This is a genomic window from Pseudomonas sp. DWP3-1-2 (genome assembly GCF_049896285.1).
In the GTDB taxonomy this organism is placed as follows: Bacteria; Pseudomonadota; Gammaproteobacteria; order Pseudomonadales; family Pseudomonadaceae; genus Aquipseudomonas.
In genome coordinates, this window is sequence record NZ_JAFCTZ010000006.1 from 1 (window position 1) to 57,671 (window position 57,671).

The 57,671-nt window shown below is 58.4% G+C and carries 48 protein-coding genes and 1 pseudogene (1 of these 49 running past the window's edge); 23 read left to right on the plus strand and 26 right to left on the minus strand.

Annotated features, from left to right (window positions below; all coding sequences use genetic code 11):
* From ACP7B0_RS14935 to betT, 10 genes and pseudogenes are all read left to right on the plus strand, one after another.
* Positions 1–457: pseudogene (locus ACP7B0_RS14935) on the plus strand (hypothetical protein); the annotation flags it as partial.
* Between the two features lie 3 nt (positions 458–460).
* Positions 461–1,336, plus strand: a complete 876-nt coding sequence (locus ACP7B0_RS14940; RefSeq protein WP_426142186.1) for a DUF4123 domain-containing protein — start codon at positions 461–463, stop codon at positions 1,334–1,336.
* Complete coding sequence (locus ACP7B0_RS14945; protein WP_426142187.1) at positions 1,329–4,694, plus strand: toxin VasX; 3,366 nt, start codon at positions 1,329–1,331, stop codon at positions 4,692–4,694. The genes ACP7B0_RS14940 and ACP7B0_RS14945 overlap by 8 nt, the downstream gene beginning before the upstream one ends.
* A gap of 5 nt (positions 4,695–4,699) precedes the next feature.
* Positions 4,700–5,422, plus strand: coding sequence for a hypothetical protein (locus tag ACP7B0_RS14950; protein ID WP_426142188.1), 723 nt, complete (start codon positions 4,700–4,702; stop codon positions 5,420–5,422).
* 249 nt (positions 5,423–5,671) lie between these two features.
* Complete coding sequence (locus ACP7B0_RS14955) at positions 5,672–6,385, plus strand: hypothetical protein (RefSeq protein ID WP_426142189.1); 714 nt, start codon at positions 5,672–5,674, stop codon at positions 6,383–6,385.
* Entirely contained in the window at positions 6,378–7,100 is a 723-nt protein-coding gene (locus tag ACP7B0_RS14960; RefSeq protein ID WP_426142190.1) for a hypothetical protein, read from the plus strand. The genes ACP7B0_RS14955 and ACP7B0_RS14960 overlap by 8 nt, the downstream gene beginning before the upstream one ends.
* Positions 7,101–7,439: 339 nt before the next feature.
* Positions 7,440–9,221, plus strand: a complete 1,782-nt coding sequence (locus tag ACP7B0_RS14965; protein WP_426142191.1) for a hypothetical protein — start codon at positions 7,440–7,442, stop codon at positions 9,219–9,221.
* Positions 9,222–9,223: 2 nt separating this feature from the next.
* A complete protein-coding gene (locus ACP7B0_RS14970; protein WP_426142192.1) occupies positions 9,224–9,964 on the plus strand; it encodes a hypothetical protein in 741 nt (246 codons plus the stop codon).
* The gene (locus ACP7B0_RS14975; protein ID WP_426142193.1) at positions 9,957–10,676 is read left to right on the plus strand and encodes a hypothetical protein; all 720 of its coding nucleotides are present in this window, start codon (positions 9,957–9,959) and stop codon (positions 10,674–10,676) included. Before ACP7B0_RS14970 ends, ACP7B0_RS14975 begins: the two co-directional genes overlap by 8 nt.
* Positions 10,677–10,955: 279 nt before the next feature.
* On the plus strand, positions 10,956–12,911 hold the full coding sequence (gene betT / locus ACP7B0_RS14980; RefSeq protein ID WP_426142379.1) for a choline transporter BetT: 1,956 nt from the start codon (positions 10,956–10,958) through the stop codon (positions 12,909–12,911).
* A 237-nt stretch (positions 12,912–13,148) separates the two neighbouring features.
* Here betT and ACP7B0_RS14985 read toward each other — a convergent pair whose 3' ends face one another.
* Entirely contained in the window at positions 13,149–14,948 is a 1,800-nt protein-coding gene (locus tag ACP7B0_RS14985; protein WP_426142194.1) for an amidase, read from the minus strand.
* Positions 14,949–15,148: 200 nt separating this feature from the next.
* Between ACP7B0_RS14985 and mgrA the strand changes: the two genes are divergently transcribed.
* Entirely contained in the window at positions 15,149–16,186 is a 1,038-nt protein-coding gene (gene mgrA, locus ACP7B0_RS14990) for an L-glyceraldehyde 3-phosphate reductase (protein WP_426142195.1), read from the plus strand.
* A gap of 65 nt (positions 16,187–16,251) precedes the next feature.
* Here mgrA and ntrC read toward each other — a convergent pair whose 3' ends face one another.
* From ntrC to glnA, 6 genes are all read right to left on the minus strand, one after another.
* Positions 16,252–17,688, minus strand: a complete 1,437-nt coding sequence (ntrC, locus tag ACP7B0_RS14995; protein WP_426142196.1) for a nitrogen regulation protein NR(I) — start codon at positions 17,686–17,688, stop codon at positions 16,252–16,254.
* Positions 17,685–18,770, minus strand: coding sequence for a nitrogen regulation protein NR(II) (gene glnL, locus ACP7B0_RS15000; RefSeq protein WP_426142197.1), 1,086 nt, complete (start codon positions 18,768–18,770; stop codon positions 17,685–17,687). The genes ntrC and glnL overlap by 4 nt, the downstream gene beginning before the upstream one ends.
* A gap of 322 nt (positions 18,771–19,092) precedes the next feature.
* Positions 19,093–19,713 carry a DUF4124 domain-containing protein gene (locus tag ACP7B0_RS15005; protein WP_426142380.1) on the minus strand — a complete coding sequence of 207 codons (621 nt, stop codon included), beginning with the start codon at positions 19,711–19,713 and terminating at the stop codon, positions 19,093–19,095.
* Between the two features lie 10 nt (positions 19,714–19,723).
* Entirely contained in the window at positions 19,724–20,251 is a 528-nt protein-coding gene (locus ACP7B0_RS15010) for a DUF4124 domain-containing protein (RefSeq protein ID WP_426142198.1), read from the minus strand.
* A 77-nt stretch (positions 20,252–20,328) separates the two neighbouring features.
* Positions 20,329–20,904 carry a chorismate mutase gene (locus tag ACP7B0_RS15015; protein WP_426142199.1) on the minus strand — a complete coding sequence of 192 codons (576 nt, stop codon included), beginning with the start codon at positions 20,902–20,904 and terminating at the stop codon, positions 20,329–20,331.
* 157 nt (positions 20,905–21,061) lie between these two features.
* On the minus strand, positions 21,062–22,468 hold the full coding sequence (glnA, locus tag ACP7B0_RS15020; RefSeq protein WP_426142200.1) for a glutamate--ammonia ligase: 1,407 nt from the start codon (positions 22,466–22,468) through the stop codon (positions 21,062–21,064).
* Positions 22,469–22,801: 333 nt separating this feature from the next.
* Between glnA and thiI the strand changes: the two genes are divergently transcribed.
* Both thiI and typA read left to right on the plus strand, forming a co-directional pair.
* A complete protein-coding gene (thiI, locus tag ACP7B0_RS15025; protein WP_426142201.1) occupies positions 22,802–24,256 on the plus strand; it encodes a tRNA uracil 4-sulfurtransferase ThiI in 1,455 nt (484 codons plus the stop codon).
* Positions 24,257–24,401: 145 nt separating this feature from the next.
* The gene (typA, locus tag ACP7B0_RS15030) at positions 24,402–26,222 is read left to right on the plus strand and encodes a translational GTPase TypA (RefSeq protein ID WP_426142202.1); all 1,821 of its coding nucleotides are present in this window, start codon (positions 24,402–24,404) and stop codon (positions 26,220–26,222) included.
* A gap of 160 nt (positions 26,223–26,382) precedes the next feature.
* Here the strand turns inward: typA and ACP7B0_RS15035 are convergent, their stop codons facing one another.
* The 3 genes from ACP7B0_RS15035 to ACP7B0_RS15045 form a co-directional block, all read right to left on the minus strand.
* On the minus strand, positions 26,383–26,838 hold the full coding sequence (locus tag ACP7B0_RS15035; protein ID WP_426142203.1) for a YkgJ family cysteine cluster protein: 456 nt from the start codon (positions 26,836–26,838) through the stop codon (positions 26,383–26,385).
* Between the two features lie 152 nt (positions 26,839–26,990).
* Positions 26,991–28,400, minus strand: a complete 1,410-nt coding sequence (locus ACP7B0_RS15040) for a GTPase/DUF3482 domain-containing protein (protein ID WP_426142204.1) — start codon at positions 28,398–28,400, stop codon at positions 26,991–26,993.
* Positions 28,393–29,772, minus strand: a complete 1,380-nt coding sequence (locus ACP7B0_RS15045) for a DUF2868 domain-containing protein (RefSeq protein WP_426142205.1) — start codon at positions 29,770–29,772, stop codon at positions 28,393–28,395. Before ACP7B0_RS15045 ends, ACP7B0_RS15040 begins: the two co-directional genes overlap by 8 nt.
* A gap of 106 nt (positions 29,773–29,878) precedes the next feature.
* Between ACP7B0_RS15045 and ACP7B0_RS15050 the strand changes: the two genes are divergently transcribed.
* Both ACP7B0_RS15050 and ACP7B0_RS15055 read left to right on the plus strand, forming a co-directional pair.
* Positions 29,879–30,391 (plus strand): dihydrofolate reductase, encoded by a 513-nt coding sequence (locus ACP7B0_RS15050; protein ID WP_426142206.1) that lies wholly within the window; start codon positions 29,879–29,881, stop codon positions 30,389–30,391.
* Between the two features lie 231 nt (positions 30,392–30,622).
* Positions 30,623–31,678, plus strand: a complete 1,056-nt coding sequence (locus ACP7B0_RS15055; RefSeq protein WP_426142207.1) for a haloacid dehalogenase-like hydrolase — start codon at positions 30,623–30,625, stop codon at positions 31,676–31,678.
* A gap of 168 nt (positions 31,679–31,846) precedes the next feature.
* On the opposite strand, the gene ilvD is transcribed toward ACP7B0_RS15055, so the two are convergent.
* The 4 genes from ilvD to ACP7B0_RS15075 all read right to left on the minus strand — a co-directional run bounded on the left by ilvD (position 31,847) and on the right by ACP7B0_RS15075 (position 36,883).
* Positions 31,847–33,694: a dihydroxy-acid dehydratase gene (ilvD, locus tag ACP7B0_RS15060; RefSeq protein ID WP_426142208.1), complete on the minus strand. Its 1,848-nt coding sequence runs from the start codon at positions 33,692–33,694 to the stop codon at positions 31,847–31,849.
* Positions 33,695–33,931: 237 nt separating this feature from the next.
* Positions 33,932–34,390, minus strand: coding sequence for an REP-associated tyrosine transposase (locus ACP7B0_RS15065; protein WP_426142209.1), 459 nt, complete (start codon positions 34,388–34,390; stop codon positions 33,932–33,934).
* Positions 34,391–34,692: 302 nt separating this feature from the next.
* Positions 34,693–35,370 (minus strand): TIGR04211 family SH3 domain-containing protein, encoded by a 678-nt coding sequence (locus tag ACP7B0_RS15070; RefSeq protein WP_426142381.1) that lies wholly within the window; start codon positions 35,368–35,370, stop codon positions 34,693–34,695.
* Between the two features lie 316 nt (positions 35,371–35,686).
* Complete coding sequence (locus ACP7B0_RS15075) at positions 35,687–36,883, minus strand: class I SAM-dependent rRNA methyltransferase (RefSeq protein ID WP_426142210.1); 1,197 nt, start codon at positions 36,881–36,883, stop codon at positions 35,687–35,689.
* 343 nt (positions 36,884–37,226) lie between these two features.
* Between ACP7B0_RS15075 and ACP7B0_RS15080 the strand changes: the two genes are divergently transcribed.
* The 3 genes from ACP7B0_RS15080 to ACP7B0_RS15090 all read left to right on the plus strand — a co-directional run bounded on the left by ACP7B0_RS15080 (position 37,227) and on the right by ACP7B0_RS15090 (position 39,431).
* On the plus strand, positions 37,227–38,039 hold the full coding sequence (locus ACP7B0_RS15080; protein WP_426142382.1) for an HDOD domain-containing protein: 813 nt from the start codon (positions 37,227–37,229) through the stop codon (positions 38,037–38,039).
* 45 nt (positions 38,040–38,084) lie between these two features.
* A complete protein-coding gene (mutM, locus tag ACP7B0_RS15085; RefSeq protein ID WP_426142211.1) occupies positions 38,085–38,897 on the plus strand; it encodes a bifunctional DNA-formamidopyrimidine glycosylase/DNA-(apurinic or apyrimidinic site) lyase in 813 nt (270 codons plus the stop codon).
* A 189-nt stretch (positions 38,898–39,086) separates the two neighbouring features.
* A complete protein-coding gene (locus ACP7B0_RS15090; protein ID WP_426142212.1) occupies positions 39,087–39,431 on the plus strand; it encodes a multidrug transporter in 345 nt (114 codons plus the stop codon).
* Positions 39,432–39,440: 9 nt separating this feature from the next.
* On the opposite strand, the gene ggt is transcribed toward ACP7B0_RS15090, so the two are convergent.
* The 6 genes from ggt to ACP7B0_RS15120 all read right to left on the minus strand — a co-directional run bounded on the left by ggt (position 39,441) and on the right by ACP7B0_RS15120 (position 45,893).
* Positions 39,441–41,168, minus strand: coding sequence for a gamma-glutamyltransferase (gene ggt, locus ACP7B0_RS15095; RefSeq protein ID WP_426142213.1), 1,728 nt, complete (start codon positions 41,166–41,168; stop codon positions 39,441–39,443).
* A 66-nt stretch (positions 41,169–41,234) separates the two neighbouring features.
* A complete protein-coding gene (locus tag ACP7B0_RS15100; protein WP_219062877.1) occupies positions 41,235–41,486 on the minus strand; it encodes a YfhL family 4Fe-4S dicluster ferredoxin in 252 nt (83 codons plus the stop codon).
* A 103-nt stretch (positions 41,487–41,589) separates the two neighbouring features.
* Positions 41,590–42,069, minus strand: a complete 480-nt coding sequence (gene coaD, locus ACP7B0_RS15105) for a pantetheine-phosphate adenylyltransferase (protein ID WP_065832524.1) — start codon at positions 42,067–42,069, stop codon at positions 41,590–41,592.
* A 151-nt stretch (positions 42,070–42,220) separates the two neighbouring features.
* Positions 42,221–43,813: a GMC family oxidoreductase N-terminal domain-containing protein gene (locus ACP7B0_RS15110; RefSeq protein WP_426142214.1), complete on the minus strand. Its 1,593-nt coding sequence runs from the start codon at positions 43,811–43,813 to the stop codon at positions 42,221–42,223.
* Between the two features lie 51 nt (positions 43,814–43,864).
* A complete protein-coding gene (locus ACP7B0_RS15115; RefSeq protein ID WP_426142215.1) occupies positions 43,865–44,410 on the minus strand; it encodes a twin-arginine translocation pathway signal protein in 546 nt (181 codons plus the stop codon).
* Between the two features lie 55 nt (positions 44,411–44,465).
* Complete coding sequence (locus tag ACP7B0_RS15120) at positions 44,466–45,893, minus strand: coniferyl aldehyde dehydrogenase (protein WP_426142216.1); 1,428 nt, start codon at positions 45,891–45,893, stop codon at positions 44,466–44,468.
* Positions 45,894–46,054: 161 nt separating this feature from the next.
* On the opposite strand from ACP7B0_RS15120, the gene ACP7B0_RS15125 reads away from it, so the two are divergent.
* Together ACP7B0_RS15125 and ACP7B0_RS15130 are read left to right on the plus strand one after the other, a co-directional pair.
* Entirely contained in the window at positions 46,055–46,726 is a 672-nt protein-coding gene (locus ACP7B0_RS15125; RefSeq protein WP_426142217.1) for a TetR/AcrR family transcriptional regulator, read from the plus strand.
* Positions 46,727–46,770: 44 nt separating this feature from the next.
* Complete coding sequence (locus tag ACP7B0_RS15130) at positions 46,771–47,628, plus strand: sulfurtransferase (RefSeq protein WP_426142218.1); 858 nt, start codon at positions 46,771–46,773, stop codon at positions 47,626–47,628.
* Between the two features lie 883 nt (positions 47,629–48,511).
* Here the strand turns inward: ACP7B0_RS15130 and ACP7B0_RS15135 are convergent.
* The 6 genes from ACP7B0_RS15135 to ACP7B0_RS15160 form a co-directional block, all read right to left on the minus strand.
* Positions 48,512–48,835: an AzlD domain-containing protein gene (locus ACP7B0_RS15135; RefSeq protein WP_426142219.1), complete on the minus strand. Its 324-nt coding sequence runs from the start codon at positions 48,833–48,835 to the stop codon at positions 48,512–48,514.
* Positions 48,832–49,560 carry an AzlC family ABC transporter permease gene (locus tag ACP7B0_RS15140; RefSeq protein WP_426142220.1) on the minus strand — a complete coding sequence of 243 codons (729 nt, stop codon included), beginning with the start codon at positions 49,558–49,560 and terminating at the stop codon, positions 48,832–48,834. Before ACP7B0_RS15140 ends, ACP7B0_RS15135 begins: the two co-directional genes overlap by 4 nt.
* 162 nt (positions 49,561–49,722) lie before the next feature.
* Entirely contained in the window at positions 49,723–50,739 is a 1,017-nt protein-coding gene (locus ACP7B0_RS15145; RefSeq protein WP_426142221.1) for a hydrolase, read from the minus strand.
* Between the two features lie 259 nt (positions 50,740–50,998).
* Positions 50,999–51,583 carry a 16S rRNA (guanine(966)-N(2))-methyltransferase RsmD gene (gene rsmD / locus ACP7B0_RS15150; RefSeq protein WP_426142222.1) on the minus strand — a complete coding sequence of 195 codons (585 nt, stop codon included), beginning with the start codon at positions 51,581–51,583 and terminating at the stop codon, positions 50,999–51,001.
* On the minus strand, positions 51,583–53,061 hold the full coding sequence (locus ACP7B0_RS15155) for a M16 family metallopeptidase (RefSeq protein WP_426142223.1): 1,479 nt from the start codon (positions 53,059–53,061) through the stop codon (positions 51,583–51,585). Before ACP7B0_RS15155 ends, rsmD begins: the two co-directional genes overlap by 1 nt.
* Positions 53,058–54,410: a M16 family metallopeptidase gene (locus ACP7B0_RS15160; protein ID WP_426142224.1), complete on the minus strand. Its 1,353-nt coding sequence runs from the start codon at positions 54,408–54,410 to the stop codon at positions 53,058–53,060. Before ACP7B0_RS15160 ends, ACP7B0_RS15155 begins: the two co-directional genes overlap by 4 nt.
* A gap of 316 nt (positions 54,411–54,726) precedes the next feature.
* On the opposite strand from ACP7B0_RS15160, the gene ftsY reads away from it, so the two are divergent.
* The 3 genes in view from ftsY to ftsX are tightly spaced (each overlapping or abutting the next) and all read left to right on the plus strand, a layout consistent with a single transcriptional unit that may run on beyond the window.
* Complete coding sequence (gene ftsY, locus ACP7B0_RS15165) at positions 54,727–56,259, plus strand: signal recognition particle-docking protein FtsY (RefSeq protein WP_426142225.1); 1,533 nt, start codon at positions 54,727–54,729, stop codon at positions 56,257–56,259.
* The gene (gene ftsE, locus ACP7B0_RS15170) at positions 56,256–56,927 is read left to right on the plus strand and encodes a cell division ATP-binding protein FtsE (protein ID WP_020293460.1); all 672 of its coding nucleotides are present in this window, start codon (positions 56,256–56,258) and stop codon (positions 56,925–56,927) included. Before ftsY ends, ftsE begins: the two co-directional genes overlap by 4 nt.
* A protein-coding gene (gene ftsX / locus ACP7B0_RS15175; protein WP_426142226.1) for a permease-like cell division protein FtsX crosses the window boundary here: on the plus strand, positions 56,924–57,671 show its 5' portion. The gene runs 284 nt beyond the window's last position; 748 of the gene's 1,032 nt are visible here — the first part of the coding sequence; it begins with the start codon at positions 56,924–56,926; its stop codon lies off the right edge, out of view. Before ftsE ends, ftsX begins: the two co-directional genes overlap by 4 nt.

The following is a 57,671-nucleotide window of genomic DNA, read 5'->3' on the forward strand; positions in this document are numbered from 1 at the left end:
GCACGGCGAAGAACACCACCTCACCCACGGTGCGCGCAAGACCCAGGTCCTGGCGGACGATTCATTGACCGTTGCAGGCAACCAGCACATCAGCGCGGCGAATCATCTGGTGAGTGCGGCTCTTGAAGTCCACATGGCTGCCGGCAAGCACATGATCATCGACGCAACGCTCACCACCACGATCAAGGCGGGTGGCCACTGGATATCCATCACGCCTGCAGGAATCTTTACCAGCGTGCCGATCCTGCTGGGCGGTGCACCGATGCCGGGGATGCCAGCTGTCCCGCTAGCGCCGACGCCGCTCGAAAAGCGGGGTGTGGCTCCGGGAGCTCCGTCCACGCCCGTGTCCGAAGTGGCCGTACAGGCCCTTCGCGATGAAGTCATGCAATACCCGTCTCGCTGCGAATCATGCGAAGTGCTGGCGCAAGCAGCGGAACAACCGGACGGGGGAAATTAAGCAATGGCACACCCTTCCCAAGCCAACTACCTGTTGATTGACGGCGCATTGAGACCCAACGCACTTGCGGGGCTCTATCAGCGTCACGAGTTGTTCGAAATCGAGGCGCTTTATCTGGGCACTCGATGGAAGGATCTTCACGATCTTGGACCGATCCTGATCAAGCCTGACGCACGCAGCCCGTTGCTGTCGGAATGGCTTGAACATGAATCGCTCCGAAAAGACTCAACCCTCCTCTACAGCCGCGCCGACATCGAGCAAGTCGCCGCCCATCTGCGCCATTTCATTTCTCCACCGGATTGTCAGGGCGGCGGTTGCCTCCTGCGCTTCGCCGACCCGCTGGTGACACATTTCTGGTTGTCGAGTTATCCGTGTGGCGCAAGCCAGCACCTCGGACCAATTGAGCAGTGGTGGGTGGGCTCCCCACGCCACACTTGGGAATCACCACAGCCGATGCAATGGCAGACGTTCAGCGGCTCCGGCACCGAATCCGCGTGGGACGAGCGACATGCCGTGCTGAGCGAAGATCAGCTTGACGCGCTGGATCTGGCTCAGCGCTGGCGGTTTACGGGCCGTCTCTACAACTGGCTTGGCGAGCGCAATCCGGATTTGTTTTCCGGCTTTGCCGGTTCGCAGATCAGCGACTGGCTGAATTCCAGTCTGCAAGCGGGTCTGGAATGGGGCCTTATCACTGAACGTGCGCTCGCCATGTGGATGGAGGCTTGCGCCGACTACGGCCAGGACTTCGCCACCCGAGCGCAAAGCCCTTATCAGCAATGGTTAAGACAGAACGAGACGAACGCCGGACTGGCACCAGAGCTGCGCATTCGTGCTTTCGAACTCCATAGCCGCACGTACAAGGAAGTCGTTCATGACTGACAAAGACGGCCAATTGCCTCAACGCCGCGATTCCCAATTTCCCGACACCAGCCTTTCCGGGACGGGCACTTGCCCATTCAAGGGTCCTGACATCGCAATCGTGCCCATGCGCTACGCCCTGGACCGTTCACGCTACGACGTTGATCCCGGCAAACTCACGCCTTTGGACGCTAGCGGAAAATGGGCGCGCTATCCCAGGTTGCAAACCCGCAGCCTGACCTTGCGCCAACTGCGCGATGGGTTTGTTTACGTCTATGACGAAATGGATGAAGTGCTGCATGAGTATGCGTTCTCTGCCCGGGACGCGAGTTTGACGCAAATTCTCTGGAGCGATGCCGAGCCGGGTCTGGACATTCGTGCGAAACAAGGTGAGAGCCGCACGTATTTGCTGTATCCGCGCACCAGCCAACTGCGCATCGCATTCTCGCCCTGGCAATGGACCTGGCGCATGTGTGAGCAATTGCGTTCCAGCCCTGTGAGTCGCGCGTCATGGATGCAGCCGCTGGACCTGCGCGATTACTGCCGCAACATGTCGGTCGCGCACGGACTGCCATTGACTCGGCTGAGTGACAGGGTAATCGCCGACGTCGATCCTTATCCCGTCAATCACGACGGACGCTTCGCTGATTCAGCCCATCCGCCTACCGTACCTGATGGCGCCGAGTACACGCCGGTGCCGCTGGCTGCTGACGTGTTATGGACAGGCAGCGTCGCAGACAAATTCAGCGCCTTACTGTTCGCCCTCGATGACTCATTAGGCATGCTGGAAGACCTGGGTATGCAACTCATTGCTGATCAGGCCGCACTGTTCGCCTTTCAGGCCGAGCATGAGCACGCGATGAATATTGCCGGGATCGTGGAACGGCTCTGCGGTGTCGGCGGCGATCAAACGTTGCTACCAGCCTCGGTTAAAGGCGATGAGGCGAAAACCCGGCAGTACGTTCGCGACATCGAAGCGTATTTCGAGCAACTGGACGTCGAGGATCGGGCCGCAGCAGGGACCGAAGGGCTCATTTTGGGGGTGGTCGAATTGCCTTCGACCACGCTGGGCTACGAGCTAAAAAGCCGCTATGGCCGCCTGCCGGATCCGGCATTGCGCAGCAGTTGGCAGGATCGCAGTAAATGGCGTCGCGAAGTCGACCTGGATGCCGCACGGGATTTCACCGAAGCCCGGCAGCCACAGCTCAAGGGCTTGAAGCAGCACATCACGGACACCCAGGACGATATCAAAGCCATTGGCGAGCACATCGGAACTGATCCGATGCGCCTGTTCATCGATACCACCAACGCCACATCCCTGCATTGCCTGCTGGACCTCACGGCCGAGTTGTTGTGCAGCCTCAGCCAAGACGTTGGCTTCTCGCAGTGGCTGCAAAAAGAGGAAGAGACCAGTCGAACGCTGCTCGGCCTGGCTCGCTACGGTTTCTCCGCCCCCATCAAAGAGGCGATGACCAACGAGGCCAATCGTCTCATGTCAGGACTCTCTGACCTCACTGCCCTTGCGGGCCGGGCGGGCGAGATCAACAGCTTTCTCAATCACGATGCGATAGCGGCACATCCCTGGATAAGGGTCTTGAGCGAGCCCGTGCAGCTGACGCTGCAGGCGTTGACGGAATTAGCCAAGGGCGCAGGCAAAACGACCTTGGAAAAGATTCAACTGGCGTTCATCGCAGTGGACAGTCGCATGAGCGATAAAGCCATTGCCCTGCGCAACCTTACCATCGGTCATTTGCTGTTCAGCCATCAGGACCGGTTGAACATTGACCTAGACTTCAAAGAGCGCGTTGCCGCCTGGAGCAAGGAAGCAGAACGGCTGCGTAACGAAAAACTGGTCGTTGAGCACCACTGGTCAAACCCGGGCGGTCGTTATGACCGCAAGCGAGTGGCAGAAGTACTGGTCGAACTGAACGAGCACATCGAGCAGCACAATCTGCAACGACCGCATTTACTGGACTACGCCCAAAACCGTTACCTGCGCCGACTCCAAATGGAAATCGCCCACTTCCACAAAAACAGCGCTCAGCTGGCCGGCAACTGGCAAAGCCACGCCCGAGCCTTTACCGAACAACATGGGCTAAATGCAGGCGCAATTACCTGGGGCCTGGTGGTCGTCAACTTCTTCAATACGATGGTCACCTACCAACTCGCCAGTAAAGACGGCGATTTGAATGCCAAGGACTGGGCAAAGATCGGCTCCGCAGCGGCCTACACCGGGAACGCCCTGATGGCGGTTTTTGTGGAGACGGCTTGGGCGGGGATGAAGGGGTTGGAGACGGAAATCCGAAGTAAAACAGTTAAAATTACTGGCAAGTCAGCAAGCTATTGGGCCGGAACCGAGGGTAGGACTCAGTCTTGGGGGAAATTGATTCCTGGATTCGGTGCGCGATTAGTTGGACTCGGCGGATTTGCAGTCGTAGCCGCTTCATTGGAGCTATGGGATATCCAAGACGACTTAAGTCAGTCGGACGTCGCGCTAGATAAAACGGTTATTTCGAGCAAGAGGTATGCAGTTTTAGGTATGCTCGTTGCCGGGGGATTCCAAACAGTCGCCGGTGTCTTTGCGCTTGCAGGGCATGGCTTTCTTATTCCTTGGGTAATGAATCCTTGGTTTCTCGCCGCTACTGCGATAGTTGGTCTGGTATATTTATTCGCATCCTACGCCCTTAATTACTTGAAGCGCGATATAGTTGGGCAGTGGCTGCACAAATGCCGATGGTCTCGATTCCCTGGGGAGCGATTCCAAGACGAAGCAGAAGAAAATCAGTTATTTTTGAGGATTCAACTAAGTCCCGCGGTGTTCGTAAAATCGACTATGGAAACTAAGTTCATCAGCACCGGCCCCACTGGTTATTCACCGCGAGAAGTACCGAGCGGCGCCTGGATTCAATTAAGAGTTCCTGAAGTTTTACGCAGCAAAGTAATCCTGATAAACCTGACGGCCAGTCGTCGTCCCGGTTTGATGATGCCGGTCGAAGCCTCAGGTAACAGCCTGAAAGAGTATTTCATCGGCTACGGGACCACCGAGTCTATTGCTGACTGGGAAAGAATTCCAGACACCAAAACGCAGATGCGCTACAACGACCCGCCCTACAGACCTGTGCCTCCAGAAGGCGAGGATGTCATATGGCAGACTTGGGTTCCTGTTGCTGACAATTCTCAATATCTGGAAATACAAATCTGGTATCCAGCTTCAATCCTACCTGTAAAAGCCGCCGATAAAGGATATCTGTATCAGGTTGAACTTGATGCCGACGGACTTTCAGAGAGCAATTCCAGTCTTGACGGCAATGACAGCGTATTGTCAGTCGAAAGCCTAGGCGGTCGCAAAGAAGCTGCTAGCATTCCGATAATAGGTTGAAGCGTATGGATAGGAAAGATAGTGACAACACTCGGCAGTCTGAATTTACGAATTCAACATCCGAAGTTATTAGCGATCCTCTGGAAGGTTCAGCAGTTATGAGCTGGACAATCAAGGCTCATCCGTATCCAATGAGACTGGTCGACCAAGTCTTTGGGGCATTTTGTCTTGTTCCTATTGGCTTTTATGCCTATATAAATGCTTATGGGGAGGAAAGTAGCAGGGGGCTTTATCAGGGCCCATCTATTTTTGTTCTAATCTTGCTGCTTTTTTTCTGGCTAGTAATCGCCAGAAAAAAAACGATATACAGCTACATCCTTACCGAAGACGGCGCCCACGTTGAAGATTGGCAGGACTACGCAAGTTTTACACCCTACATTTTCAAAGGTATCGCAATCACCTTTTTTGTCGCAGTCCTGACAATGATCGCCATGGAGCCAAGCTTCATATGGATGCTAGCCGGCCCGGGTGCGATGGCATTCGCGGCTTCTTCAAAATTAATGAAGTTTGAGAACCCAGTCAGTCGTTACGGCACCAAATGGTCAAACTATGACCTTGTCTTTATCGACCGAAAAAGAAAAATAATCGTCCCGAGCTACCAAGACGACACCATGGCCGGTTTTGAAATGCATGTCGAAAAACGAAAAATCGACGAAGTTGCAGCACTTTTAAAAACCCTGATGCCCAACGCCGAATTTCGCGAGGAGGAATGGGAATGGTTTTACTGAACCATTTATCCACCGCCTTGCCAGCAGGGCATGCCCCTAACTCTGGTTCTATAAGCTACTTTGAGCCAGCCTTGAGCGCCCCGCAATTATCTGTCGCGAAGGCCCCTGAATTGATAAACGCGATGACGACGACAACCCAGTTGGTACTGACGACAATAGGTTGCAAGTCGAGAATCTAGGCGGCCGTTCAACAGCAGCTCTGCTGCTATCGCCTTTAGCTGCCTCTAGAAACAATGGAAATTTTTGAAAATGACTAACGCGCAGCCAATTGCCTTTGAATTGAAGAAATGCGTTCTGTCAGGGCAGAATGTTATGACATGGGACATCAAGGCTCACCCGCGACCCACGCTGCTTGTCGATATCGTAATGAGTGTGCTTATCCTAGTTCCCGTCGGTTTTATTTTATATGGATGGCCAGGGGGTAGTGGCGCAAAAGCTAATGGAGTGTTTGTTGGCGGCGGGCTAGTTGGAGTTGTATTCTATTTGTACTTATGGATTATGGCCGGTAGGCAGAAGACGCTGTATTCATATTGTATTGGTGAAAGCGGAGTATGCGTAGAATATCGTCAATATTATCCTAAATATGCGAAACATTTCTTCAAAGGTCTCGCTACTTTATTTTTTGTCTGCATCTTCACTATGATCGCTATGGACCCCGACTTTATCTGGATGCTCGCCGGTCCTTCAGGTTTAGCGCTTGTCGCCGCAAAGTTTTTACTGATATGGGAGAATGAGGTCGGCCATAGCTCCTTCCAGTGGGACAGACCTCAACTTGTCTTTACGGATAGAACGAGAGGCCTTGTTGTTCTTCAGCGCCGCTATGATCCAGATATTCCGTTCGAAGAGAATTGTTTATACTTTGAGGCGTTTCTGCCGAAACACCGAATTGATGAGTTCCTTGCGATCGCTAGATTATATGCGCCGTCAGGCGTGGACTATCAAGAAGGGCGTTGCTATGAGTGATCGTGAGAACGCTGATGAAGTGAGCCTCGACGCCACTGATAGCACGTCGAAAGTGCTGACTCGCGAAGCTCTTGAAGGCGCAGAAATTGCAAGCTGGAAGATTAAAGCGCATCCATATCCAATATACCCGGTGGACATAATGTTCGGCTTTATGGGTTTTCTGACAACAATTTTTTATCTTTATGGGGAGTTTCATGAAAACGAGAGCACCAGAGAATTTATAACAGGAGTTAGCAGTTTCGGTTCGTTGTTTGTGCTCTATCTTTATATAGGTTTCAGAAAAAAAACAGTGTTCAGCTATATTATTTCTGAAAGCGGTGGAAAGGTTGAGCGCTGGCTGGACTACTCAAAATACACGGGGCACATCTTCAAAGGCATCGCGATAATTTTCTTTTTCGCAGTCCTGACAATGATCTCGATTGACCCCGGTTTCATATGGATGTTGGCCGGTCCGGGCGCAATGGGCCTAGCAGCGTGCTCAAAACTGATGAAGTTCGAAAACCCGATTGAACATCACTCTACAAAGTGGTCGCGCTACGACCTGGTTTTCATTGATCGGAAAAGGAAAATAGTCGTCCCAAGCTACCAAAACAACACCATGGCCGGCTTCGCGATCCATGTCGAAAAACGCAAAATCGACGAAGTCGTCGCCCTCTTGAAAACCCTGATGCCCAACGCCGAGTTTCGCGAGGAGGAATGGGAATGGTTTTACTGACGGGTTTTAGTAAGCACTTACTTGCGATGATTAGACCGCGATCTGAAGATCATCGGGCTGGCATCAGAGCCGCGCACCCATGCTTCGGACTCCATAGCTGCACGCACAAGGACATCGCCGATGACTCACAAAAGTCGCCAATTGGCTCAACGTCGTGATTCCCTGTTCTCCATACTGCTCTTTCCGGAAAGAGCACATGAATATCGCCGGGATTGTGGGACGGCTCTGCGGTGTCGGCAGGCGATCAAACCCTGCTGCCGTTGCCCTGCTGGCCGGGCGGGCGAGATCAACAGCTTTCTCAATCACGATGCGATAGCGGCACATCCCTGGATAAGGGTCTTGAGCGAGCCCGTGCAGCTGACGCTGCAGGCGTTGACGGAATTAGCCAAGGGCGCCGGCAAAACGACCTTGGAAAATATTCAACTGGCGTTCATCGCAGTGGACAGTCGTATGAGCGATAAAGCCATTGCCCTGCGCAACCTTACCATCGGTCATTTGCTGATCAGCCATCAGGACCGGTTGAACATTGACCTGGACTTCAAAGAGCGCATTGCCGCCTGGTACATAAAAAGAGAAAAGCTTCGTCGGGAAAAACAGGTCGTTGAGTATCGGTGGTCGAGGCCGGACGGTCGTTATGATCGAAAGGTGATAGCAGACGTCCTCGTCGAGCTTAACGAGCGGATAAAACTGCACGACTTGCAACAGCCTCTTTTGCTCGACTACTCCAAAAACCGCTACCTGCGCCAGCTACAACTGGAAATCGCCCGTTTCTTCTACAACAGTTCCCGAACGGCCGGGAACTGGCAAAGCCACGCCCGCGCCTTCACTGAAAAACACGGGCTGAACGCAGGTGCGATCACGTTGGGTCTGGTTGTGGTCAATTTTTTCAACACAATGGCGACCTACGAGCTTGCCAGCCGGGATGGCGAACTGAATGCCAAGGACTGGGCCAAGGTTGGATCGGCGGCGGCTTATACCGGAAACGCACTGATGGCGGTTTTTGTTGAGACGGCTTGGGCGGGGATGAAGGGGTTGGCTGTTAAAACGAGTAAAAAAGAAGTCATAAAAATTACTCAACGCTCTGCGGCTTACTGGGCAAGTATGGGGAAGTCGGAGTGGGGGGCACTGATAAAGGGGTTTGGTACAAGATTAATAGGTCTGGGTGGTTTTCTGATTTTAGCGGCTTCATTAGAGTTATGGGAAATCGCGGATAATGAAGCACAGACCGAAGTTGCGCTGGAGAGAGATTTTCTATCCATAAAAAACTATGCTGTTTGGGGTATTCTGACAATCGGGGGAATACAAGCAGCCGCGGGTGTTTTCGCACTTTCCGGCCATGGCTTTCTGATACCTTTCGTTATGAGTTCCTGGTTCGTGGCTGGAACTGCAATTGTAGGACTGATTTATCTATTCGTAACGTATGCGCTTAACTACTTAAAAAGTGATGCCATTGGACGTTGGCTACATAAATGTAGATGGTCCCGAGCCCTTGACGAGCGCTTTATAGATGAAACCGAGGAGAATCAACTATTTCTAGAAGTCCAGCTGAGTCCGTCGCTTTTCGTAAAGCCAACCTTCGAGGTGAAACAGGTTTATAGCGGGCGTGCCGGTTATCTACCTCGTGAGGTGTCTAACGGCGCTTGGATTCAGCTTCGCATCCCCGCGTTCCTCCGTGGTGAAATCATTCATGTAAATCTAACGGCTAGTGACCGTCCTGGGTATGTCATGCCAGTGAAAGCGTCAGGCGGTAGTCTTCAAGAGCATTTCATTGGCTATGGAACTATTGAAACTACCGCCGAATGGAGCAAAGCTTCCGACCAAAAAACGCAGATCCGCTACAACGATCCGCCGTCTAGAACTGCCCCACCTCGAGGAGAGGACGTTATCTGGCAAACTTGGATTCCGATCACCGACAATGCTGAGTATCTCGAGCTCCAGGTTTGGTATCCCACTGCTATTCTCCCGGCCAAAGACAATGACAAGTGTTATCGCTATCAGATAGAACTGAAAGCAGAGGGTTTATCAGAAAGTAATAGTCACACCCCTAGTGATGGCAGCGTGCTTTCCGTTGAGGGCTTTGGTGGTCGTACAGAAGCAGCTATTCTGCCGATAGTAGGCTAGATATGAAAGCAATAACGAAGGTCAAGACTCGGCTGAGTCAACCAGAAAAATCTCTGCCTGAATTGCCTATATCGCAGTCTCTGCAGGAAGAAGAAATTATGAAGTGGACGATCAAAGCTCACCCCCATCTCGTATTTCCCGTTGATGCTATGTTCGGCGTATTCGGATTTATGGTGGGTATGGTTTATTTATATGGGCAGTATCATGAAAGCGAAACTTTCCGAGAGAGCACAACTGGGTCCTGTGTTTTTGTTTCGTTGCTTTTAATATACTTTTATATAGGCGCAAGGAAAAAAACAGTCTTCAATTATCGTATTACCAAAAACGGTGGCGATGTTGAGTATTGGTTAGATCACTCAAAATATACAGGTCATGCTTTCAAGGGTATTGCCGTCTTGTCTTTTGTTGTCATCCTGACATTGGTCGCTCTGGATCCTTTTTTCATTTGGGCCCTCGCCGGACCCGCAGGAATGGCCGTCGCCGCAGCGAGTGGCTTACTCAAATGGGAAAATGAAATCAGCTACAGCAGTTTTGAATGGGATAGACCTCACCTCATATTCGTCGATAGAACGAGAGGCCTTGTTGTTCTTCAGCGCCGCTATGATCCAGATATTCCGTTCGAAGACAATTATTTATACTTTGAGGCGTTTCTGCCGAAACATCGAATTGATGAGTTCCTTGCGATCGCTAGATTATATGCGCCGTCAGGCGTGGACTATCAAGAAGGGCGTTGCTATGAGTGATCGTGAGAACGCTGATGAAGTGAGCCTCGACGCCATTGATAGCACGTCGAAAGTGCTGACTCGCGAAGCTCTTGAAGGCGCAGAAATTGCAGGGTGGACAATCAAGGCTCATCCGTATCCAATGAGACTGGTCGACCAAGTCTTTGGGGCATTTTGTCTTGTTCCTATTGGCTTTTATGCCTATATAAATGCTTATGGGGAGGAAAGTAGCAGGGGGCTTTATCAGGGCTCATGTATTTTTGTTCTAATCTTGCTGCTTTTTTTCTGGCTAGTAATCGCCAGAAAAAAAATGATATACAGCTACATCCTTACCGAAGACGGCGCGCATGTTGAAGATTGGCAAGACTACGCAAGTTTTACACCATACATTTTCAAAGGTATCGCAATCACCTTTTTTGTCGCGGTCCTGACAATGATCGCCATGGAGCCAAGCTTCATCTGGATGCTCGCCGGCCCTGGTGCGATGGCGTTTGCGGCTTCTTCAAAACTAATGACGTTCGAAAATCCGGTCAGGCAACGCACCAAAAAATGGTCACGCTACGACCTTGTTTTTATTGACCGAAAAAGAAAAATGATCGTCACCAGCTACCAGAACAACACAATGGTCGGCTTCGAAATACACGTCGAAAAACGCAAAATCGACGAAGTCGCAGCCCTTTTGAAAACCCTCATGCCTAACGCTGAGTTCCGCGAGGAGGCGTGGAAGTGGTGAAGCAGAAACGTTTCAGTAATCGTCTCGGCGGCAGGGAACGAACCCCGTAAATCAAGCGTCATAACCTCCCTTGAGCCAGCTTCCATGGGCCTGCGATTAGCCGTCGTGGGTGCTTTCGTGTTTTAATTGAACGCTTGTTCAATATAAATCGGTGGTTCGCTGCCCGCTCACAACAGGAGGCTTACCTTTGCTTAACCCTTGTTTTTCCGCCTTGCTCCTTTGCAGGGAGGCGCCGTTTTTATGAGTGCGCCTGCTTCGCAATCCAGCGGCATGGTCCGCATGAACCCGCCGGTCTTCTATTTCGCGGCGTCTTTTATTCTGATTTTCGGTGTGGTCGTCATCGCGTTTCCGGAGGCTTCCGGCCAATGGTTGCTGGCGGCGCAGAACTGGGCGGCCAACACGGTTGGCTGGTACTACATGCTGGCGATGACCTTGTATCTGGTCTTCGTGGTGGTCACCGCCTTGTCGGGCTACGGCAAGATCAAGCTCGGTGCCGACCACGACGAGCCCGAGTTCAGTTATCTGTCCTGGGCCGGCATGCTGTTTGCCGCCGGGATCAGCATCACGCTGTTCTTCTTCTGTGTTTCCGAGCCTCTGACTCACATGCTGCAACCGCCCCAGGGCGAAAGCGGGACGACGGAGTCAGCGCGGCAGGCGATGCAGTTGCTGTTTCTGCATTGGGGCCTGCATGGCTGGGGCGTTTTCGCCTTCGTCGGCATGGCGCTGGCCTACTTCGCGTACCGGCATAACTTGCCACTGGCCTTGCGTTCGGCGCTGTACCCACTGATCGGCAAGCGCATCAATGGGCCCATCGGTTATGCGGTGGATGGCTTCGGCATCATCGCGACCATCTTCGGCCTGGGTGCCGACATGGGTTTTGGCGTGTTGCACCTGAACTCCGGTCTGGATTACCTGTTCGGCATGCCGCACACCCAGTGGATTCAGGTGGGGTTGATCACGCTGATGATGGGCGCGGCGATTCTGGTGGCGATTGCCGGTGTCGATAAAGGCGTGCGCGTCATGTCCGACATCAACATGTTGCTGGCCTGTGCGCTGCTGCTATTCGTGTTGTTTGCCGGGCCGACCCAGCACTTGCTCAATACGCTGGTGCAGAACATCGGGGATTACCTGGGCGCACTGCCGACCAAGAGTTTTGACGTCTACGCCTATGACAAACCGAGCGACTGGCTGGGCGGCTGGACGGTGTTTTATTGGGCCTGGTGGATTGCCTGGTCGCCGTTCGTCGGGCTGTTTATCGCCCGTATTTCCCGTGGCCGGACTATTCGTGAGTTTGTCTTTGGCGTGCTGCTGATCCCGCTGGGCTTCACCCTGGCCTGGATGTCGATTTTCGGTAACAGTGCCATCGATCAAGTGATCAATCACGGCATGGTCGCATTGGGGCAATCGGCCATTGATGACCCGTCTATGACGTTGTATCTGCTGCTGGAAACCTATCCGTGGAGCAAAACGGTCATCGCGGTGACGGTGTTCATCAGTTTCGTGTTTTTCGTGACCTCGGCAGACTCGGGCACGGTTGTGCTATCGACCCTGTCCGCCAAAGGCGGCAACCCCGATGAAGACGGCCCGAAATGGCTGCGGGTTTTCTGGGGCGTGGCGACGGCGGTGATCACCAGCGGGCTGTTGTTCTCCGGCAGTATCGATGCGCTCAAATCCGCGGTTGTCCTGACGTCGCTGCCGTTCTCGCTGATCCTGCTGTTGATGATGTGGGGGCTGCACAAAGCGTTCTTCATGGAGTCCCAGCGGCAGATTGCCCAGCTGTATTCGTTGGCCCCGGCATCCGGCGCGCGACGCGGCGGTTGGCGCCAGCGTCTGAGCCAGGCCGTGCATTACCCGTCTCGGGACGAGGTGTATCGCTTCCTTGAGCAGACCGTGCGCCCGGCCATTGAAGACGTTACCGCCGTGTTCGTGGAGAAGGGCTTGAACGTGGTTGCTCAGCCTGATCCTGCCAACGACAGCGTGAGCCTGGAAATCGGCCATGGCGAAGAACGGCCGTTCATTTATCAAGTGATGATGAAGGGCTTCTTCACGCCGTCGTTCGCACGGGGCGGCATGGGCTCCAAACAGTTGAACAACCGTCGCTACTACCGCGCCGAGGTTCATCTGAGCGAGGGCAGTCAGGAGTACGATCTGGTGGGTTACACCAAGGAGCAGGTCATCAACGACATCCTCGATCAGTACGAGCGGCATATGCAGTTCTTGCATTTGGTGCGCTAAGGTCGGGAGAAACGCCGGAGTGTTCATCGCTCCGGCGTTTTTTTTCGCCTTCATTTTCCGCAAGGCCTTCGTTGACGCGCAGGGCCGTGTTCAGTGGCTCATGCGGGTAGTGCGCCCACCCGAGCGTTGGCTGCCATGCAATGCTGAAGATTGGATCAGTCACCACGCTGGCGGCTGCCGGCATGAACTGGGGGGTGGTCAAGGCCTTCCAGGCAATGGGGAAAAACGGTTCCCGGATCATGAGTGTTGCCTGCCTTGGAGAATTACCACCGGATCATTCGAGCACTCGGAGGGAATTTCCCAAAGTCTGAGGACGGGGGCCTTTGATGCAACGCCCGTGAATACCGGGTCCATGGGCGCTTTGGTGTGGTACTTGGCAAACCGGTCCTGAAAGTCGATGGCCGCTTGCACCAGCACAGGCTCGCTGAAGCGACGCCCCCAAAACGCTGCCGTGATGGGCAGCGGCCGATCCAGACCCGATTGCCCATGACCGATCGGGAAGGTCACCATCGGCCATGCCAATCCATTCGGCGCCTCGACAGAACCGCGCCTTTTGGGGATTCGGTCCTCATAGGGGGCGGACAGCAGGCCCAGATGCGCACCCAGCGGCATGACCATCATGAAGTCGATGTTGTCGCGATCCAGGGCCTGCTCGAAAAGCATCTGCTGCTGGCGGCGGCGGTTCTCCGCTTCGGCCCGAATGCCTACGGGAATGATGCCTGCGATATGGTGATTTTCATCCGGCCTGTAGAGGCGCATCAGTTCTTCGCGGTGCGCTTCATTGTCCAATGAGGCCGCGAAATCCCGTATGGCCAGCCAGTGCAGCGTTTCTAACTGATTGGGGTAGGTCGTTCCGATAGGCCCATTGACTCGCAGAAGTAGCTGGCCGTCTTCCCCTTCGACGTCGTAAAAAGGGTAGGGGGTGAAATAAGGTGCATTAGCCTCGATAGTCAGGTCCAGACCCGGAAATTCGACGATATTGGCACCCAGGTTGGCAAGTTCGCCCTTGAATCGCTCGAACGCGCTTTTGTAATCCGTGTCGTAGGATTCGTCTGGCGGCACGTTCAACTCAAGCCAGTCCGTCTGGGGGATGCCAATGTTCAAACCCTGGAGAGGTCGCGGGCCGGGACGTGCATTGATGGGCAGTTGCTTCGCCAATCCAGGTGCCGACACGGTTTGCGGATCGTTCTGTGCATCACTGCCAGCGATAAGCGAGAGCATTAACGAAGCGTCGCGCATTGAACGTGCCATGGGGCCGACCACATCCCACCCTGTTCGCAGCGGCATGACGCCGGAACCCGGCACCACGCCGAGTGAAGGCTTGATCGCGCTGATCCCATTGGCGGATGCAGGAATGATCATGGAACCGGCGGTTTCTTCGCCCAGCGTCGCAGCAATTAGCCGGGCGGCGGGGGCGACTGCCGAACCCTGGCTTGAGCCGCCGGGCGGGCGCGCCGGGTCCCAGGCGTTCACAGCGAATTGGCCCACCACATCGCCTGAATATTCTGAGCACATGGTATGGCCCACGATCACTGCGCCTTGTGCGCGAAGCCGGGCGACGCAGGTCGCGTCTCGCAGCGCCCTATTGGCGCTGAACGTCTGCGTACCGTTTTTGGTTGCAAGCCCTTGGATGCCAATGGAGTCCTTCACGGCTATGGGAATGCCACACAAGGGTGGTGCGGGACCGCGTTCATCGTTCGGGTTTTGCAGCCACAGGTCCGCTTGCTGTGCCTGAGCCATCAGCTCGGAGATATCCGCAAGCCGGGCGAAGGCGTTGTAATAACCGTTGTTCGCATAGGTCTCGAACGGGCCGTTCAGCGCGCTGATGCGGTCCAGATACGCCGTGAGCACCGCTTCAGACGTCAATTTATCCGGATTGCCCTCACGAAAAAGCGCCGCCATTTCAACGACTTCATAGTCGACGATGCGCTCGCGTCTCGTGATGTCTGCTCCACGAGGCAGCGCTGCAAGCAGGCGGGCGTTGTTGGCATGTTCTTCAGGGGTGAATTGAAGAGGGGATGAAGGTGGGTTGTCCATGACCGATCTGCTCCTTGAGACCTCAATCCAGAGGTTTCAAAAAAGCTAATCAGCGTGCGCCGCGTTTGTAAACTGTCAGAAGTTACAGTCGCGGCGAGGGGTTGCAGGTGCCCCCGGCAGTTCCAACCGATCACCCCAATGCCCAGAACTTCCATGGCTGGCGTATGGTCGTCTGATAACAACTCACACGCGAGGATCAGATGACTTACATCGCAGCCGAAAACCGTTACGAGATCATCCCTTACCGCCGCACGGGGCGCAGTGGCCTGGTGTTGCCCGCATTGTCCCTGGGCTTGTGGCACAACTTTGGCGACAGCACACCCATCGACACCCAGCGCGCTATGTTGCGCACGGCGTTTGATCTGGGCATCAACCATTTTGATCTCGCCAACAACTATGGCCCGCCCTACGGCAGTGCCGAGACGAATTTTGGGCGCCTGTTGCGTGAGGATTTCGCCCGGTACCGCGACGAGCTGATCATCTCCACCAAAGCCGGTTGGGACATGTGGCCGGGGCCTTATGGTCAGGGCGGTGGTTCGCGCAAGTATGTACTGGCCAGCCTCGATCAAAGCCTGCAACGCATGGGGCTGGATTATGTGGATATCTTTTATTCCCACCGGTTTGACCCGGACACACCCCTGGAAGAAACCGCCAGCGCGCTAGCGACGGCCGTGCAGCAAGGCAAGGCGCTGTATATCGGATTGTCTTCGTATTCCGGCGCGAAAACCCGGGAGATGGCCGCGTTGCTCAGGGAGTGGAACGTGCCGCTGTTGATCCATCAACCGGCCTATAACCTGCTCAATCGCTGGATCGAAAAGGACCTGCTGGACGCCACCGAAGAACTGGGTGCGGGTGTCATCGCCTTCACGGCGCTGGCCCAAGGGTTGCTCACCGACAAATACCTGAACGGGATTCCGAAGGATGCGCGGGTCAACCGTCCCGGTGGTGGCTCGCTGCAGGCGTCGCACTTGTCCGAGGAAAACCTGGAGCACGTGCTGGCGCTCAATGACATCGCCAAGCGTCGTGGCCAGAGCCTGGCGCAAATGGCCTTGGCCTGGACCCTACGCGACCCGCGTGTGACCTCAGCGTTGATCGGCGCCAGTCGGCCAGAGCAAATTGTTGAAAACGTCGAAGCACTCAAAAACCTCAAGTTCAGCCCGGAAGAACTGGCCGAAATCGACAGGTTTGCGGTGGAAGGCGGGATTAATCTGTGGGAAAAGCCGTCGTCGGCCGAGTAGCGGAGTCACAGGCTTGCAGGTGCCGCCTGTGAGCACCTGCAAGCCTGTAGAGGTTGCTGCTTTAATCAGGCCTCATCACCCTCGTCGTCATCGGCGCCATCTATCTTCATGCCCAGCTCCTTGATTTTGCGCGTCAAGGTGTTGCGGCCCCAGCCCAACAGCACGGCGGCATCGCGACGGCGACCGGCGGTATGCTTCAAGGCGGTTTCGATCATGATGCGTTCGAAGGTCGGAACGGCGCTGTCCAGCAAGCTGGACTGACCGCGTGCGAGCGCTTGATCAGCCCACTGACGCAGTGCCTGCTCCCAGTTGGTCACAGGGGCCGCGTCTTGCGGCAGGCTCAGCAGTTCCGGCGGCAAGTCGCTGATGTGGACTTCGCGGCCGGACGCCATGACGGTGATCCAGCGGCACGTGTTTTCCAGTTGGCGCACGTTGCCCGGCCAAGGCAGATGCTTGAGGTATTCCTCGGTTTCCGCCTTGAGCAGCTTCGGCTCGACCGCCAGTTCCTGAGCCGCACGGCTGAGGAAATGCTTGGCCAGAGTCGGGATGTCTTCGCGGCGGTCGGACATGCGCGGAATATGGATGCGGATCACGTTAAGACGGTGGAACAAGTCTTCACGGAATTTGCCTGCCTGCACCAGGGTTTCCAGATTCTGGTGCGTCGCGGCGATGATGCGTACATCGACCTTGACCGGTGTATGACCGCCAACCCGGTAAAACTCGCCATCCGCCAGGACCCGAAGCAAACGCGTCTGGGTGTCGGCAGGCATGTCACCGATTTCATCGAGGAACAGCGTGCCGCCATCGGCTTGCTCGAAACGACCACGACGCAAATTGGCTGCGCCGGTAAACGCGCCTTTTTCGTGGCCGAACAGCTCGGACTCCATCAGGTCTTTCGGAATCGCTGCCATGTTCAACGCGATGAAGGGCGAGGCCGAGCGCGGGCTGTGGCGGTGCAAGGCGTGGGCAACCAGTTCTTTACCGGTACCCGATTCGCCGTTGATCAACACAGTGATGTTGGAATGGCTCAAGCGGCCAATGGCGCGAAACACTTCCTGCATCGCTGGCGCTTCGCCAATGATTTCAGGGGTGCGGGTCAGGGTTGGCGCAACGTCCATGCCTTGCTGTTCCTGGGCATGCTGGTTGGCACGCTTGACCAGGGACACCGCTTCATCTACGTCGAACGGCTTGGGCAGGTATTCGAACGCGCCCCCTTGATAGGACGCCACGGCGCTATCGAGGTCCGAATGGGCGGTCATGATGATGACCGGCAGGCGCGGATGCTGCTCGCGGATCCGTGCCAACAGGTCCAGGCCACTGGCGCCGGGCATGCGGATGTCGGAGATGATCACGTCCGGTTGCTGACGGGCCAGGCGACTCATCACGCCATCGGCGCTGTCGAAGCTTTGTGTGGTCATGCCTTCCTGTTGCAAGGCCTTTTCCAGTACCCAGCGGATGGAACGGTCGTCATCAACGATCCAGACAGTTTCACTACGGCTCATGTCGAAGCTGCTCCTTGTTCCAGCGGCAGAAAGATCGAAAACGTGGTGTGGCCAGGATGGCTGTCACATTCGATCAGTCCTTGATGCTGGCTAATTATGTTCTGGGTAATGGCAAGTCCGAGCCCGGTGCCATCGGGACGGCCGCTCACCATCGGGTAAAAAATGGTTTCCTGAAGCTCGGTCGGGATGCCGGGGCCGTTGTCGATGATTTCAACTTTAGCCACCAGCCGATGACGGACATGCCCAATGGTGAACTGGCGCATGGCCCGTGTACGCAGGCTGATGCGACCCAGGCGTAGCTCGTTCTGGCTGCTGATAGCCTGCATGGCGTTACGCACGATATTGAGCACCGCCTGGATCATCTGTTCGCGGTCGATCAATACGTCGGGAATACTGGGGTCGTAGTCGCGCACCAAGGTGATGCATCCCTGGCTTTCGGCTTCGACCAGGCTGCACACGCGCTCAAGCACTTCATGGACATTGGTCATCGCCAGCGAAGGCAGTTTGTTGGAGCCCAGCATGCGATCCACCAGATTACGCAGGCGGTCGGCTTCTTCGATGATGACGTTGGTGTAGTCCTTGAGGCTTTCTTCGGGCAGTTCACGGGCCAGCAGTTGTGCGGCGCCACGGATGCCACCCAGTGGGTTCTTGATCTCATGGGCGAGGCCACGCACCAGCATCTTGGTGGTTTCCTGCTTGGACAGCTGGGCCTCTTCCTTGGTGATCCGCAGCAGCCGGTCACGTGGGTGGACTTCCAGCAACAGCAGGGTTTCGCCCTGGCTGAGGATCGGCGTGACCGCGTAATCGACGGTCAGCGTCTGACCGGTCAGGGCGGTGAGCTGGGCCTCGCGCTTGGTGAACGGGTGCGCTTGTTCCACGGCCTGACGCAACGAGCTCAAGGCTTCTGCCGATTCGGTGAACAACTCACTGATGAATTGCCCGTGACTGCGTTGCCCGCTAATGGCCAGCAGCATTTCGGCTGCGGGGTTCATGTACTCAAGGCGCAGGTCGGCATTGAGCAGAATGGTGGCAGTGGTCAGGTTATCCAGTAACAAACGGTGCAGCGCGTCGCTGATAGTCATGAACGTCTTTGACCTCTTTTGGCACATTGCAATCCAGGCGAGCCCGGTATCACAGGCGCTGGTTGGTCTTCTCCAGCGTGGGTAAAACCACTGATACGCTCGCGTACAGTGCAGAAAAGGGTGCTGTTACGCCGAAGTTGCAAAAACCAAACCAAGGCTCCGAAAAGAAGCGTTTAATCTGCAAAACCGGGCTTTTTTTGGACAGTGGGTAGCTTTGGGTCGTTGAGGCGACCCGTTTTCGAACCAAAATGGGTTCGGGTGGGCACGGGCCGCCAATTTATCGCACCAATATGGAGCTTAGCCGTAGGACAGCGTAGGGCGCTTAGAAAAACGGCAGGAAGCTGCTTTCTTCTTCTTCCGGCTTGTCACTCAACGGGCATTCAGGGCGAACGCCGTAGTCGTCAGTCTGACAGGGCCGTGCCAGACGCTTCTGTGCCAGAGAGATGCGCAGCATATGGAAAGGCTGGTTAGGCGTGCGCTCCAGAACGCGGCCCGCCTCGTCGACAATTTCCACGGACAACTGGTGGGTACCGCGATCGACATTGCTCAGGGGGAATACCGGGCTGCGTCCAGCATCGGCGTAGGGTTTGCCATCCACCAGCAACCGGTAGCCGTGACCCGGCTGGAGCGCCGGGTCGCTGGTGACGCTGACGATTAAATCGCCGTTGTTGCTGCGCACGGTGGCATCCGGTTCCGGCACCAGAATTCTCAATAAGTCGTAATGAAACATCGCCTTTGCCTTGGGTTTGGCGGGGTGTTGTTGCACGGTGCTTTTGGGTGGGGCACCGGTTGTGCTGTTGCTGGGCGGGATGTCGACCCGCTTGGCATTCTTGTGTGGCTGATCGGTGAAGACGCGATTCCCTTCGGCATCGATATAGGTATAAACGTCCGCCGTCGTCGGCAACGCGATCAGCAGCAACAGCCAGAGCAGAGCGCTGCGCATCAGGTGCGGTTTATGGTTTACCGACATGAACTCGCTGCACGGTGAGGGTTACGGTTTGACTCTGCTGAATGATGCCTTGTTTATCCAGCACCACGACAGCAAAGCTGTGCTCGCCCCGGTCGAGATTGACCACTTGAAGGCGCGGAACATTGCCCGGCTGGCCGTAGGGATTGCCATCGACCAACAATTGCAGTTGATGCCCCTGCGCCAGCCTTGGCTGGATCCTCACGCCCACGGTGAACGTGCCGTTGTTGGCGCGCAGCGCTTCATCGGCAGGCAGGTCGGTCAGCTCCAGCGTCTGATAGGGGGCTTCAGGCTGAGGGGATGCGGGTTGTTCGATGGGCTGATTCTGCGCGGGGGCTGGCACTTTCGGGGTTTCCACGCTGTTCAGAGGCGGCAGCTCGATGGCCTCGGCCTTGACGCCATCCGGTGGCTGGTTGGTGAATGCGGTGTTGCCATTGGCGTCGGTGTACTTGTAGATCTGCGCCACAGCAGGCAAGGCGATCAAGAGCAGCAGGCAGATAAGGCTTCGACGCATGAAAACTCCGGAGCAGATAAGGCAATCGCGTTACAGGACGCCAGCATAGAACACAAACCGGTCTGAAAGCGCGGTGCTCATTTCGTCTGGATACACAATTCCCCGGTTGCCCGTACCAGAGCCAGGTCATGAACGGTGTCTTTGGCCAGCCGCGCACGCTGCTGGCCCAGCCATTCCGGGCAATCCGGGGCCTGTCGATAAGGCGCAAAAGCCGCATAGTCTTGAAGCAATTGGACTTGCAGTTGATCCAGTCTTGGCCGGATCTGTGTAGCCAGATCCGGCCTTGCGCTGTCGGGCGCCTTACCGGCGGCGTGCCAATGAGCAATCAGTGCATATTGGACCAGCTTGTTCGCTTCGATCTGGGCGGCCAGAAACCGGCTGACGTCGTCGGCATCCAGCTTGTAGCCCGGCGCAAGCCTGGCGGCCGCAGCAATGACTTGCTGTTCGCGCGGGCTGTCCTGAATCGGTTTGCCGCTGTCCCATTTGGTCAATGCAACCTGATCCGCGAGGGTCAGGCGCTCGCTGATGCTGCCGAGTAACGGGGCGAGCGCTGCGGGAGGTGGGGATGCCTTGAGGTTCGAGGTGCACGCGGCAATGCTGAAGAGGCATGCCGAAAAAAGAAGGTGTCGAGCCATGGTGTGGGCATTGGGCATACGTTGAGCTCTGCCTTGTTTTCAGGGATTCAAACGACTGCGCTCGCCGGGGCGTGCTCGATCGATACCCGCAGCAGTCAATCAGAAAACCGAGTCATAAAAAAGGCCTCCCGAAGGAGGCCTCTTTCGCTACGTCAAAACCGCTGACGTGACTGGATCAGCAGCTGTAGTACAGCTCGTATTCCAGTGGGTGTACGAAGGTGCGTACTTTGATTTCTTCTTCGCTTTTCAGGGCGATGTAAGCGTCGATGAAGTCGTCGCTGAAAACGCCGCCTTTGGTCAGGAACGCACGACCCTTGTCCAGCTCTTCCAGGGCTTCTTTCAGGCTGCCGCAAACTTGTGGGATCTCTTTGGCCTCTTCAGGCGGCAGGTCATACAGGTTTTTGTCAGCAGCGTCGCCAGGGTGGATCTTGTTCTGGATGCCGTCCAGGCCAGCCATCAACAGTGCAGCGAAGCCCAGGTACGGGTTGGCTGCTGGATCCGGGAAGCGCGCTTCGATACGGCGGGCTTTAGGGCTCGACACGTAAGGAATACGGATGGAAGCGGAGCGGTTACGCGCCGAGTAGGCCAACATGACCGGTGCTTCGAAACCTGGGACCAGACGCTTGTAGGAGTTGGTCGACGGGTTGGTGAAGCCGTTCAGTGCCTTGCCGTGCTTGATGATGCCGCCGATGAAGAACAGAGCGGTATCGGACAGGCCGGCATAGCCTTCGCCCGCGAAAGTGTTCTTGCCATCTTTGGAGATGGACATGTGAACGTGCATACCCGAACCGTTATCGCCGTACAGAGGCTTAGGCATGAAGGTAGCGGTGCGGCCGTAAGCGTCGGCAACGTTGTGTACGCAATACTTGAGGGTCTGAACTTCGTCAGCCTTCTTGACCAGCGTGTTGAATTTCACGCCGATTTCGTTCTGGCCAGCAGTCGCCACTTCGTGGTGGTGAACTTCGATGACCAGGCCCATTTCTTCCATGGCATTACACATGGAGGTACGGATTTCGTGGTCGTGATCGAACGGAGGAACCGGGAAGTAGCCGCCTTTCACGCCTGGACGGTGGCCTTTGTTGCCGCCTTCCACGTCCTGGTCAGACATCCACGAGCCTTGCTCGGAGAAGATCTTGAACATGGAACCGGAGATGTCGGACTTGAACTTCACTTCGTCGAAGATGAAGAACTCTGGTTCCGGACCTACGAATACGGTGTCGCCGATACCGGTGGACTTCAGGTATTCCTCGGCGCGGTGAGCGATGGCGCGTGGGTCGCGGTCATAGCCTTGCATGGTCGAAGGTTCGATGATGTCGCAGACCAGGATCAGGGTCGGCTCTTCGGTGAACGGATCGAGAACGGCGGTTTCGTCGTCCGGCATCAGGATCATGTCGGAGGCTTCGATGCCTTTCCAGCCAGAGATGGAGGAGCCGTCGAACATTTTGCCGATTTCGAAGAAATCTTCATCCAGCGCATCGCGAGCCGGCATGGTCACGTGGTGCTGAGTGCCTTTGGTGTCCGTGAAGCGCAGATCAATCCACTTAACGTCATGATCTTTGATGAGTTGAACCGACTTCGACATAGTGTCCTCCGGGTGGCTTCGGGCCGAATTATGATTGGGGCCCTTCGAATTTGGGTGATGCCGGCGCGAATACTCGGCTAAGGCAACCTGCCTCACAAGGGAGCAAATTGCATGCCAGTGCCCCGTGATGGGTTTTATGCCTCAGATGCGCGCTATATAGGGATAAAACAGAGGATTGATAAAATTGAGCGCACCCTAATGATGCGCTAAAGATGGCGACAGGTCCGTTTTGGTGCGTCGATAACTGGCTGTACGATAACTGGTTAAACACTGAGCAATTTCCGCTATAATCCCGCCCCCTCTTTTTCGACAGGCACCGCGCGCGCTGTTTACATGAAACTAATCGTAAAAGTCTTCCCCGAAATCACCATTAAAAGCCGACCGGTGCGCAAGCAATTCATCCGTCAGTTGGCCAAGAACATCCGTACCGTGCTCCGTGATCTGGACCCGGCACTGGTGGTGGGGGGCGTGTGGGACAATCTTGAGGTTCAGACCCGCGTTACCGAGCCCAAGACCCTGCACGAGATGACTGAGCGGCTCAGTTGCATGCCGGGCATCGCCAACTTTCTGCAGGTGGCTGAGTACCCGTTGGGCGATATGGATGACATCCTCGCCAAGTGCAAACTGCATTACGCCGACCTGCTGCCGGGCAAGGTATTTTCCGTGCGTTGCAAGCGTGCGGGCAGGCATGACTTCAGCTCGATGGACGTCGAAAAATACGTCGGCAGCAAGCTGCGGATCGAGTGCGGCGCTGCCGGGATTGACCTGAAAAAGCCGGAAATCGAAGTGCGGATGGAAATTCGCGACCAACGGTTATTTGTGATTCACAGCCAGCACAACAGCATCGGCGGATATCCACTGGGCGCGCTTGAACAGACCCTGGTGTTGATGTCCGGCGGTTTCGATTCGACGGTCGCGGCCTATCAGGTCATGCGGCGCGGGCTTATGGCGCATTTCTGCTTCTTCAATCTGGGCGGGCGTGCCCATGAACTGGGCGTGATGGAAGTCGCGCATTTCATCTGGAAGAAGTACGGCAGCTCCCAGCGAGTGCTGTTTGTCAGCGTTCCTTTCGAGGAAGTGCTCGGAGAAATTCTGCAGAAAGTCGATAACAGTCATATGGGTGTAGTTTTGAAGCGTATGATGTTGCGCGCTGCATCCTCTATTGCTGATCGCCTTGAAATCGACGTGCTGGTAACCGGCGAAGCGATTTCCCAGGTGGCCAGTCAGACGTTGCCGAACCTGTCGCTGATCGACGCGGCCACTGACAAGCTGGTCTTGCGCCCGCTGATCACCAGCCACAAGCAGGACATCGTCGATCAGGCGGTTGAAATCGGTACTGCCGATTTCGCCAAACACATGCCTGAGTATTGCGGGGTGATTTCGGTCAACCCCAAGACCAACGCCAAGCGCAACCGCGTTGAGTACGAAGAACAACAGTTCGACATGGCGATTCTCGAGCGAGCGCTGGAGAACGCAAAGCTGGTCTCGATCGATCGGGTGATCGACGATCTGAGCCGCAGCGTAGAGATAGAGGAAGTCAGTCAAGCGCTGGCAGGTCAGGTCGTCATCGACATCCGTCATCCGGATGCCCAGGAAGACCAGCCGCTGCAATTGCCTGGCATTGAAATACAGGCGCTGCCGTTCTATGCATTGAACAGCCGCTTCAAGGAACTGGATAACACGCGCCAGTACCTGTTGTATTGCGACAAAGGCGTCATGAGTCGCCTGCATGCTCATCATTTGCTCAGTGAGGGGCATGCCAATGTGCGCGTTTATCGACCGAGCTAAGTGCCCGGGGCTGTTTGCCTGTGGCTTGCGTCACCGGCCCCCCGACGCCAGTCGTCTAGCCGTAACGGCTTTTAGCCGACTCTAACGATATAAATAGCTGTCTGGAATTATTCAGCTGACCGAATCCTCTGATCGAGATACACAAGTGATCGAAAATCTACGCAACATCGCCATCATTGCTCACGTTGACCATGGTAAAACCACCCTGGTAGACAAACTCTTGCGTCAATCCGGCACCCTGGAACGCGGCGAGCTCAACGACGAACGCGTGATGGACTCCAACGACCAGGAGAAAGAACGCGGTATTACCATCCTGGCGAAAAACACCGCTATCAACTGGAACGGCTACCACATCAACATCGTGGACACCCCGGGCCACGCCGACTTCGGTGGTGAAGTAGAGCGCGTGATGTCGATGGTTGACTCCGTTCTGCTGCTGGTTGACGCTCAAGACGGCCCTATGCCGCAAACCCGTTTCGTGACCAAGAAGGCTTTCGAAGCCGGCCTGCGTCCAATCGTGGTCATCAACAAGGTTGACCGTCCAGGCGCGCGTCCGGACTGGGTTCTGGATCAGATCTTCGACCTGTTCGACAACCTGGGTGCTACCGAAGAACAGCTGGACTTCCAGGTCGTTTACGCTTCGGCACTGAACGGTATTGCCGGTCTGGAACACACCGCCATGGCGGAAGACATGACCCCGCTGTACCAGGCGATTGTTGACCACGTTCCTGCTCCAAAGGTTGACCGTGACGGTCCGTTCCAGATGCAAATCTCGGCACTGGACTACAACAGCTTCCTGGGTGTTATCGGTGTTGGCCGTATCGCCCGTGGCAAGGTCAAGCCAAACACTCAGGTTGTCGCCATCGACGCTGAAGGCAAGCGCCGCAACGGCCGTATCCTGAAACTGATGGGTCACCACGGTCTGCACCGCATCGACGTTGAAGAAGCAGCTGCCGGCGACATCGTCTGCATCAGCGGCTTTGACCAGCTGTTCATCTCCGACACGCTGTGCGACCCACTCAACGTCGAAGCGATGAAGCCGCTGACCGTTGACGAACCTACCGTTTCGATGACCTTCCAGGTCAACGATTCGCCTTTCTGCGGTAAAGAAGGCAAGTTCGTCACCAGCCGTAACATCAAGGAACGTCTGGACAAAGAGCTGCTGTTCAACGTTGCCCTGCGCGTTGAAGAAGGCGACACCGCTGACAAGTTCAAAGTCTCCGGTCGTGGCGAGCTGCACCTTTCGGTACTGATCGAAACCATGCGTCGCGAAGGCTTCGAAATGGGTGTTGGTCGTCCTGAAGTGATCATCCGCATGGTTGATGGCGTTAAGCACGAACCGTACGAAAACGTCACCATCGACCTTCCGGAAGAGTCCCAGGGCTCGATCATGGAACAGATCGGTATCCGTAAGGGCGACCTGACCAACATGGTTCCGGATGGCAAAGGGCGTGTTCGCCTTGAGTACAACATCCCGGCTCGTGGCTTGATCGGTTTCCGTAACGAGTTCCTGACCCTGACTTCCGGTGCCGGCATCCTGACCAGCATCTTCGACCGTTACGACGTGATGAAGTCCGGCGACATGTCCGGCCGTCAGAACGGCGTTCTGGTTTCGGTTGCTACCGGCAAGGCGCTGACCTACTCGCTGGAAACGCTGCAGGCCCGTGGCAAGCTGTTCCTGGGTCACGGTGAAGACGTGTACGAAGGTCAAATCGTCGGCATCAACAGCCGCGACAACGACCTGGGCGTCAACCCAACCAAAGGCAAGAAGCTCGACAACATGCGTGCTTCCGGTAAAGACGAAACCATCGCTCTGGTTCCGCCTATCCGTTTCACTCTGGAACAAGCGCTGGAATTCGTTCAAGAAGACGAACTCTGCGAAGTGACTCCAAAGTCGATCCGCCTGCGTAAGAAAATTCTTGGCGAAAGCGAGCGTACCCGCGCCGCCAAGAAAAGCGGCAACTGATTAATCAGTTAGTCGGCTAAAAACAAAACGCCCCCGACCGCAAGGTCGGGGGCGTTTTTGTTTGTGTCGGTTATGTAGGAGCTGCCGAAGGCGGCGAAAGCGGTGCGTCAGGATGAACGGCATCGCAGCCTTCGGCAGCTCCTACAGATGTTTCAGCATTTCAGAACTTCGGAAACGGGGTGCTGGTGTTGTTCTTCAGCGTACCGGTGTCCTGACGTACCACATCCTTGGGCTTGTAAGCGCAGTAGCCGGGGCGCGGGCCGATCCTGGGGTGGTTGCGGCAGGTGTCCGGGCGTTTCTCGTAGATCGTGCACAAGCGGCTTTTACGGTCCAGATACAGACAGTCGTTGTTGCTCATGCGCTGCAACGTGAAGATCTCGGACTTCTGGTTATAGCGCTCGACGATGCCTTCCTTCTGCAAGCGCTTGGCGATGTTCTTCGCCGGTTCCCCGCGCTCGAATTCATCGACGATGCCGATGCGGATCAAATCCTTGATCTTCACTTCAACAGGCAGCGTGCAGCAGCTGGAAATACAGCCTCCGCACATGTGGCTGGAGTATTTGGCCCAGGTATCGATACGGTCGATTTCTGCGGCGGCGATCAAGGTGGGTTTCATCTGAATACGGTTCCGGGTGCATCGGGCGCGGGATGATACCGGTCTGGAGGGGATTCGCGTAGGCAAAAATGCGCGAGGCGACTGTCGGCGGCAATTCCGTTGGAGCGAGGCTTGCCCGCGAAGGCGTCGTTTCTAGCGCTGATAGGTTGTATTCAATCCCGATTCGCGGGCAAGCCTCGCTCCAACAAGATTTGCGTGAGGCCTTCAATCTGCTCCTGTCGCTCCGTCTGGCTCAATTTCGCCCCGGGGTTCAGCGAGGACCATTGCGGATGCGCCCGCGCCTTGTGCAGCGCTTCGGGGAGTTTGCCTTCGCGCCAGGTCATGTCCTGGGGCGTGGTCAGCTTGATGCTCTCCAATGCCGCGTGACCCCGCGCGCCGAGGGCTTGCAGCAGGTGACGCTGGCGCAGCGCAAGCAGGCGCAGCACCGCATCGTCCACCGTCAGCTCCCGCTGGCCTTTGATCTTGCCCAGCAGGCGGCCGCCGTAGCTGCGAGCGGTCTGCAAGGCGCCGCCCGCAATGGCCCCGACCAGCGCCGCGGCGCCAAGGGTAATCCCGCCCACCAGAAGGTCAACGCCAGCGCCCGCCGCCGCGCCCGCCGCAATACCGCCGCCGACACGAACACCCAGCTGTTTGAGCGTTTCCGGGTTGAACAGGTCGTCGCCCCAGCGTCCGTCCAGCAACGGCAGATCACTGGCGGCAGCATCCTGCGAGCGAAACGCATACAGCTTGAGCAGCGCCTCGACGCAACGCTGCTCACGCTGGCGCACCGTTTTGCGAAGTTCATCGATGGCCTGTTGTTCCTGGCCGGATTCGGTCGAGACGCTGCGGCGGCAGGCTGCGCAGTCGACCAGCAGTTCGGCGATCAGTCGCGCCGCACTCTGGCGCCGGGTTTCGCGCTGGGCATCCTGATCCAGAATCAGGCGCTCCAACTGCCCCCGCGAGGTTTCCAGCAACAGTGCGAGGCTTTCGTACAAGCGTCGTTCGCCATCTTCCGGCGGCGCCACGCTGTCGAAACGCACCAGTGCGTGCAGGCCCAGACGCGCCAGGGCTTCACGCCAGGCCGGTTCGCGATGATCGGCGCTGCTGACGAAATTCAGGACCGGCAACAGCGGTTTCCCGCAACTGGCCAGCACCGACAGTTCGTCACGGTATTTCGCCAATACCGGTTCGCGGGCATCAATCACGTACAGGCCGGCATCCGAGGCCAACAGTTGGCGCAAGACCTTGGCTTCCTGCTCGAACCGCTGCCGGGCCTCGCTGCCCTCCAGAAACCGCGCCAGACGTGCCGGCCCATCCAGCCGTTCGCCGGGGCGATCCAGACGCTCCAGATAATCGAGCAAGGCAATGGCGTCTTCCAGCCCCGGCGTGTCGTACAGCTCCAGCAAGGCTTCGCCATCCACCGACAATCGCGCCCCTTCCACATGCCGCGTCGTGCTGGGCCGGTGTGAAACCTCACCGAAGCTGACGTCGCGCGTCAGGGTACGCAGCAACGAGGTTTTGCCGACATTGGTGTGGCCGACAACGGCGAGTTTCAGCGGGCGGATCTTCTCGGTTTTACTCATAGCCCGTCTCCAGCCAGCTCAAGGGTGCGGTTTCGGTCCACGTCAGCTCCAGTTGCTGCAAGCCCGTCTGCCAGTCGCTGACCCGTTCAGCATCCAGCGTCTGGGCGGGCGGTGCCGGGAGTAACCAGACTCGGGTACTTGCGGCGCAACGCGCCAGTTCCGCGATCAACGCCAGGCTGCCTCGGTCTGGCGAACGGCGCGGGTCACAGGCGATGACCAGTCGGGCCGGTGGAAAACGCGTCAACTGGTCGAGCAGCTTGTGTCGGGATTCGCGGCTGTCGAGAACGCCTGCGTCCGCGACGTGCTCGGGTAGCGCGGGCGGCCAGGGTTGGTCTTCATCCAGTTCGATGGCGACCAGCAACGCGCCTTCACTGCTCTGCGTGTTCCCCTGAGAAACGATTTGAGGGAGCAACTCCGGCGCAGCATCGTTGACGCCCAGGCGCTCGCTGCTGGGCATCAGTCGCTCGCGCAGTTCGCTGTAACCGGGCAGGCTCAAATCCAGGCTTAACGCTCCACGGCCGCGTTTCCACAGCGAAAAGCAAACCAGCGCCAGGATCAGGCGCGGCACGATGCCGTAAACCAGCAACACACCCACCAGCCAGGCCGCCCAGGCTTGTCGTGCGGATTCCACCACCCCTGTGCTGTCACCGCTGGCGCGGATCATGGCTTCGGTGGGCACGGTGAAACCCAGCAGCGCGGGAAGCGTGCCAAGGGTTTGTGTCAGGCTGACAAAGGTGTCGCTGCCAAGAATCGTGGTTTCCCAGACGAAGCCGTAGCGTCTCGTGGCCATCAGCATCAACAGCAACGCCAGCGCGCTGAGCAGCGCCAGAAACCATAAACCGTTGACCAGCGCGCCCAGAACCCAGCGATTCAAGCGCCTTCGTTGCAGCAGCAGAATCAGGGCCGGTGCCAGTTGCGCGGCCTGGGCATCCCGGGCGAGCTTTTCGCTCAGCCAGAGCCACAAACGCCCGAGGCTGGCCGTGCTTTCCCCGGCAAGCGCCAGGCCCGAGGCCCAACTGATCAGCAGAATCAGGTTCAGCCCGAGCAAACTGCCCAGTGCCCAGAACACGTTCACCGGTGTCTGCCCGTCGCCCATGGCGGCGAAGGCCAGGCCCGCGCCGCTGATGACGGCAATCATCGCCAGCGCAATCAGTGCCAGACGCGCGCCCTGTTTCCAGCGTCGCAACGCGGCGAGCATGCCATCGCGTTCGGCCAGCCACAGGGCGCGATGCTGGATGCGGGTCGGCAGGTCGCCTGCTTGCGCCCGGGCGCGGCGATTGGCTTCAAGGTCATCCAGTGCGCCGGCCTGCTCTTCGCGCAGGCGCACGGCTTCGGTCAGCCAGAGGTTATCGAGTGGGGTCAGAGCAGTCACACGGCGTCTCATTGGTAAAGTCAGGAAGGAGCATAACCTCTGCGTCGTACATTCGAGCGAAAACCCCGGTACGAATTCACTGCCGTGCTCTGCTATTCTCGCCGCCATGAAAACTCAACTCCCCCTCAGCCTGATTGCCGCCCTTGGTGAAAACCGAGTGATTGGCGTCGACAATTCCATGCCCTGGCATTTGCCGGGGGACTTCAAATATTTCAAGGCGACGACCCTCGGCAAGCCAATCATCATGGGGCGCAAGACCTGGGATTCGCTGGGTCGCCCGTTGCCAGGGCGTCTTAATCTGGTGGTCACTCGCCAGCCGGACTTGCAGCTTGACGGTGCAGAAGTCTTCACTTCTCTGGAATCGGCGGTAGCCCGCGCTGAAGATTGGGCGCATGAGCACGGTGCCGATGAAGTCATGCTGATCGGCGGCGCGCAGCTTTATGCTCAGGGCTTGCCCCAGGCTGACCGGCTTTATCTGACTCGCGTGGCGTTGACTCCTGAAGGTGACGCGTGGTTTCCAGAGGTTGATCCGGCGCAATGGGGGTTGGTGTCGCAGGTGTTGAATCCAGCGCTGGATGGCAAGCCTGCGTACACCTTTGAGGTTTGGGAACGCAGGTAAGCTGCATCATGCAAGGGCGTGAGACCGGCTTTAGCCGGGAAGAGGTCGGTCCCACAACCCTATGCGTGCTCACTGTCATCTAACCATCAAAAAAATGTCGCAATTGGAAAGCCCCGTCGCGAATAGCCGTAGACATGACGCCTTCGGAACGCATTCAGTCGCTGACACACTCAAACAGTAACGGCAATTTGCTACGGTCGAGCCTCTTAATTTTTCGGGGGGAAAACCATAATGAAGTTCGCGCCAAAATTACTCGCTGTTGCGCTGTGCCTGGGCCTTGCCGGTCAGGCGATGGCCACCGAATTGACCCACTGGCCTGAGCCCGCCGCCAAGGCACTCAACGCCATGATTACCGCCAACGCCAACAAGGGCAATTACGCGGTGTTCGACATGGACAACACCAGCTACCGCTTCGATCTGGAAGAGTCGCTGCTGCCGTACATGGAAAGCAAAGGCCTGATTACCCGCGAAAGCCTGGACCCCTCCCTCAAGTTGATGCCGTTCAAGGACACCGCCGACCATAAGGAAAGCCTGTTCAGCTACTACTATCGCCTGTGCGAAGTGGACGACATGGTCTGCTATCCATGGGTCGCGCAAGTGTTCTCCGGCTTCACCCTCAAGGAGCTCAAGGGCTACGTCGATGAGCTGATGGCGTTGGGCAAGCCGATACCGGCGACCTATTACGACGGTGATGTGGTCAAGACACTCGAGGTCGAGCCGCCACGCATCTTTACCGGTCAGAAAGAGCTGTACAACAAGCTGATGGAAAACGGCATTGAGGTCTACGTGATGACCGCCGCGTCCGAGGAACTGGTGCGTATGGTCGCGGCCGATCCCAAGTACGGCTACAACGTCAAACCGCAAAACGTGATTGGCGTGACCACCTTGCTCAAGGATCGCAAGACCGGCGAGCTAACCACGGCGCGCAAGCAGATCACGGCTGGAAAATATGACGAAAAGGCCAACCTGGGCCTGGAAATGACGCCTTACCTGTGGACGCCCGCAACCTGGATGGCGGGCAAGCACGCAGCGATCCTGACGTATATCGACGAATGGAAAAAGCCAGTGTTGGTAGCCGGTGATACCCCGACCAGCGATGGCTACATGCTGTTTCACGACGTTGACGTGGCCAAGGGCGGCGTTCACCTGTGGGTCAACCGCAAAGACAAATACATGGCCCAGCTCAACGGCATGATGGCCAAGAACGCGGCGGCTCAGGCCAAAGAAGGTTTGCCCGTGACGGCGGACAAAAACTGGGTGATCGTCAAGCCTGAGGACATCCAGTAAAAATCTTTCGGGTTAAACCTTGTTGGAGCGAGGCTTGCCCGCGAATGCCATAACACGGTTTGTCTGATAGTCCGCAGCGCCTGGTTCGCGGGCAAGCCTCGCACCAACAATACTGAGCAACAAAAAACCCGGCATCTCTGCCGGGTTTTTTGGTTTAACCGATCAAGCTCAAGGCACCAGCTTGTCCAGCAGGGCCTTGTCGCGCACGGCACCTTTATCGGCGCTGGTGGCCAGCAGGGCATAAGCCTTGAGGGCGGTGGTCACTTTACGTGGGCGCACTTCGACCGGCTTCCAGCCTTTCTTGTCTTGCTCGGCGCGGCGTTCGGCCATTTCCGCATCATCGATCAACAGGTTGATCGAGCGGTTCGGAATGTCGATCAGCACTTTGTCGCCATCACGCACCAGACCAATCGCGCCGCCAGCTGCTGCTTCCGGAGAAGCGTGACCGATGGACAGGCCCGATGTACCGCCGGAGAAGCGGCCATCCGTGAGCAATGCACAGTCTTTGCCCAGGCCTTTGGATTTCAGGTACGAGGTCGGATAGAGCATTTCCTGCATGCCCGGACCGCCTTTCGGACCCTCGTAACGGATGATCACGATGTCGCCCGCTTTGACTTCATCCGCAAGGATGCCGCGCACAGCGCTGTCCTGGCTTTCGAAAATCTTCGCGTTGCCTTCGAATACATGGATTGATTCATCCACGCCCGCGGTTTTCACCACGCAGCCGTCCAGCGCGATGTTGCCGTACAGCACGGCCAGGCCGCCCTGTTGCGAGTAGGCGTGCTCGACGCTGCGGATGCAGCCGTTCTCGCGGTCGTCGTCCAGGGTTTCCCAGCGGGTCGACTGGCTGAAGGCGGTCTGGGTCGGGATGCCAGCCGGGCCAGCCTTGAAGAAGGTGTGAACCGCTTCATCGTTGGTCTGGGTGATGTCCCATTTGGCGATGCCTTCGGCCAGGGTCTTGCTGTGTACGGTGGGCAGGTCGGTGTGCAGCAGGCCGCCACGGGCCAACTCGCCCAGGATGCTGAAAATCCCGCCAGCGCGGTGCACGTCTTCCATGTGGTACTTCTGAATGTTCGGCGCGACCTTGCACAGCTGCGGCACTTCACGGGACAAGCGGTCGATGTCGCGCAGATCGAAGTCGATCTCCGCTTCCTGAGCCGCTGCCAGCAAGTGCAGGATGGTGTTGGTCGAGCCGCCCATGGCGATGTCCAGCGTCATCGCGTTCTCGAATGCCTTGAAATTGGCAATGTTGCGCGGCAGAACGGCGTCGTTGTTTTCGATGTAGTACTGGCGGCACAGATCGACGATGGTGCGGCCCGCCTGCAGGAACAGCTGCTCGCGGTCGCTGTGCGTGGCCAGTGCCGAGCCGTTGCCCGGCAAGGCCAGGCCCAGGGCTTCGGTGAGGCAGTTCATCGAATTGGCGGTGAACATGCCGGAACACGACCCGCACGTCGGACACGCGCTGCGCTCGTATTCAGCGACTTTCTCGTCACTGGCGGAGTCATCGGCGGCAATCACCATGGCATCGACCAGGTCCAGACCGTGGGCGGCCAGTTTGGTCTTGCCGGCTTCCATCGGGCCGCCGGAAACGAAAATCACCGGGATGTTCAGGCGCAGTGCGGCCATCAACATGCCGGGGGTGATTTTGTCGCAGTTGGAAATGCACACGATGGCGTCGGCGCAGTGGGCGTTGACCATGTACTCCACGGAGTCAGCGATGATCTCGCGGCTCGGCAGCGAATACAGCATGCCGTCGTGACCCATGGCAATGCCGTCGTCCACGGCAATGGTGTTGAATTCCTTGGCCACGCCACCGGCGCGTTCGATTTCACGGGCAACCAGCTGGCCCATGTCCTTGAGGTGCACATGGCCCGGCACGAACTGGGTAAACGAGTTGGCAACGGCGATGATCGGTTTCTTGAAATCCGCGTCCTTCATCCCGGTGGCGCGCCACAAGGCACGAGCGCCGGCCATGTTGCGGCCGTGGGTGGACGTTTTCGAGCGGTAATCAGGCATGGAGCACTCCAGGCGGCGAATCAGGTAAATAGGTAAGGGAGTGAGCTTCTCGTGACGTCACACACAAACGGCAGTGACCGGATGTTGCGATGGAAACCGAAAGCGCTACGGGATCGCCGTACGCTCGGCCTGAGCTCATAAACCCGCCGGGGATGACTGGCGATGGATACGGGCGATTCTACACCTGTAAGGGCACAGTGGAATGGTGGGAAGTTTGGGAGGGAGATTTCTGCTTCGTCAAAGCCAAATGGCATCCCATAGCGGGTAATCACCATAACGTGTCACCAGGCCCGCCCGTATTGGGTTGGCGACTATGTAGCGGGCCATTTGAAGCAGGTCTTCTTCACGCCTTACAGCCCGGTCGTGATAGCCCTTTTGCCAAACTCGAGATGATTCGCCTTTCTCTTTGGTAACGGCAAGGGCACTCCCTGTTTTGACCTTGCGCATGAGGTCGCTCAGATTGCCGCTCCGCAGTTCGACCAGCCAATGAAAATGATCCGGCATGACCACCCACGCCAAGGAGTTAACCATTGCCTGGTCTTGTGCCTTGCGAAATTCATTAACCATCAACCTCCCCAATCGCCAATCAGAAAAAACAGGTTCTCGGTGATGGGTTACTGATGTCAGCAGATATACACGGCCTGGTTCGGAGTATCGACCTTGGCGCAATCTTGAGCCGCGATGTAGTTCGGGCAATCCCGTGCCCCCGGTTGCTAATGGGAACAGGAAGGTTAGTCAAAAGCCCGGAGTTCTCGGCTCATTTTTCGAGTCTGGGTATTTCCTTTCGAGCGTCATCGCTGCCTCGCGTTGCTCGTGAGCTCCTACAACTTGACGGTAGGAGAGGAGCTGGTGTGCTCGGCTCAGATTTGAGTCTGGGTATTTCCTTTCGAGCGTCATCGCTGCCTCGCGTTGCTCGTGAGCTCCTACAACTTAGCGGTAGGAGCTCACGAGCAACGCGAGGCAGCGATGGCGTCATTCGCAACGACACCGATTTTTATTCAAACCCACCCATCATTCTTCTTACGTCCACGTGTCAGGGACGGGATGATGAGGCCGACCAGCAGGCCGGCTCCGGCGATGCTGCCGCCGTAGACCATGTAGCGCATCAGCACCTGTTTGTTTTCGTCCCCCAGTTTGGCCTGGGTACTGCGCAGCTCGGATTGGGAGTCGACCAGTTGCGCGTTGAGTTCCTGTGTACGAGCCTGCAGTTCATCGATCAGCTTCTTGCGGGCGTCCAGCGTCTCCTGCATGCCTTGCACGCGGGTCTTCCAGGTGTCGTCGATGTTCTTGAGCTGGCCGGTCAGGTCTGCCACTTGCTGGGACAGTTCAGGCAGGCGCTCGGCAGGGCTTGGCACGCTTTGCAGATCGCTGCTGGGGAGCCACACACTACCGCCGCCTTCACTGCGGACCTGGCTGTAGTCGCCCTGGGTGTTGAGCAATTCGACTTTCTGCCCGGATTTCAGCGTGCCGACAATACGGTAGCCATCGGTCGGACCGCTGCGTACGAACGTGTTGAGGCTGTCACTGACCCAGCGCTCGTTCGGCTTGGGTTCAGCGGCGTGGGCGGTGCCGCTCATGGCGATCAGGCCGCCCAGCAGGCCGGCACTCATGGCCCGGCGCGGTTGGGTCAGCAGGTGTGGGATACGGGAAAGAAGTGCAGAAAGGTGACGAGACATAGACATTGTTATCTTCGATGAAAGGAAAAGATAAAGGCGCCGATGCACGGGCCGGTAAAGATGGGGCAGCGATGTGCAAGGCGTATCGCTGCTACTGCTGCGGAATATTGGCGACGAGCTCAAGGATAGGCTGAAGCCCGCTTGGATTCTACGTCCGACACGCCATCCGTTTTATCCCCAAGTCAGAGACAATAAGAATGGTTTCGGGTTCATTTCGGGGCGCCAGGCGCGTAGAAATTCGGACTTGCGGTCGGCCTGTAAGGGCATTCGCCAATCCCGCCATTGCAGCGGGACTGGCATTCCGGTTCATGCGTTTTTAGCTGTTGGGCAGCAACCGGCACGTGATGCTCTTGATGTAACGCGTTTCGGCGATGGCCGGGTGGACCGGGTGGTCCGGGCCCTGGCCGCCGCGTTCCAGCAGCTGGATGTTGCGATCCAGATGGCGGGCGCTGGTCAGCAGGATGTTTTGCAGGTCGTCTTCGGGCAAATGCATCGAGCACGAAGCGCTGATCAGAATGCCGTCCTTGCTGAGCAGGCGCATGGCTTGCTCGTTCAGGCGGCGATACGCGCCTTCGCCGTTCTTCATGTCCTTCTTGCGTTTGATGAACGCCGGAGGGTCGGCAACGATCACGTCGAAGCGCTCTTCGCCCGCTTTCAGTTCTTTCAAGGCTTCGAACACATCACCTTCGATGCATGCCACCTTGTCGGTAAAACCGTTCAGCGCGGCGTTGCGCTCAACGCCGTCCAGGGCGAAGGATGATGCATCGACGCAAGTGACGTCGCTGGCGCCGAATGCTGCGGCCTGGATACCCCAGCCGCCGATGTAGCTGTACAGGTCCAGCACCCGCTTGCCCTTGACGTACGGGGCCATGCGCGCACGGTTCATGCGGTGGTCGTAGAACCAGCCGGTTTTCTGCCCGGCCATGACGGGCGCTTCGAACTTCACGCCATTCTCTTCCAGCGCGACCCATTCCGGCACCAGGCCGAAGACGGTCTCGACGTAGCGGGTCAGGCCTTCGGCGTCCCGGGCAGCGGAGTCATTCTTGAACAGGATGCCGCTTGGCTTGATCACCTGCACCAGGGCCGCGATGACGTCTTCCTTGTGGTTTTCCATCGTGGCCGAAGCCAGCTGAACCACCAGAATGTCGCCGAAACGGTCGACCACCAGACCCGGCAACAGGTCGGAGTCACCGAAAACCAGGCGATAGAAGGGTTTGTCGAACAGGCGCTCGCGCAAGGACAAGGCAACGTTGAGGCGATGCACCAGCAGCGATTTGTCCAGCGGCAGTTTGACGTCGCGTGACAGCAGGCGGGCGCAGATCAGGTTGTTGGGGCTCATGGCCACGATGCCCAGCGGTTTGCCGCCAGCGGCTTCCAGCACGGCTTGATCGCCCGCGGCAAAGCCGTGCAGCGGGGTCGCGGCTACGTCGATCTCGTTGCTGTAGACCCACAAGTGACCGGCGCGCAGGCGACGGTCGGCATTGGCTTTGAGGCGCAAGCTAGGCAGGGACATGACGTCGCTCCTGAAAAAAGAGCGGGATTATAGCGCGACATTCCATTCTCTGACCGGATGAAAGTAATTAACCGGCTAGCGGCGCACGGTTGTCGGATTTTTTCGCGGCGGGAATTTTTCCGATGGTCGAGGGGGGCGCTTGTTTCTCTATTTAATTGAATGCGTTGTATTCGTTTTTGCGTGATTTCCGAAGATTTGACGCTTATCGGCTGTAAAGGTTGTGAGTCAGTGGTGATGGCATTGGACGCGTCAGGAGGTAGAATCCTGGCTTCACCCCGAGTGTGTACTTATGTCCCAAGAACTTACCTCCGAGCAGATCCAGCAGGCCTTGCAGGGCATCAGCGTGCCGCCGCAGCCGCAAATCATGGTGGATTTGCAGATGGAGCAGTACATGCCGGACCCCGACCTTGGGGTTATTGCTCGTCTGATCTCCCAGGACCCCGGTCTGTCTGGGGCGTTGCTCAAAGTGGTGAACTCGCCGCATTACGGGCTGACCAACAAGATCGCCTCGATCCAGCGCGCCGTAAATCTGCTGGGCAGTCGCACCGTCATCAACCTGATCAACGCCCAGTCGATCAGGGGCGAAATGACCGACGAAACCATCGTGACCCTGAACCGTTTCTGGGATTCGGCGCAGGACGTGGCGATGACCAGTCTGACGCTGGCCAAGCGCATCGGCTCGCAAACCGTGGACGAATCCTACGCCCTGGGCCTGTTTCACGATTGCGGTATTCCGCTGATGCTCAAGCGTTTCCCCAACTATATGGAAGTGCTTGAGCAGGCTTATGCCAACGCCAGTCCCGAGACGCGGGTGGTGGATTACGAAAATGAAATGTTGAAAACCAACCATGCCGTGGTGGGGTATTTCACTGCCAAATCCTGGCGCTTGCCGGAGCATGTCAGCAACGCTATTGCCAGCCACCATAATGCGCTGGCGATTTTCCAGGACGATTCCGGGCGCAACGCACCGCTGAAGAATCTCCTTGCTGTCTTGAAGATGGCCGAGCACATTTGCGCTTCCCACCGGGTTTTAGGTAATCAGAGCGAAGACCATGAGTGGAACACGATCAGCCACCTGATCCTGGATTACGTTGGCCTGTCCGACTACGATTTCGAGAACCTTAAAGAAAGTATTCGCGAACTGGCCGCACACTGATCCTGCGCACAGTCGGCTTTTCGTTCGCGCCCCACCGAGTTGCCCATGCCTGAATTACCGGAAGTCGAAACCACCCGCCGAGGCATCGCGCCTCACCTGGAAGGTCAGCGGGTGAGCCGCGTTATCGTTCGCGATCGGCGTCTGCGCTGGCCCATACCGGAAGACCTGGATGTGCGCCTGTCGGGCCAGAAAATCGTGCGGGTGGAGCGGCGCGCCAAATACCTGCTGATTCAAGCCGAAGTCGGCACCTTGATCAGTCATTTGGGGATGTCGGGAAACCTGCGTCTGGTTGAAGTCGGCCTGCCCGCCCTCAAGCATGAGCACGTGGACATCGAGCTGGAGTCCGGGCTGGCCCTGCGCTACACCGATCCACGTCGTTTCGGGGCGATGCTCTGGAGCCTTGATCCCCTGAACCACGAACTGTTGGTACGCCTGGGCCCGGAGCCATTGACCGATCTGTTCGACGGCGAGCGCCTGTTCGAGCGTTCCCGTGGTAAATCCATCGCCGTGAAGCCGTTCATCATGGATAACGCCGTGGTGGTGGGCGTCGGCAACATCTATGCAACGGAAGCCTTGTTCGCCGCAGGCATCGATCCGCGCCGGGAAGCCAAGAGTATTTCCCGGGCGCGATACCTGGTGCTGGCGATAGAGATCAAACGCATCCTGGCCCATGCCATCGAGCGCGGTGGTACGACCTTGCGCGACTTCACCGGCGGTGACGGCAAGCCGGGGTATTTTCAACAGGAATTGTTCGCCTATGGTCGCGGCGGCCAGCCTTGCAAGGTCTGCGGCACGACCTTGCGGGAGATCAAGCTTGGCCAGCGGGCGAGTGTGTATTGTCCTAAGTGTCAGCGCTAGAGCCGGCCAGTTGGCCTCTGCTATCAAGGCGCATTGATCTGTTGGTGCGAACGTGTTCGCAACAGGCCGGTGCAAGCAAAAAAGTTTATGGCTTGATCAACGCCCCGCAACACTTGCAGGCCTTGCTTAAGCCCCGTCGCCGTTTATAGTGAACAGCATCTCAATCCGCTGCGCCTGAAGGACCCTGCCATGACGCCGTTTCGTATCCTTGCCGCCACTCTGGCGCTGCTCTTCGGGTTGCAGGCAATGCCCGCGATGGCTCAGGCGCAGGCGCAAACCCAAGGCAGCGGCGATCCGGTCTACAGCATCCAGAACCCGCCGGCTTTCGCCATGATGGGGGATTTGTTGATTGCCCGGCCTTTTTTGATCATTGCCACGGTTGCTGGCGCGGGCTTGTTCCTGGTTTCGCTGCCGTTTACGGCTTTGGGCGGCGGTATTGGCGACGCTGGCAAGGCACTGGTCGTTGACCCGGCCAAAGCGGCGTTCGTGCGTTGCCTGGGTTGCACGGGTGAAGGCTTCACCAAAGGCGACTGACCGTTCAGGTCAGGGTGAGACTTCCCGTACCTTCGGATCGAATGGCTGCGAAACCCCCAGGCCGCGAGGATCACTGGCGGCCTCCACGTTCCCGCTGTCCTTGTGCCAGAACACCACCTGTTGATTGCCGTACTCGCGCTGGGTGTCTTTGAGCGTGTATCCGCGCGCCTGCAGATCAATCTTCTCCCCGGTCGTGAAAGCATCCGGCTCGTATTCAACGACGTCCGGCAGATACTGATGGTGGTAGCGCGCCACGGCAGGCCAGGTCGCCACGGGCTGGCCGTCCAGGTATTGCAGCATCGACAGCAGCACCATGCTCGGGATGCGGCTGCCGCCCGGCGTACCGAATGCGGTGAATTCAGTCGGGCTTTCGATGAAGCTCGGGCTCATGCTCGACAGCGGCCGCTTGCCAGCGGCGATGGCGTTGGCCTGGCTGCCCACCAGCCCATAGGCATTGCTGCCGTTCGGGTCAGCGGCGAAATCGTCCATTTCGTCGTTCAGGACCACGCCCGTGCCGGGTGCCGTGAACGCTGAGCCGAAGGGCAGATTCACCGACAGCGTGGCCGACACGGCATTGCCCTCGCGGTCCAGCGTTGCGAAGTGAGTCGTGTGTTCGCCCTCGCGCCACAGGGGCGATGGCGGCAGGCTGCTGCTGGGGGTGGCATCCCGTGGTGTGATGCTGCTGACCAGTTGCGTGAGGTATTCCCGGTCCAGCACATGGTTGAGAGGGTTGGCCACAAAGTCCGGATCGCCCAGCAGGCCCCGGTCGCGATAGGCGCGTCGCAGTACTTCGATCACGTAGTGGGCGCGTTGCACCTTGTCAGCGTCGCGCCACGGCAGTTGCTCGAGCATCGTCAGGCTTTGGGCCAACGCGATGCCACCCGCGGAGGGGGGCGGAGCGCTGATCAGTTCCCGTTGATGGTCCAGCTTGAATCGCAGCGGCTCACGGGCGACGATCCGATAGCGGTCCATGTCATCCAGGCACCAGATCCCGCCCGCAGCGCGAACGCCGTTGATCAATGACTGAGCGGTAAGCCCGCTATAAAACCCGTCGCGGCCGCGATCTGCCAGGCGATTCAATGTATCCCCCAGTTCGGGTTGCCTGATGATTTCCCCCAGCGGGGGCACGTCCCCATGACGAAGAAACAAGCGGGCGCTTTCCGGATCGTCACGCAGGGCGGACAGACGGGCGGTGGCGCGCTGCTGATAGATCCTGTCGACCGGAAAACCCTGATAGGCCAGGCGAATGGCGGGTGCCATGGAAATACTCAGCGGCAGATTGCCGTACCGTTCGGCCAACTCTGCAAGCGCTGCGGGCAGGCCGGGGATCGCTGCGGCCAAGGGTCCGTCGCGTGACAAGGACGGCTGTACCTTGCCGTCGCGGCGGTACAGGTCGTAAGTCGCCTTCAACGGTGCCTTTTCCCGGGCATCGAGGAAAACGTAGCGCGTTTGCTTGCCGCTCTGGCGCAGCAGGAAAAAACCGCCGCCGCCCAGCCCCGAACCGTAGGGCTCAACAACCGCCAGCGCCGCACTGACTGCAACCGCCGCGTCGAAGGCATTGCCGCCCGCGACCATGATTTCCCGACCCGCGGCGGTGGCTTGCGGGTGAGGGCTGGCGATGGCGGCGTGTTTGGCGAGGTTATCGGGTCCAGCGGCAAAAGCAACGTGTGCGGTCAGCAGGCACAAGGCGAGCAGTACGCTCGACACATAGTGCTGCAACTGTTGCGGTCGGGTCATTCGGGGCTCGCTATGGGTCGACAGGGCTGAACAGCCCGGCTTCAGCGAAACACACGGATGCCGGGTCTAAGCCTTGTGGGTGAGAATCAGGTACTTGGCCATCAGCTCATCCTTGCTCTCCACATGGGTTTCATCCAGGGGGATGCAATCCACGGGGCAGACTTGCTGACACTGCGGCTCATCGTAATGGCCAACGCATTCTGTACACAGGTTCGGATTGATCACGTAGATCTCCTCACCTTGAGAAATCGCCTCGTTCGGGCACTCGGGTTCGCAGACGTCGCAGTTGATGCAATCGTCAGTGATGATCAGGGACATGAAGCACTCCTGCCGCGGGCAGCGCCGGGGCATATCAAATCTAATGCGGCGAATTGTGCCGCATTAGCCGGTTCGATGCACCCTGGAGTTGCCGATAGACAGCTTAGCGCTTGAAACGCTCGGTAAGCGCCTGGGCGACAGCCGGATGCACGAATTTGGTGATATCGCCGCCCAACGCCGCAATTTCACGGACGAGCGTGGAGGAAATGAACGAATAGCGCTCTGACGGCGTAAGAAACAGGCTTTCTACGTCCGGGGCCAACTGGCGGTTCATGTTGGCCAGTTGAAACTCGTACTCGAAGTCAGAAACGGCACGCAAGCCACGCAGGAAAATATTCGCGTTCTGCTCTTTTGCAAAATGCGCGAGCAGGGTGGAAAACCCTACCACTTCGACATTCGGCAAGTGTTTGGTGACCTCCCGGGCCAGTTCCACACGCTGTTCCAGCGGGAAAAGCGGGTTTTTCTTCGGGCTGGCGGCAACGGCAATGACCACTTGATCGAACAGGCGCGATGCGCGTTCGACCAGATCGCCATGGCCCTTGGTGATAGGGTCGAAGGTGCCTGGATACAACACTCGGTTCATCGCGTCGTCCTGGTCGGAGTCCTTGGGGAATCGGATGGTATCGCAGCAATCCCCATGGGCCAAGTCGGCGTGTCAGAGGTAAAGGTCGTATTGCCCTCGATATCGGCCTCTTTGGCCCCGTTGTGGGCGTCAACGTCGTGAATGTAAGCCATTACCGTTTCAGCCTTTGCCCCAGCGCCGTGGCCAGTTGTGCTGTCAGCCCGTACACCGACAACTGGGGATTGGCGCCAATGCTGGTGGGGAATAGCGAGCCGTCATGAATTGACAGGTTTTCAAGCTGATGATGGCGGCCAAGGCTGTCGCACACCGCCTGGCGTGGATCTTCGCCCATGGCGCAACCACCCATTACGTGGGCGCTACCCAGTCGGGCGCGAAAAATTTCCAGGCTCAGGCCCGCGATCATGTCCCGGCATTGCGCCATATCGGTGATATAGCGGGCATCGGCGTGCAAGGGCATGACCGCCCGGGCACCCCCGGCGAACTGGATTTCCGCCATGCTTTGATACGCGCGGCGGATACCGTCCCAGGCATAAGGTGAAACCTGATAGTCCAGCACCGGGGTGTCATCACTGCGCAGTTGCACCTGACCACCCTGGCTTTGCGGATGGAAACCATCGCGCAGCAGCGCCAGCATCATGTGGGTATTGGGCAACCCGGCCATGCGCTCGGCGCTTTGCTCCCCGAAACTGCCCAGCAAGGTGCTCGCCAGGGCAGGTTGCAGCGGCGGGACCTCCAGCTTGTAGGACATGCGCCCGGTGACCCCGTCCTGCCACTGGAAGTGATCGGAATAGATCGACTGAGGCGCGCCATAGAACGGGTTGATGACCCGATCAAAGTGCCCCGCAGAAAAGCTCGTCAGATGCAGAAAGGTCCGTTTGCCCGCACGCTCATGAGGATCTGGCGCTCTGGAGCGCATAAGCAGCGCCGGGCTGTTGATCCCGCCGCCCGCCAGCACGAAATGCCGTGCGTTGACCCGGATCGTGCGACCGTTGGGCGCAACACAGCGTTCGTCCATCCCCACGCAGTGCAACCCGATGACTTTTCCGCCCTCGATCAGCAAACGCTCGGCCCGGGCCAGGTACAGCAACTCGCCGCCGTTCTCCAGCGTGGCGGGGATGGTCGTCACCAGCATCGACTGCTTGGCATTGGTGGGGCAGCCCATGCCGCAATAACCCAGGTTCCAGCAGCCGCGCACATTGCGGGGGATGACATGCCAGCTGTAGCCCAATTGCTCACAGCCCAGGCGAATCACGTCATTGTTGGCATTGGGCGGCATGATCCAGGGCGCCACCCCCAGACGTTGCTCCATTTTCGCGAACCAGGGTGCCATGTCGTCGGGGCTGTGGCCTTTGACGTCGTGCGCCATGGCCCAGTGTTCCAGCGTCGCCGCGGGTGTGCGAAAACTGGACGTCCAGTTGATCAGCGTCGTGCCGCCCACGGCCCGACCTTGCAGGATGGTAATGGCGCCATCCTTGCTCATGCGGCCGATGCCTTCCTGATACAGGCTGGAATAGGCCTGGTCTTCCAGCATCCTGAAGTCGGAACTGGTCTTGAGCGGGCCTTCTTCGATCAGCAGCACCTTGAAACCCATCTGGCTGAGAACTTCCGCCGTGGTACCGCCGCCCGCGCCGCTGCCGATGATGGCGACGTCAGCTTCAAGGGTCAGGTTCTCGTTCAAGCGCGAACCATCATGGGTTTTCCAGCCACGACTCAAGCCTTCGCGAAACGGGTCAGGGACAGGCATACAACCTCGATCTTCTTTTTAGTCAGGCTTTGTACGAGCCTAGGGGGACGATCATATTTTCGGCGGGCCGGGGTACCCGCAATGCACCCAGGATTGCGGGCTGCTGTACCAGGCCATCAGGATCAATTGCAGCAAAGCGCTGTGGCCCTGGCGCAGCAGATTCAGTGAGCTGTTCTGCCAGCGGGCCAGAAACATCCGGATCTGCTCGCGGCTGGCGTTTTCCCAGCGCCCCCAGATCCCGGCCAGCGGGCCGCGGGTCAGCGGCAGGGTCAGGACATCGAACAGTTGCAGGCTGAGTGTGAGCATTTCTGGCGACAGGCTGTTCAGGCCGTTGTCGATGTAACGCAACGTGTCGTCTATCGCCTGCTGCAGCGAAGTGCCGTTCAGGCTGCCTTCGAGCATGACCGGGATCAGCGCCCGCAGGAACGGCAGGTCACTGTCGCGCAAAACCGCAAAGCCGTTGGCGGCGGTGCTGGCCGAACAACCGCTCAGGCTTGCAGTCAGGCTCGCGGTGGACAGGAAGGCACCGGCGCACAGGCCGATTTTCATGAAGTCTCGGCGGGAGCTGTCAGCCGGTTCAGCGTGTTTGATATTCATCAGCCGCCTTCTGAACGAATGGGAGCAAGCTCGCTGCCTTTACCGAAACGGGAATTCACCGAACAAACAGCCGATAAACCAGTCGATGAATCGCTTTGCCATAGGGCGGATAAATCAGCCGTGCGGCGTTGAAGCGTTGCTTGATGAACACACCTTTGGCCTTGCTGAACGTCAGGAAGCCTTCGCGACCATGGTAATGGCCCATTCCCGAAGGGCCGACCCCGCCGAAAGGCAAGTCGTCCTGGGCGACATGGAGCAGCGTGTCGTTCAGGCACACGCCGCCGGAATGTGTCTGTTCCAGCACCCGCTGTTGTTCTGCCTTGTTGTAGCCGAAGTAATAAAGCGCCAGTGGGCGAGGGCGTTGATTGATGTAGGCAAAAGCCTGGTCGATGCTGGTGTAGGGCACGATCGGCAACAGCGGCCCGAAAATCTCATCCTGCATCACGAGCATGTCGTCGTTGACGTTCAGCAACAGGTTGAACGCCATGCGCCGCTCCTGGCTCTGGTCGTACAGCGCGATGACGCTCGCGCCTTTGGCTTTCGCGTCGTCAAGGTAGCCGCTCAGGCGCGCCACCTGGCGCTGATTGATGATTGCCGTGTAGTCCGGGTTGTCTGCCAGCGTCGGATAAAACCCAAGTACCGCATGCTTGTAGGCGTCGATGAAGCCTTCGATTCGATCATGCGGCACCAACACGTAATCAGGTGCGACGCAGGTTTGCCCGGCGTTGAGGGTTTTGCCAAAGGCGATCCGCTCGGCTGCGTCCTTGAGCGGCACATCATGGGAAACAATCGCGGGGGATTTGCCGCCCAGTTCCAGTGTCACTGGCGTGAGGTTTTCAGCGGCAGCGCGCATCACTTGTCGGCCGACGCTGGTGGAGCCGGTGAACAGCAAGTGGTCGAACGGCAGTTTTGAAAACGCGATCCCCACCTCGGCTTCGCCCAGCACCACCGCCACCAGGTCTTCCGGGAACACCTGTGCAAACAGGCGCTTGAGCAGCTCGCCGGTGGTGGGCGTGGCCTCACTGAGCTTGAGCATGACCCGATTGCCCGCCGCCAGCGCCCCGATCATCGGCCCCACGGCGAGAAACAGCGGGTAATTCCACGGCACGATCACACCGACCACGCCCAACGGCTGATACACCACTTTGGCGGACGCCGGCTGGAACGCCATGCCCACTTTGCGCCGTGCCGGTTTCATCCATTTTTTAAGATGCTTGCGGGCATCATCAATGCCCATCAGGCACGGCATGAGTTCGGCGAGCAGGGTTTCATCGGCGCTGCGGTGGCTGAAATCGCTACTGATGGCCGAGATCAACGCCTGGCGTTCGACGCTGAGCGTGTCGCGCAAGCTCTTGAGCCATTGCAGCCGCTGGCCAGCAGTGGGCATGGGATTGGCGGCAAACGCGCTGCGCTGCTGGGTGAAGAGCCGATCCAGATCGCTTGGCGGCGGCACATCGTGCTGGCGTGCAAGTTCGGCGGGCATGCGCGATTCCTTTTTAGTGTTGTTGAGTGTTTTTAGAGTCAATGCTCTATAAAGTCAACGGCCAGGTGATCGGGCAGCGCTTACGAGCAACCCGAGGCAGCGATCAGGTATTGCGTTAACATTCGTCTCATACCCACAACACCCAAGCGACCGAGCTGAGCATGGCCCCACGCATCAAGACCCGTGAACGCATCGTGCAGACCAGCCTTGAGCTGTTCAATCTGCAGGGCGAGCGCAGTGTGAGCACCAATCACATCGCCGCGCACATGGAGATTTCGCCGGGCAATCTGTATTACCACTTCCCCAACAAGCAGGCGATCATCGCCGAGCTGTTCACCGAATATGAAACCCTGGTGAACACCTTCCTGCGTCCGCCCAGCGGGCGTCTGCCCACCGTGGAGGACAAGCGCTATTACCTGCTGGAAATCCTAGACGGCATGTGGCGCTATCGCTTTCTGCATCGCGACCTTGAGCATTTGCTGGATGCAGACCCGGAACTGGCCGACCGCTACCGGCGTTTTTCCCAGCATTGTTTGATTCAGGCCATGGCGATCTACGGCGGCTTCGTCGAGGCTGGTATCTTGAATATGGATGAGGTGCAGATCGAGTCACTGACGCTCAACACCTGGATCGTTTTGACGTCCTGGGTGCGCTTTCTCTGCACCACGCGCGAGCACAGCAGCCACGTGAGCGAAAGCGCCATGCGGCGCGGGGTGTATCAGGTATTGATGCTGGAGTCCGGCTATGTCACTGCCCAGGCGCGCGACGAGGTCAGCGCGCTGTGTTCTGAATTCTACGTGCCATTGCATGAAGCGTTGGCGCAGCGGGCCTGACTCAGGCCCGGTGATCAAATAATGAACAATTGAAGGAGCCAGTCATGTCTATCGCGCAATTGATCAGTCCCCAGCAACTGGCCGAACGCCAGGAAAAAGGTGGCCTGGTGATTCTTGATTGCCGCTTCGCCCTTGAAGACCCCGAGTACGGGCAACGTAGCTACGCAGAAGGGCACATCGCGGGTGCCTGCTTTGTCGACCTGGAGCGCGACCTCAGCGGCCCGATGCGCAAGGGCAAGACCGGACGCCATCCGCTGCCGAACCCTCAACTGCTGATGCAGCGTTTACAGGCCCTGGGCGTAAACGCAGGCAGCGATGTCGTGCTGTATGACGACGGCCCTGGCGTCTACGCGGCCCGGGCCTGGTGGCTGCTGGCCTGGCTGGGCAAGCGCGAAGGCGTGTTCATCCTGGATGGCGGCCTCAAAGCCTGGCATGCAGCCGGCTTGCCGTTGAGCCTGGATGCGCCGGAAAAAAGCGTGGGCGATTTCACCGGTCAGCCGGACAACAGGTTGGTGATCGACGCCGAACACTTGCGGGCGAGATTGAGTGATCCGGGCATGACGCTGATTGATGCCCGCGCCGAGGCGCGTTTCCGGGGCGAAGTCGAACCCATCGACCCGGTCGCCGGGCATATTCCCGGCGCACAATGTGCGGCTTTCACCGAGAACCTTGGGCCGGACGGGCGATTTTTGAACGCCGAACAGCTCAAACAACGCTTCGCCGCCAAACTGCAGGATCGCGCTCCAGAAAGCCTCGTGGCCTACTGCGGCTCCGGCGTCACCGCTTGCCACAACCTGTTCGCGCTGTGCCTGGCGGGCTATCCGCTGGGGAGGTTGTATGCCGGGTCGTGGAGTGACTGGATTACCGATCCGGGGCGGGAAGTGGCGACGGGGAGTGTTTAGCGAACGGGCTTAAGAATCCATACGCGAAAACGCCAAGTCCTTGAGCGCGCTATGTAAATACCCTGTTGCGCTGTCTCGGAAACGTATGCATATCCGGCATTGGCAGTGACGCATGGTCACCTTTGCGCCCTTACGGCGCGTCACTTTGTCGTGGCAAAGTAACCAAACCGTCGGCTCCTTTGTCCGGTTGCGCTTCGCGCAATTCCCTCACTCCGGCATTACTCCGTGGGTCGCCGCAAAGGGCCATCCATGGCCCAGTGCGGCTAACCCGGCATCCATGCCGGGTTCCCCACTGCGCAATGCCTGCGTTCGGCCGGCCACAAGTCGCAATCGAGTCGCCTGGACGTTTTGTGTGCAGGCACAATGCCTGCGAAATCTTTGTGGCACTGACTTTAACCAGGGAACTGTCCAGTGATATCGCTGTGGGACCGGCTTTAGCCGGGAAGAGGTCGGTAGGGCCCCGGCAGTTTTTTTGCCTGGCACATCGCCTTCCCGGCTAAAGCCGGTCCCAAGTGGCCTGCGATGCGATTTTGAAGACACCGCCAAACGCGCGTCGGGAGGCTGAGCGCAGGTGTCGTGGTGTGGGGCGATCGGCATGGATGCCGGGCGAGCGCCGTTGGGCCATGGATGGCCCGTCGGCGCGTACCCACACCACGGCACCGGAGCGAAGGAACCCCTGCGCAGCAGGGGCCGGACGTCAGCGCACATGGTTTTCCCCCATTTTGCCGAAACAAAATGGGGTCGACCGTCAGGGCGAAACCTGGATAAGCAGCACCGCCAATGCTGTTGCTGCCACCCGTTCCAAAACGCGCCACTCGCAATAACAAAGCCAGTCCTGTCGCCGTCTGGCGCGCTCCTGCGCGGTCGATCCCCGCAGTGCAGCCTAAACCTGCCCCAATACCCAGCGCAGCACAAAAAACACCAGCAACCCGCCGCCAATGGTTGCCAACAGATTACGACTGAAGGCAGCGATGGCGATGGATGCTAACCCGGCCAGCAGATACGCGTTATCCAGGCTCAACTGCCAATGTGTGCCATCGGGCAGCAACATGCCGGGCACGACGATGGCGGTCAGGACGGCGGTGGGCACATAGTGCAAGCCTTGGCGCACCACGGGCGGGAAGCGCAGGTTCGGCCAGGCGAACAGGCTGTAGCGCATCAGAAAGGTAATCGTTGCCATGGCGAGGATCAGCCACCAGTAACTCACGGGTGCACCTCCTTGGTTGCGTCGTGTGGTGCAGTCGTTTGCTGTCGACGCTCCAGAATGACCCCCACTGCGATGCCACTGAACGCGGCGGCCATCAGGCCGAGTTTGTAAGGCCAGGCGTAGGTCAGCAGGGCGACGGCGCCCGCCGCCAGTGCTGCGGCAATCTGCGGTTTGTTGCGCAGCAAGGGCACGACGATCCCTATGAAGGTGGCGAGCATGGCAAATTCCAGCCCCCAACTGGCCATGTCCGGCACGGCCTGGCCAAATAACACCCCCACCAGCGAACTGGTCACCCAACTGGTGTACAAGGCACTGGCAACGCCCAGCCAATACCAATGCGCCAGGGGCGTGCGGCCATGCACGAGATAAAACCGCTGAACAACGGCGAAGGTTTCATCCGTCAGCCAGAACGCCAGCAACAAGCGCCAGCGCTGAGGCAGCCCGGACACTTGAGGTTGCAGGGTCGCGCTGTAGAGCACGTGGCGCAGATTGACGATGAAGGTGGTCAGGAGGATCACCACGGCGCCTGCGCTGGCGCTCATCAGGCTGATCACAATGAATTGTGCCGAGCCTGCGTAGACGAACATCGACATGCCAACGGCCTGCCACAACGACAGCCCGGCCACCCCGGCCAGGGTGCCGAAAATAATACCGAAAGGGACAATACCGACAATCATTGGAACGCTGTCGCGAAGGCCTTGAAGATAGAGCGGAGTGCGGGACATTAGGGTCCTCCTTGTGTCCCGCATCTTAGCTCAGTCTGTGACCCGGAATCTGCGATGGAGCGAGGCTTGCCCGCGAAGGCTTGCTTCCTGACTCTGATGGGGTGATTTTGCCGGCCTCTTCGCGGGCAAGCCTCGCTCCAACGATAGGTGTGTTACGCCGGGTTATCCCCGATGCGTCGCCATCAGCCATGTAGGGATACGTCGCTCCAGGTAGTAACCCGGGTTTTTCAGCGAGCCGTCGACAAAGCCCACATGGCCGCCTTTTGGCTGAAGCTCGAATTCGGTGCTGGATGACAGCTCATCGGCATCGGGCAGGCTGTGCTTGAAGACGAAAGGGTCGTCTTCGGCATGGATGATCAGTGTGGGCGTGCGGATTTCTCCCAGAAAGTAGCGGCTGGAGGCACGCCGGTAGTAATCCTTGGCGTCGGTATAACCATGAAGCGGGGCGGTTACCCGGCCATCAAAGTCCCAGAAGGTGCGCATGTTTTCCAGCGAACCCAGCGCCGACAGTTCCGCCAGCCCTTCGCTCATTCCTTCATGCTGGAAATGGCGCTGTTTGTCCCTGACGTAGGCCAGCATTTCGCGCATGAAGTGCCGCTGGTACACCCTGGAAAAGCCCATGCCGATGCGGTCGGCGCACTCATCCAGACGGAAGGGCACCGATACCGCGACGGCGCCGAGCAGGTCGCTGTTGTGGCCTGATTCCCCGAGGTACTTGAGCAGCACATTGCCGCCCAGCGAATAGCCCACGGCGTACAGCGGCGCCAGTGGCCGCAGCGCACGCAAATGGGCGACCACCGAGGCGAGGTCTTCGCTGGCGCCGGAGTGATAGCTGCGCGACAGCAGATTGGGTTCGCCAGAACAGCCTCGCCAGTTCAGTGCCACGCTGGCCCAGCCTTCCTGAGCCAGTGCCTGCTGCAAACCCGCCACATACGGCGAGTTTGATGAACCGGTCAGGCCATGCAGTACCAGCACCAGCGGGGCATCGACCTGATGCGGGCCAAACCAGTCCAGGTCCAGGAAATCACCATCGGCCAGCCAGATGCGCTCGCGCTGACGTTCCATGGGTTTGACCTTGCGCCACAGCGGGCCCCACAGCGTTTGCAGGTGCGGATTGCCCAGGCCTGACGCGGGAACAAAGCGGCTGCCAAATGAGGAATGTGCGAGTGGATTGGTCACGGTCTTCCTGCGCCCAGTGGCGTTGCTGGATAAGCGTAAGGTGCCACAAGTGGGATGCGATGTAAGTGGGTGGGTGCTCAGCGGTACAGCGACAAGCTGGCGACATTACGCCTGCAGGACCGGATTCAGCCGGGAAGAGGCCAGGGCGTTCGCTGCACCTGCATTGCCTGAAATACCCCTTCCGGGCTAAAGCCGGTCCCACGGTGTTGAGCGGCACCCCGAAAGCTGGACACCTATCCAGACGTCGGGGCGCGGTTCATCAGCCGCGTTGCCACAGTGCGTAATACACTTGCCCGGCCTTCTTTTCCCGGTGCAGACGCCAGGTTCCCGGCAGTCCGGTCGTGGAGGGCGGGGTTTCGCTCTCCGTGTAAATCCAGGCGTTGTCCGCCAGCCAGCCGTGGGATTCCAGCAGGGCGCACGCCGAAGCCAGCAGATTCTGATGGAACGGCGGGTCGAGGAAAACCACGTCGAACGGTTCTGCGGCCTGGGTTTCCAGATGGCGCAGTGCGTCGGTGTGTGACAACTGGCCGGTCGTGCAGCCCAGCATCGTCAGGTTCTGGCGCAGGCTGGCGATGGCTGCTGCGCTGTTGTCCAGTGCCAGCCCCTTGCTCGCGCCACGGGACAAGGCTTCGAAAAACAGCGCGCCGCTGCCGGTGAACACATCCAGCACGCGGGCACCTTCAATGTGGGCCGCCAGCCAGTTGAACAGGGTTTCGCGCACCCGATCAGGTGTCGGGCGCAAGCCGGGGGCGTCAGGGAAGGTCAGCTTGCGGCTGCCCCATTGCCCACCGATGATACGGAGTTGGCCCAGGCCGTTATGGCCCTTAGGGCGTGGATTGGCCATTAATGCTCCGGGACCCCGAGAGGTTGTTCAGCAGGTTTTTCGGTCGGCGGCGGCAGTGGTTTCTGCGGGACAGTCGGCCCGGCAGTGACGATCACCATCTTGTCAGCGCTCAAATGTTTGTTCATGGCGGCCTTGACCTGCTCGACGGTGACTTCCTGCGACTGCGTCATGAAGTCTTCGAGGAAGGTCAGCGGCAGGTCATAGAAGCCGATGGCCCCCAATTGCCCGACGATAGCCGAGTTGCTGGCGGTGGACAGCGGGAAACTGCCGGCCAGTTCGCGCTTGGCGTCGTCCAGTTCTTTCTGGGTCGGCCCGTTGGCGAGGAAGTCGCGCACGATGTCCTGCACCAGTTTCAGCGTGTTTTCGCTGAGTTCGGCGCGGGTCTGCAAGCTGATCATGAAGGGGCCTTGTGCCTGCATCGGGGTGAAGCCCGATGAAACCCCATAGGTCAGGCCGCGCTTCTCACGCACTTCCGTCATCAAACGGCTGCCGAAACCGCCACCGCCCAGCACCGAATTGCCCAATGACAATGCGGCAAAATCAGGATCGTTACGGTCGATGCCCAGTTGCGCGAGCATCAAGTGAGTCTGCTTGGACGGAAACTCAATGTGGGTTTCCCCCGCCTTGGGTTCAACGGGTGCTGGCAGTTTCGCCAGTGCCGGGCCTTTTGGCAGTGATGCCGACACCTGCGCGGCAATGGCCTGTGCTTCCTCGCGGGACAAATCGCCCACCAGCGCAATCACCGTGTTGCCCGCTGCATAAGCCTTGGCGTGGAACGCCTTGAGCTGAGCAAGGGTAATCGGCGTGATGGTCTGGGCGGTGCCTTCGCTTGGATGGCCGTAAGGATGATCACCGTACAGGCGCTTGAACAGCTCTTTACCAGCCAGCGCGCCGGGGTTCTGCTTCTGGTACTCGAAGCTGGCCAGCAGTTGGTTCTTGATCCGCGCCAGCGAGTCGGCAGGGAATGTCGGCTTGCCCACCACTTCGGAGAACAGCTTGAGGGCAGGCTCACGTTTGTCCGGTGCGCTCAGGCTGCGGATCGAAGCCACGGCCATGTCGCGATAGGCACCATTACCGAAGTCCGCTCCCAGGCCTTCGAAACCTTCGGCGATGGCGCTGACGTCCTTGCCTTTGACGCCTTCGTTGAGCATGGCGTTGGTCAGCACGGCGATGCCGGGCGTGGCCTGGTCCTGGCTGCTGCCAGCGGCGAAAGTCAGGCGCAGGTCGAACATCGGCAGCTCACGGGCTTCGACAAACAGCACCTTGGCGCCTTCGGCGGTCTTCCAGGTCTGGATGTTCAACGCCCGGCGCGCAGGTGCCTTGCCGTCGAGCTCTTTCAACGATTGCAGGGCAGGATGGGCGGGAGCGTCAGCCTTGACTGCGTCCTCGGCCAGTGCGGTCTGTGCGGCAAAAACACTGAGGCCGGAGGTCAACAACAGACCAAACAGCGTGTTACGTAGGCCGTTGCGGTCACTCATTTGGCTTTCTCCTCAGGCAGAACGTGCGCAACGCTGAGGCGCTCACGGGTGAAATAGGTGCTCGCGGCTTTCTGGATATCGGCCGGTGTGACGCTCTGCAGCGACGCCAGCTCCTCGTCGATCAGCCTCCATGACAGGCCGACGGTTTCCAGTTCGCCGATGGTGCTGGCCTGGCTGGTGATGGAGTCCCGTTCGTAGACCAGTCCGGCGATGACTTGCGCCCGGACGCGCTCCAGTTCTTCGGTTGAAGGCGGCTTGGTTTTCAGCTCGTTGAGCAGTTTCCAGATGCCGGCTTCGACATTCCCCAGGGTTTTCTTCTTTTGCATGTTCGGTGTGGCGCTGATCATGAACAGGCTGTCGCCCCGGGCAAACGCGTCGTAGTTGGACGAAGCACCGGACACCAGTTCTTCACCTCGTTCCAGGCGGGACGGGATGCGCGCGCTGTAACCGCCGTCAAGCAAGGCGGCGATCAGGCGCAAGGCATTGACCGAGCGAGGGTCTTCAGCGGTGGCCAGACTCGGCACGTTAAAGCCGTACATCAGGCTCGGCATTTGCGTCTGCACATGCAATGTGATCTGGCGTTCGCCGGGCGCTGCCAGTTCCAGCGGTTTTTTCGATGGCGGCACGTCACGACGCGGGATTGGCCCGAAGAAACGCTCGGCCAAGGCTTTGACCTCCTCGGGTTTCACGTCACCGACCACCACCAGCGTGGCGTTGTTCGGCGCATACCAGGACTCATACCAGTGACGCAGCTCCTCGACCTTCATGCGCTCCAGGTCAGCCATCCAGCCGATGGTCGGCGTGTGGTAGCCGCTGGCGGGGTAGGCCATGGCCTTGAAGCGCTCGTAGGCCTTGGCGTTGGGCTTGTCGTCGGTGCGCAGGCGGCGCTCTTCCTTGATGACCTCGATCTCGCGGCTGAACTCGTCAGGTGGCAGCTTGAGGCTGGCCATGCGGTCGGCTTCCAGCTCAAAGGCCACGCTCAGGCGGTCCCGGGCCAGCACCTGGTAATAAGCGGTGTAGTCGTCGCTGGTGAAGGCGTTCTCTTCGGCGCCCAGATCCCGCAGGATCAGCGAGGCTTCGCCGGGGCCAGCCTTGGAGCTGCCCTTGAACATCATGTGTTCCAGCGCGTGGGACAAACCGGTCTGGCCCGGCGTTTCGTAGCTGGAGCCGACTTTGTACCAGACCTGGGAAACCACCACCGGGGCGCGGTGGTCTTCGCGAACGACCACTTTGAGGCCGTTATCGAGCATGAATTCATGGGTAGGTTGCGGATCGGCGGCCAATGCTGTCAGGGGCAGACAAATTGTGCTGAGCAGCAGGCCTGCGGCGCGGCGGGCTAAAGCATTCATTCGTAATTCGAACCTGTAGGACGGCCCGCGTGAACTTAGCGTCGGCGGGCGCGGGGGTGTTAGGATAGCGACCTGTTTGCTCTGCGACCATGACAAAGATGCAGGAACATTCAGATACGAGCTGGCCAGGACGCGGATCCGGCGTGGCTCGTTGCGCAGTGTTCCTGACACTGCGGGGAAAGCATTCCAGATGGCAGAGAGTGATTGACGCTTGGCGAGCAGATGAACAAGCAGGCCGAAAAACAGTCTGTTTTGCATATCAGAATTTTCAGAGGCGCCGCTCTGGCGCGTCGCTACCTTGAGATAGCCGTCCTCCATGTTTGGTTCCAACGACGACAAGAAGACCCCAGCCCCGGCTGGCGAGAAGAAAGGCCTGTTCGGATGGCTGCGCAAAAAGCCGCAGGAAACCGTAGTCGAGCAGCCACAAGACTTATCCACAGCAGCGCCTGAGCCGATTGTCGAATCGACTCCGGTGGTCGCTGAGCCGGCTTTCGCCCCGGCGGCGACGCCCGAGCCTGTGCGCGAAGCCTTCCAGCCTGAGCCGCAGCCGGACCGTCCGCCTGCGCAGCCTCAGCCCTGGTTGACCTTGCCCGTGGCCGAAGAGCCGGTGGCGTTGATCGACGAGCGTGAGCCTCACGTCACGCCGTCGATTGCCCCGCAAGTGGCTTTCCATTCGCAGCCGCAGCCGCAGCCGCAGCCAGAGCCAGCGCTGCAACCGACACCCCGTGTCGACGTACCCATGGTGGAGCCGGAATCCGCCATCGTGCCAGAGCCAGAGCGGGTTCCCGGGCCGGAACCCGAACCTGAGCCGGTCGCCGTTGCGCCTGCTGCTGCGCCGCTGGTTGTCGCGCCCGCCATCGTCGCCCCCGAGCTGGACGCGGCTACGCCTGCCATCGCTGCCCAGACCGAAGCGGCCAAAGCCGGTTTCTTTGCCCGACTCAAGCAAGGCCTGTCCAAAACCAGCGCCAGCCTCGGCGAAGGCATGGCCAGCCTGTTTCTGGGCAAGAAAGTCATCGACGATGACCTGCTCGAAGAAATCGAAACCCGTCTGCTGACCGCTGACGTGGGCGTTGAAGCGACCAGCGTGATCATCCAGAGCCTGACGCAGAAGGTTGCCCGCAAGCAGTTGACCGATGCCGACGCGCTCTACACGTCTTTGCAGGCCGAGCTGGCCGCGTTGCTCAAACCGGTCGAGCAACCTTTGATCATCGACAGCAGTCGCCGACCTTTCGTGATTCTGGTCGTCGGCGTCAATGGCGCGGGCAAGACCACCACCATCGGCAAGCTGGCCAAGAAGCTGCAACTGGAAGGCAAGAAAGTCATGCTGGCTGCGGGCGATACGTTCCGCGCCGCCGCTGTCGAGCAATTGCAGGTGTGGGGCGAGCGCAACAATATTCCGGTCATCGCCCAGCACACGGGCGCGGATTCCGCCTCGGTGATCTTCGACGCCGTACAGGCCGCCAAGGCCCGTGGCATCGACGTGTTGATTGCTGACACCGCCGGGCGCCTGCACACCAAAGACAACCTGATGGAAGAGCTGAAAAAGGTTCGTCGGGTGATGGGCAAGCTGGACGCCGACGCGCCTCATGAGGTGCTGCTGGTGCTTGATGCGGGCACAGGCCAGAACGCCATCAACCAGGCCAAACAGTTCAATCAGACCGTGTCCCTGACCGGTCTGGCATTGACCAAGCTCGATGGCACCGCCAAGGGCGGCGTGATCTTCGCGCTGGCCAAGCAGTTCGGCCTGCCGATTCGCTATATCGGCGTGGGCGAAGGCATTGATGATCTGCGCACGTTTGAAGCGCAACCCTTTGTTCAGGCTCTGTTTGCGGAGCGGGAGCGCACATGATTCGTTTCGAACAGGTCGGTAAACGCTATCCGAACGGACACGTCGGCTTGCATGAGCTGAGCTTTCGAGTGCGTCGCGGTGAATTCTTGTTTGTCACCGGTCACTCCGGTGCCGGCAAAAGTACGTTGTTGCGGCTGCTGCTCGCCATGGAGCGCCCGACCACGGGCAAATTGCTTCTGGCTGGCCAGGATCTGGGGCAGATCACCACGGCCCAGATTCCGTTTCTGCGTCGTCAGATCGGCGTCGTGTTTCAGAACCACCAGTTGTTGTTCGATCGCACCGTGTTCAACAACATTGCGCTGCCGTTGCAGATCCTGGGTTTGTCCAAGGCCGAAATCAACAAGCGCGTTGATTCTGCCCTGGAGCGTGTCGCGCTGTCGGACAAGACCGATCTGTACCCGGGCGATTTGTCCACCGGGCAACAGCAACGCGTCGGCATCGCCCGGGCCATCGTCCATCGCCCGGCCTTGCTGCTGGCCGACGAACCCACGGGTAACCTCGATCCACGCCTGGCGGCGGAAATCATGGGGGTGTTCGAAGACATCAATCGACTGGGCACCAGCGTGCTTATCGCCAGTCACGACCTGGCCCTGATTGCCCGCATGCGTCATCGCATGTTGACCTTGCAACGTGGCCGTCTGATCGGTGACGGGGAGGCAGGCGTATGAGTGCTACACGCGCTCCAAAGGTTTCTGAACGCGTGGCGCCCAAAGCCGCCGAGCCGACGCCCTCGAAAAAACCCAAGAAAAACAGCCATGACGACGACGGCCCGGATTTCAGTACCCTGTTCAACGCCTGGCTGGAAGCCCACCGTGCCAGCCTGCTGGACAGCCTTAAGCGTTTGGGCAAACAGCCGTTTGGCAGCTTTTTCACCTGTCTGGTCATGGCGATTGCCCTGAGTCTGCCCATGGGCTTGTCATTGCTGTTGAACAATGTCGAGCGTCTGGGTGGCTCCTGGCAACGTGCGGCGCAGATTTCGCTGTATATGACGCTGGATGCCAGCGCCAGCGAAGGGAACAAGCTGCGCGACGACATCAAACAGATGCCGGGTGTGGCCGACGCTGAATACATCAGCCGCGAGCAGGCCCTGAACGAGTTTCAGCAGCAATCCGGTCTAGGCGAAGCGCTCAAGGAATTGCCGGAAAACCCCTTGCCGGGTGTTGTGGTGGTGACGCCCAATGAAGTGGACAAGACCGCGCTGGAAGCGCTGCGCGGCCGTCTGGCTGAATTGCCCAAGGTGCAGCAGGCCCAACTGGATCTGCTGTGGGTCGAACGGCTGGCGGCGATCCTGAAACTGGGTGACCGGTTTGTGTTCGGCCTGACGGTCCTGTTGGTCCTGGCCCTGCTGCTGGTGATCGGTAATACCATTCGTCTGCACATCGAGAACCGGCGCACCGAGATTGAGGTCATTA

Excerpts from the sequence above, each read along its gene's own strand:
- thiI (WP_426142201.1), top strand. The coding sequence starts at position 22,802 with ATGAAACTAATCGTAAAAGTCTTCCCCGAAATCACCATTAAAAGCCGA.
- mgrA (WP_426142195.1), top strand. The coding sequence starts at position 15,149 with ATGACTTACATCGCAGCCGAAAACCGTTACGAGATCATCCCTTACCGC.
- ACP7B0_RS14940 (WP_426142186.1), top strand. The coding sequence starts at position 461 with ATGGCACACCCTTCCCAAGCCAACTACCTGTTGATTGACGGCGCATTG.
- ACP7B0_RS15050 (WP_426142206.1), top strand. The coding sequence starts at position 29,879 with ATGAAAACTCAACTCCCCCTCAGCCTGATTGCCGCCCTTGGTGAAAAC.
- ntrC (WP_426142196.1), bottom strand. The coding sequence starts at position 17,688 with ATGAGCCGTAGTGAAACTGTCTGGATCGTTGATGACGACCGTTCCATC.
- ACP7B0_RS15010 (WP_426142198.1), bottom strand. The coding sequence starts at position 20,251 with ATGCGTCGAAGCCTTATCTGCCTGCTGCTCTTGATCGCCTTGCCTGCT.
- ACP7B0_RS15100 (WP_219062877.1), bottom strand. The coding sequence starts at position 41,486 with ATGTCCCTGATCATCACTGACGATTGCATCAACTGCGACGTCTGCGAA.
- ACP7B0_RS15155 (WP_426142223.1), bottom strand. The coding sequence starts at position 53,061 with ATGAGTGACCGCAACGGCCTACGTAACACGCTGTTTGGTCTGTTGTTG.
- ilvD (WP_426142208.1), bottom strand. The coding sequence starts at position 33,694 with ATGCCTGATTACCGCTCGAAAACGTCCACCCACGGCCGCAACATGGCC.
- ACP7B0_RS15140 (WP_426142220.1), bottom strand. The coding sequence starts at position 49,560 with ATGTCCCGCACTCCGCTCTATCTTCAAGGCCTTCGCGACAGCGTTCCA.
- ACP7B0_RS15120 (WP_426142216.1), bottom strand. The coding sequence starts at position 45,893 with ATGCCCGCCGAACTTGCACGCCAGCACGATGTGCCGCCGCCAAGCGAT.
- ACP7B0_RS15040 (WP_426142204.1), bottom strand. The coding sequence starts at position 28,400 with ATGAGTAAAACCGAGAAGATCCGCCCGCTGAAACTCGCCGTTGTCGGC.
- ACP7B0_RS15090 (WP_426142212.1), top strand. The coding sequence starts at position 39,087 with ATGACGCCGTTTCGTATCCTTGCCGCCACTCTGGCGCTGCTCTTCGGG.
- mutM (WP_426142211.1), top strand. The coding sequence starts at position 38,085 with ATGCCTGAATTACCGGAAGTCGAAACCACCCGCCGAGGCATCGCGCCT.
- ACP7B0_RS15130 (WP_426142218.1), top strand. The coding sequence starts at position 46,771 with ATGTCTATCGCGCAATTGATCAGTCCCCAGCAACTGGCCGAACGCCAG.
- ACP7B0_RS14945 (WP_426142187.1), top strand. The coding sequence starts at position 1,329 with ATGACTGACAAAGACGGCCAATTGCCTCAACGCCGCGATTCCCAATTT.
- ACP7B0_RS15160 (WP_426142224.1), bottom strand. The coding sequence starts at position 54,410 with ATGAATGCTTTAGCCCGCCGCGCCGCAGGCCTGCTGCTCAGCACAATT.
- ACP7B0_RS14950 (WP_426142188.1), top strand. The coding sequence starts at position 4,700 with ATGGATAGGAAAGATAGTGACAACACTCGGCAGTCTGAATTTACGAAT.
- ACP7B0_RS14985 (WP_426142194.1), bottom strand. The coding sequence starts at position 14,948 with ATGGACAACCCACCTTCATCCCCTCTTCAATTCACCCCTGAAGAACAT.
- ACP7B0_RS15055 (WP_426142207.1), top strand. The coding sequence starts at position 30,623 with ATGAAGTTCGCGCCAAAATTACTCGCTGTTGCGCTGTGCCTGGGCCTT.
- ACP7B0_RS14960 (WP_426142190.1), top strand. The coding sequence starts at position 6,378 with ATGAGTGATCGTGAGAACGCTGATGAAGTGAGCCTCGACGCCACTGAT.
- glnA (WP_426142200.1), bottom strand. The coding sequence starts at position 22,468 with ATGTCGAAGTCGGTTCAACTCATCAAAGATCATGACGTTAAGTGGATT.
- ACP7B0_RS15005 (WP_426142380.1), bottom strand. The coding sequence starts at position 19,713 with ATGCGCAGCGCTCTGCTCTGGCTGTTGCTGCTGATCGCGTTGCCGACG.
- ACP7B0_RS15035 (WP_426142203.1), bottom strand. The coding sequence starts at position 26,838 with ATGAAACCCACCTTGATCGCCGCCGCAGAAATCGACCGTATCGATACC.
- ACP7B0_RS15115 (WP_426142215.1), bottom strand. The coding sequence starts at position 44,410 with ATGAATATCAAACACGCTGAACCGGCTGACAGCTCCCGCCGAGACTTC.
- betT (WP_426142379.1), top strand. The coding sequence starts at position 10,956 with ATGAACCCGCCGGTCTTCTATTTCGCGGCGTCTTTTATTCTGATTTTC.
- ACP7B0_RS15015 (WP_426142199.1), bottom strand. The coding sequence starts at position 20,904 with ATGCCCAATGCCCACACCATGGCTCGACACCTTCTTTTTTCGGCATGC.
- ACP7B0_RS14975 (WP_426142193.1), top strand. The coding sequence starts at position 9,957 with ATGAGTGATCGTGAGAACGCTGATGAAGTGAGCCTCGACGCCATTGAT.
- ACP7B0_RS15110 (WP_426142214.1), bottom strand. The coding sequence starts at position 43,813 with ATGCCTGTCCCTGACCCGTTTCGCGAAGGCTTGAGTCGTGGCTGGAAA.
- ACP7B0_RS14955 (WP_426142189.1), top strand. The coding sequence starts at position 5,672 with ATGACTAACGCGCAGCCAATTGCCTTTGAATTGAAGAAATGCGTTCTG.
- ACP7B0_RS15075 (WP_426142210.1), bottom strand. The coding sequence starts at position 36,883 with ATGTCCCTGCCTAGCTTGCGCCTCAAAGCCAATGCCGACCGTCGCCTG.
- glnL (WP_426142197.1), bottom strand. The coding sequence starts at position 18,770 with ATGACTATCAGCGACGCGCTGCACCGTTTGTTACTGGATAACCTGACC.
- rsmD (WP_426142222.1), bottom strand. The coding sequence starts at position 51,583 with ATGGCCAATCCACGCCCTAAGGGCCATAACGGCCTGGGCCAACTCCGT.
- coaD (WP_065832524.1), bottom strand. The coding sequence starts at position 42,069 with ATGAACCGAGTGTTGTATCCAGGCACCTTCGACCCTATCACCAAGGGC.
- ftsE (WP_020293460.1), top strand. The coding sequence starts at position 56,256 with ATGATTCGTTTCGAACAGGTCGGTAAACGCTATCCGAACGGACACGTC.
- ACP7B0_RS14970 (WP_426142192.1), top strand. The coding sequence starts at position 9,224 with ATGAAAGCAATAACGAAGGTCAAGACTCGGCTGAGTCAACCAGAAAAA.
- ACP7B0_RS15070 (WP_426142381.1), bottom strand. The coding sequence starts at position 35,370 with ATGTCTCGTCACCTTTCTGCACTTCTTTCCCGTATCCCACACCTGCTG.
- ggt (WP_426142213.1), bottom strand. The coding sequence starts at position 41,168 with ATGACCCGACCGCAACAGTTGCAGCACTATGTGTCGAGCGTACTGCTC.
- ftsY (WP_426142225.1), top strand. The coding sequence starts at position 54,727 with ATGTTTGGTTCCAACGACGACAAGAAGACCCCAGCCCCGGCTGGCGAG.
- ACP7B0_RS15125 (WP_426142217.1), top strand. The coding sequence starts at position 46,055 with ATGGCCCCACGCATCAAGACCCGTGAACGCATCGTGCAGACCAGCCTT.